Here is a 57,671-nt window from a genome sequence, read left to right as displayed (position 1 = left end):
TCGTATTCCAAATGGGTTTGCCAATTGGCGGCCCGCTATTCTCTTGATGTGCTGTGACATTTTCCATCGTAGACCAGATCGTCGTTTCTGTAGGTCCGTACAAATTGGTAATGTCGCATTGAAGAGATTGCAATGTGTGCAAAAGGGAAGCAGGGAGTGCTTCTCCTCCAACAAGAACACGCATACCTGTTATCACGTCAGGGTATTCATCTGCCAATACCTGCCACAACGTTGGTGTTGCCTGCATGATTGTGACATGATGAGAACGAATCATGTCTGAAAGCTTTGCTGGCTCTTGTATGATTTCTTTTTTTGCCAATAAAAGAGCAGCCCCATGTAAGAGTGGGAGGAACATTTCTAGCCCGGAAATATCAAAGGCAATGGTCGTTACCGCTAAAAGCTGGTCTCCTTGATCTAATAAAAATGAATCTTGCATGGACAATATAAAGTTGATCACATTTCGTTTCGTTACAACAACACCCTTTGGTTTGCCTGTCGATCCTGACGTGTAGAGGATGTAAGCCGGGTGATGTGGAGAGCCTTCGCTCCAGGTCGGATTGAGATGCGGACTGCCTACGATCTCCTGATAAACAGTTGAATCATCCAGTTGAACGATGTGTGGATGGTCCAAACGGTCTGCTGTCTCTTTGACTGTGAGCAAGCACGCTGGTTTGGCATCATTTAGCATATAGGCGACACGATCGCTAGGGTAATCAGGGTCTAATGGCAGATATGCGGCTCCTGTTTTGACGACGGCCAACAGACTTACGACCATATCGATGGATCGAGGCAGAGCAATTGCGACAAATTGTTCTGGTCCAATGCCATGCCTTTTCAAATAATGAGCTAATTGATTTACCCGTTGATTTAACTCTTCGTAGGTCAAAGTGGTTCCTTCAAACTGTATTGCTTTTGCTTGTGGTGTTTTGCTGACATGTTTTTCAAATAGTTCCCGTAAAGATTCTTTTGGTAATTCTCGTTTTGTATCATTCCAGTGCTTGAGGATGTTCTCTTTTTCTTTAGACAAAAGAAGGTTGAATTGACTGATTGTCTGATCTTGTTCTAGTCCAGTTATTTCCTCGAGCAATTGAAGAAAACGATGCTGATGAGCGTCAACTGCTTGCTCTTTGTAAACGGCAGGGTTTGCATCAAAGTCGATTTGAAATCCGTTCCCGTCCGCGCGGTCGTATATGTTGATCGATAAATCATCTACGGGTCCTGCTGAAAGATTATGTGCTTGACCAATGCTCTGATCGAACATGAGATCATAATCAAATGGCATGATATTGATCTGTGGGCCGAATAATCGTTTATTTCTTCCGATGAGTTTAAAGTCTCTCCGCATATCTTCGTGACGATATCTTTGATGAGGCCGAATGGCTTTCAGTTCATCAGATACTTGGCGAACAAGTGCTGAGAGCGTCATTTCTGGTTTGCATGTTAAACGAAGCGGTACTAGGTTCATGACCATTCCGGGTGTTTGCAAGGCGCAAGATCCAAGGCGCATCATAACAGGCAATCCTAAAACAATATCGTGTGCACCAGTCATACGATGCATATATAGAGCGGATGCGGCAAGAATCATTTCATGCCAGGTACAACCGAAAGCTTGAGCAATTTTTTTCATTTTGCTTACCTTTTCGGCATCATAGCTAGCGGTTTTTCGGATAAAATCATCTGAAGTTCTTGGGGCAAGCTCAGCAAGGCTCACAATTTCAGGTTGATCAGCAAAGCGATTTTTCCAAAACGCTCGATCATCTTCATACTGATTGGACTGTTGATAGGTGATCTCCTCTTGGACTACGTCATGTAAGGCTCCAAATGTTTGAGGAGGCACAGGTGTCCCTTTCGATAGGGCTGAATAGACCTCAGCAACACGGCGTGCAATGAGCGAAATGGCGAATCCATCAATGGCAATGTGATGAATGCGCTGATACCAGATAAATCGGTCGTCAGCAAGTTGAAAAAGTACTTCACGGAATAATACATCTTTCTCTAAAGAGACTGGTGTTGAAAGATCTGCATTCATCCATGCTTTAGCCGCATCAAGCGGCTGTTTTTCATATTGTAAATTGATATATTGAAATGGAATCTCTTTCTTAGATGTAAACCATTGCTTTGGACCGTCAGTATCCTCAACGAAGCGCATATACAAGGAATCTGCTTCTAAGACAGTCTTTCTAATGGCTGCTTCAAAGTGTATGGGGTCAATATAACCTTTAATATCTATATACTCAGCTGTATTGAAAATGGGATTAGATGGATCAAGCTGCTGCGCATACCATATGCCTGATTGGGCACCGGTTAGTGGGAATGAATCGACTGACTGGATCGACAAGAGTCTATACCTCCTTTACATGTAATCGATATTTGGGATAGATGGCTGTTTTTCTGGGAAAAGAAGAGTTCGCCAATGAGTGAGCGTTGGATTTGCTGCAAGCTCAACGAAATTGACTGTCATTCCTTGCTGTCTCCACTTTTCCGCTAGGCTCATCATTCTAATAGAATCAAGCCCAAGGTAGACGAGATTCTCGTCAAGCGGTATTTCATTCGGCTCGATTTCGAGATACTCAGCTACTTGGTGAAGGATGGCCTCAAAAGATAGGTCATCGTCTGCTTCCTGTCCTGTTAAACGACTAATGATTTGGTTTGTCGTTGTGGTGACCGCACAGCGTTCAGCTGCATAGGTCATTGCCATTTTGTGATGCTTAAGTGAAAAGTCAGCAACGGCATCGGCGACAAAAAAGGTTTCAATATCGAGCATGAAAGCTTCTGCGGCTGTCAGCATACAGCCAATATGTGCATATACGCCAGTAATGATCAGTTGATCACGCCCGCCTTCTTGAAGAATATCTAAAAAATTGGATTTTTTGAATGCGCTATAACGCCATTTTGTCAGCATTGTATCTGCTTCAGATGGAGCAAGCTGATCAATGATTTTTGTCAATGCTTCATCATCACCAAGTCCAGGTCCCCAAAAATCTGTTAATAAGGCACGATCCTTCGGGTCTTGGTCACCAGGTTGAGCTGTATAGACGACTGGAATTCCAAGTTCATTGCATGTATTACGTAATTGTTCAATATGTTGAACTAACTCTGTGATTGGTGATGTATCTTGTTGAAATGCATTTAAAAAATATTGCTGCATGTCATGTATCAGCAGAACAGCACGTTTCGGATCCGGTATCCAGTTCACTTTATTTTCGGGTAAATCTTGTGTGCTCGGCATTGGATACGCAGGAATAGTAGGGATTGCCATGGTTTTCACTCCTCTTTTGTTATACGTTGGCAGTATGGATTGCAGCTAATTCTCTTAATGCTTTTTTACTGACTTTGCCTACACCTGTTTGTGGGAACGCATCGATCCATTCAATGCGGTCGGGAATTTTATAGGCAGCGAGCCCGCGTTCTCTTAGAAATGACTTTAAGGCGTGTGGTGCAGGCTTGTTGTTTCCTTTCGCAATAACAAAGGCACATGAGCGTTCGCCAAGAAACGGATCTGGCATGGACACCATGGCGGCATCATGAATGTCAGCATGCGCAAGTAAATGGTTTTCGACTTCTTCAGCGGCAACCTTTTCGCCACCACGATTGATTTGATCCTTGTCTCTGCCTTCTACAACAACATTTCCTTCTTTGGTTAATCGCACGATGTCACCTGTTCTGTAAAAGCCATCGGGTGTAAATGCTTTTTTGTTTTGTTCATCAGCTTTATAGTAGCCGCGAATCGTATAAGGTCCTCTTGTTAAAAGATGTCCAGCCACTTCATTCGGGACGGGCTTGTCCTCATCATCTACCACTAGTACCTCATCATATTCAGACATCGGGCGTCCTTGTGTATGAATAATCACATGTTCAGGATCATTTAGTCTGGTATAGTTGACCAGACCTTCTGCCATGCCAAAAACTTGCTGTAATTTACACCCAAGGGCAGGCATCACTCGTTTTGCTGCCTCAGCACTTAATTTAGCACCACCGACTTGTAAGACCTCAAGACTCGATAAGTCATCTGATCGATGAGGAGCGGCCTCTAGCCAAATCAATGCGATAGGTGGAACCACAGCGGTAATGGTCACTCGTTCTTTTTCAATGAGTGGAAAGACTACATCAGGGCTTGATCCAGGTGCAAGAACGACTCTTCCACCTGCGTATAACGTCCCAAGGACTCCAGGCGAGCTTAATGGATAGTTGTGTGCAACTGGAAGTGTAGCTAGATACACACCATCTTGTGTAAGCTCGCACACCTCATTGCTTTTCCAAAGACTATAAATATAGTCATCATGTGTGCGAGGAATGAGCTTTGAAAGGCCTGTGCTGCCTCCAGATAACTGAAGAAACGCAATTTCGCTTGCCTCTACATGAATTTGAGGATCAAGTGATGGGTCCTTGCGCAGATCATCCAAGTCAAGGAATTCCTCAGCTTCCCCTGCAACAATGACATGAGGTAATGAGGGAAGCTTTTCTTTCACTTGACGTGCGAGTGATCGATAATCAAAGCCGCCATCGATATCTGGTATGACATATGCGTCTGCTTCGGCAAACTCAATAAAATAAGTGATTTCGCTGCTTCTATGAGATGGTAGCGAGAAGACGGGTAAAGCACCGATTCGAAATAAAGCGAAAATGACTTCAAAAAAAGCAGGAATGTTAGGAAGCTGAACGACAACTCGACTTCCCTTTTGAATTCCAAGCTGATGAAAACCGGCGGCAAGACTGCTGACGCGCTCATCAAGTTCTTGGTAGCTCATGTGCGTATCAGCGTATGTAATTGCTGTTTTATTCCCTAACGATGCGGCGCGTTCACGAAGCATGCCGCTAAAGGTTTCCCCACGCCAACAGCCGTTTTCACGGTAGCGTTTTGCAAATTCTTCTGGCCATGTAGGTGGTTGAACAAACATGTTTTGTCATCTCCTATGTATTTTTATAACTGATGGATGCCCATCGCATGAAGCATCGTGTTGAATTTTGCAGATGTTTCGGCTAGCTCTTCTTCTGCCTTTGATCCTTTGACCACTCCTGCACCAGCAAAGAGGCGAAGGGAGTGTCCCTCAGCTTCTGCACAACGAATGGTGACAATCCAATCACCATCACCATTTGCATCTGACCAACCGATCATTCCTGTGAAAAATCCTCGATCGAAGGGTTCAATCGCTTGGATTGCTTCACGAGCATCTGCTGTAGGTGTTCCGCATACTGCGGGTGTTGGATGAAGGCTAAGCGCTAAATCAATTGAGGATACACCTGCATCTGCTAATTCACCTTTAACGACAGTAGATAAATGCCACATCGTTTCTGTTTGTATGACGGATGGTGATGCAGGCACATCTAGTGTATGACAGTAAGGAGCAAGCGCTTTAGTGACAGCATCGACAACCACTGCATGCTCGTGTAAATCCTTCGCTGAAGTAAGGAGTTCATCGTGACGACGCTGGTCTTCTACTGGATCTGAACTGCGTGGCCGAGAACCAGCAAGTGGATTGGAAATAACAGTTGAACCAGTTTTTGAAAGAAGCAGCTCAGGGCTTGCCCCAAGCAGTGTGCGCTTTTGGGAAGATTCCGGGTCAGCTACATTTGCAGCAAACGTATAGCCAGTCGTATTATGACGAGCAAGTCGTTCAAGTATTGCTTTCGTATTAATTTCTCGATTTGATTTGAGATGGAGAGATCTAGAGAGTACGATTTTGCTAAGCTCTCCTTTCTCAATTTTAGCTAACCCTTCGTTCACACCATTCATGTAGACATCTGGAGAGGGGACAGGTGTCACCTCATAGGATGGAGCTGCCACTTCCGACTCCTCATCTCCTTGATGAAATTCGAGTGGATCACTAAACTGTACATGGATTGGAACACTTAAACGAACGGGTTGCGCCGGATCAAACGGAACAGCACCAGCAACAATCGGTGTTCGAATACCAGCTTGTTTGGCAGCGTCAAATACGTGAGCTACCCTTGTGGATAGTTCATTTAGCTGATTGGTTTCAATATGCTGGAAAATCCCTTCTGCCAGTATCGTACGTTTAGGGGAAGCAAGGAAAAAAGCGCCTGGCTGATAGTCTTGAATCAACTGTACTTTTTCTTCTGACGACAATAATGAATGTTTCATGAAAAGGCCTCCTTTTTGATGAAATGCTAGATTCCGAGTGTTGCGCCACCATCAATCGTGAGATTCTGCATCGTAATATGACTGGATTGCTCAGATGCAAAGAAGATTACTGCATCAGCGATGTTTTGAGGATCAGCGATTTTTTGTAAAGGAATACCGGTTTTATACGTCTCTAATGAACCTTTAATCACCTGATCTGCTCCTTGTTCATCAGACCATAAAGCCCATTGCATAGGTGTTGCGGTAGAGCCAGGAGAGACGACATTGCATCTGATTCCATAGGCTGCTAGCTCTAATCCAAGCGTTTTTGTAAAGGAAGTAGCTGCGGCTTTTGATGCGGCATAGGCAGCCATATTCATTCTAGGGATGGCACCTGCGTTAGAGCTGACGGTCACAATGACCCCTTCTGATCTTTTCATCATGTATTTGGAGACAGCTTGAGATACGTAAAAGACACCATGTGTGTTGACTGCGAAGGTTTGGTGCCAGTCATCTGCACAAAGCTGGTCAATAGAACCGACTCGAAGAATGCCTGCTACATTGACTAGTAAATAAATGGATCCGAGCTGCTTTTCAATTTGATCGACAATGTGCTGAACAGAAGCTTGATCGGTAATGTCACCTGGATAGGCAAAGGCGCGTATGCCTTCATCATTCATTTGTTGGATGGTGCTTTGCAGCTGATCTTCATTTGCGTCAACTGCTGCAATGATCGCACCTTCTTCGGATAGTCTTTTTGCGACTGCTTGCCCAATACCTTGTCCTGCGCCTGTAATAAGGGCAATCTTTTGAGATAGACCACTATGTTTCATGTGTTCACTACCTTTCTTTCATGTCTGTGGTTGTTAAAGGATCATCATGATAGAGTGCAAAACGGAAAGCGTAATTCATCAGCACCGGTAAAACGGACGTATGTCCTTCTTCAGGGAACTCATGATAGGCCGTATGTAAGCCATATGAGGATAAAGGCAACATACGATTTGCTAGTGACTTTGCATGATCATTCATTTGACATGGATGATGTTTTTCTAGCTCACCTACACCTACAAACAGCCTTACATCCATAGGCACCTGACGTATACGGTCGGTGAATTGGTATTCTTTTTCTAGAAATAATTTTTTATTCCAGTGGATAGAAGGACTGCCCGCAATATATGTCTGATAAGCATCAGGGTGCTCAAATAGTGTGTGTAATACAAAAAGACCGCCAAGAGAATGCCCAAACAGTGTTTGACGACTCAGGTTGATCGGAAAGCGTTGCTCGATATAAGGCTTTACAGTCTTTTCTAAAAAAGAAAAGAAAGCAGAGGCCCCGCCATATGTATGGATGGAGAAGTCCTTTCTTTTGCCCCCAATGGAAGCATCAGGGCTGGTAAGAGTGAGATCATAATGCCTGAGCGGATGATAGGGCGCTTCTGTCTGATAGCCAATTCCAACAATGATGGCAGGTACGACACCTGTTTTTTCAGGTCTTCTTGACTGTAAACGAATGGATTCGACCATTGTGCCAAAAAGTGAATTCCCATCAAGCACGTACATGACTGGAAAACCAGCCGCTGGAGGAGTAGTATTCGGTTTAAATATAAAAAGTCTGTATGGGTGTGCTGTGATATCCAGTTGCTCCGTCCCAGGTATAAAAAAAGGACGGCTTTCTCCGAAAAGTGAATCCTCAGTACCCATTCCTTCAGGGCGTTTGGACATATGTAAAAAATCTCCTTCCTCAAATTCGACCCTCATACGATGATAAAAGCAGGCTTGCGGATATTGGATGAGTGTAGTAATTGAAGAATGGTTCCTCCAAATGAAAATGATTCTCAACTATCACGCAAGCAAATCAAATGATAATGGTTATCAATTATGAAGTCAAATGTTCATTAAGTTGTGTATTTGATATTTTAATCTTAATATTCAGAAAATAACGGACTAACTCACTAACAAATGATTTGATATAGGGAATACCGGACCTTGTCATTTAAAAAGAGGAGAAATGTCAAAAGACCTTGACTGCCTCGGAATATTTACCATTTTCTTCTGTTTGATTCAGGAATAAATATAGGTTTTTCTTCTCGAAATAATTTTGAGGAAAAATGAGTCTATAGACCCTCTTATATTTTTAGGCAAAAAGAGGAGGGTTTTGCAAAAAGCTGGTGATCATATCTCACAACTTATTCAATATCATGCGTAGCTGTTTTAAAAGTGGCGAAGTATAGCATCAAAAATGACACAATTAAAAAAGTAAGGGAATGTACCCTTACTTTTTGATCAATTGGTGAACATGTCTGTAAACACCATTAAATTAGAATCCATCTGTGACATCATATTCGTAACGGATATCGGCTTTGACATTGCTCATAGTAGATCTCGCTGTAGCTTTTGCGTTGTACTTAAAGTTCCATTTTTGAGCGACTTTTAATTCATCTTCAAGAGAAATACGGTAAGAACCGCTTGTTGCAGAAGAAAAAAGTGATGTGTACCAAATATTACTTTCACTAGCCATCAGTTTGTGTGTGACATTCCCTTGGTTGGGTGTTTGGGTACTAGTTGTCGTAATCGATTTAACTACAGCACGTTTAGGAACTGTGGAATTATTAGTTAAATCCATTGTAATGACTGAAGAATCAACTCCTAAAAAATTTAAAGAAGAATTCCCCAAGTTGGTAGAAGTCCCCGTAAAATTGAATGTCCCATTCCCAGATTTAATACGATCTTGAATGGAAACAGTAAAGTACATATTCCCTGTATATGTACCACGGGTCACTTTCACAAAATAAGTCTCTGAAGTTGATGTAACTTCACCAGTATTAGCAAAAATAAAAGGCGTTACTGAATCAGGATTAATAACTTCGGACCCTGTCCTAGAATATTTAGAATTATACACCTCGATATTCATCCCTGTATATTGCTTATTATAAGAACTTCTGACATAAACTCTTTCACCTTTATTGATCGTAAACTGATAATACGCTTCATTTTCACCTTCAGGTAAGATTGTTGTATCTGGACGACTATTTTTCCAATATCCCATTGAACTTGCTGTGTTAGGACTGTTATTCCCTGTAATAGCTGCTTCCGCAGAATTAGGTGCAAAAAAACTAGTAACAAGCACTAATACCAATGCAGGTAATAAAAAACGTTTGAAGATAGTATTTGTCATATTTTAACCCTCCTTGTAATAATTACTATATCGGATCAAAACTAACAAATTTTAACTGAATTGCCGATATATTTAATAATCACTATTTTTTTAAAAAGGAGAATCAAAATGAATATTAATACGTCATACACGGCAGGTGCTTCAAACAATCAGAACCGAATCGACTATAAAGGTCAATCAGCTATTAAAAGTGCAAATGAGGTGATGACCGAAGCTGATAGACGGATGAAAATACTAGATGAAAAATACGAAAAAATAAATGAACAAAATAAACGATTCAAAGATCCTCAAGACCATATATATAATAAGTATAGAAACCCTTATTCTTCTTATTTCAGAAGTGATCTAACAAAACCGGAAAGAGAAGCTGCTTACATTATGGAAATGAGTTGGGCAAGGAATAATAAAGGAGGTCAATATGACTTTAATGACGCCATCTTCCGTAATGAAAAACGGTACGATCCTACCCAAGAAAGCGTAGAGAAAAAAATATTCAATCGGCAAAAGGTCAACGAACAATTGCAAGATTTATTCTCTAAAAACGGTATAACCATTCCTAAAAACACAAATTTAACTTTTACCATTGACCCAAATCATTTCAAATTATTGGTGAGTGGTTCAAAAGACGAATCGCTTTTAAAACAAATAGAAGACCTATTAAATACAACCAACAATACAAGAGAATTATTTTTCCACATCATGAAAAGCAGATCTGACGATTCTACTCAATTCACGCCTGATTCTCTTGCCAAATTCCACCTTGTTAATCAAATCAAAACGGTCACAGGCTACAATTTAAAAGATTTAAGCATTGTAAACGGTCAATTTGTAACGGATAACGGGAAGAATATTTTTGATATATACAAAGAAGAACTCCTGAAAAATCCATACACAGCAGAAAATGCACGCATTGCCGCTTCACATTACGGAGCACAGCTATTTGATCTAGCCAAAAACGGGATTGATTCAATTCCCGATTTGGTGTTATCTATTGGTTATCAAAACGGGTCTTTACAAGACATTGGGCAAAAAGAAAATTATGGAGTTAAGAAAACGATAGATTAAAAAAACGCATTCGAACATGCCATGTTGGAGCGTCGATCACATGTGTGAACTACAACAGATAAAAATCCGATACAGAAGGACTCTATAACAATTTATGTTACAGAGTCTTTTCTATTGAAATGCGTTAGTTTTGCTGTTCAGAAACACAGTGTTCAACGAAAAATCCTCATGGTAATTTTGACTATAGTCGATGTTTTTCACTTTTTTATTGATGAAAATGTTAAAATGATGAGTAGCGTATTTTTTTATGAAAGGACGGTGCTTGGCATGACGGAACTTCTCGATGACCGGCTGCCGCCGCAAAATATAGAAGCCGAGCAGGCCGTATTAGGTGCTGTTTTTTTAGAACCATCTGCGCTCACGCTCGCTTCTGAGGTATTAATTCCAGAGGATTTCTATAGAATGTCGCATCAAAAGATTTACAATGCGATGCTTGTACTTGGCGATAGAGGAGAACCGGTCGATCTTGTCACGGTGACTTCTGAACTTGCCAATACAGATTTACTAGAAGAGGTAGGCGGGATTTCGTATTTAACCGATATTGCGAATTCTGTCCCAACTGCCGCAAACATAGAATACTATGCAAAAATTGTAGAAGAGAAATCAATTTTAAGACGTCTGATCCGCACGGCGACAACCATTGCACAGGATGGATACACGCGTGAGGATGAAGTAGAGGATCTGTTGAGTGATGCTGAAAAGACCATTATGGAAGTGGCGCAGCGTAAAAACTCAGGAGCTTTCCAAAACATTAAGGACGTTCTTGTTCAGACATATGATAATATTGAACAGCTTCATAACCGAAAAGGCGATATCACAGGGATTCCAACAGGTTTCTCCGAGCTTGACCGGATGACAGCTGGATTTCAGCGAAATGACTTAATTATTGTCGCGGCTCGTCCATCAGTAGGGAAAACGGCTTTCGCATTGAACATCGCACAGAATGTTGCGACCAAAACGGACGAAAGTGTCGCCATCTTTAGTTTAGAAATGGGAGCTGAGCAGCTAGTTATGCGTATGCTTTGTGCAGAAGGGAATATCAATGCACAGAACCTAAGAACCGGTAATCTGACAGAAGAGGACTGGGGCAAGCTGACAATGGCGATGGGCTCGCTATCAAATAGTGGGATTTTCATTGATGATACACCAGGAATCAGAGTAAGTGAAATTCGCTCAAAATGCCGCCGTTTGAAGCAAGAAAACGGTCTTGGCATGATCTTGATTGACTACTTGCAGCTCATTCAAGGGAGCGGACGATCAAGCGATAACCGTCAGCAAGAGGTTTCTGAAATCTCTAGGGCATTGAAATCGCTGGCAAGGGAGCTTGAAGTTCCAGTTATTGCTTTGTCTCAGCTTTCACGTGGAGTAGAACAGCGTCAGGACAAACGTCCGATGATGTCTGATATTCGTGAATCAGGAAGTATCGAGCAGGATGCCGATATCGTGGCATTCCTTTATCGTGATGATTACTACGACAAAGAATCAGAGAATAAGAACATTATTGAAATCATCATTGCTAAACAGCGTAACGGCCCAGTTGGTACAGTATCACTGGCGTTCGTCAAAGAATATAACAAATTCGTCAACCTGGAAAGAAGATTTGACGATGCGGGTGTTCCGCCCGGTGCTTAAAGCCCAGCTCAAGAAGCTGGGCTTTTTTTGATGGATCTACATCGAAAGAATGATTGAAAAACGATCGAAATGAGGAGGAGAGAAAGACAGAGAAATCGTATACTAAAAGAAGAAAAGGAGTGATGACTGATGAAATTTCAACAGTTCGAAGCCGCTCAATTACGCATCGCACGTCCAACCGTCAACATGGAAGAGGTTGTTTCTTTTTATGAAAAAGGCTTAGGGCTCAAACGAATAGGTTCATTTGATCAGCATGAAGGATACGATGGTGTGATGCTGGGGCTTCCTCATCAGCATGTTCATTTAGAAATCACCAAACATGAAGAAGAAGAGAGCCTGCCCGTTCCGCATCCAGAACAACTTCTTGTGTTCTATATTCCAGATGCTGAGGAATTTCAGCAAATGAAAGAGAGATTGATCTCATTTGGCGGACGGCAAGTCACCTCTACAAATCCATATTGGGAACGGGGAGGAGCAACCATTGAAGATCCAGATGGGTATCGCATTGTGCTCATGAACACAGATGGAATCACCCCCGTTTAAAAGGAAGACTCCCATGCCCGGGAGTCTTTTCTGTTATGAACGCGGCGTGACACGCAGCTTCAGCTCTTTCAGCCCATACATGCCGCTGTTTGTCATCGGCATATAGGAGAGGAGCTCTAGTGACTCATATCGGTCCAATAAGGCCTTGATGGCAGTACATGCTTCCAAGCGGGCAAGTGGTGCGCCAAGACAGAAATGGATACCGTGCCCGAAACCAATATGAGGATTAGGGTGGCGGTGTATATCGAATTCATGTGCATTTGAAAATTGACGCTCATCCCGGTTGGCAGAAGCAAGAAACACAATCACATTGTCTCCCTTTTTCAGCACTTTTCCCCCAAGCTCTGTGTCTTCTGTGACATAGCGGACGATCGTAGGAGCGGGTGCACGGAAACGGACGGCCTCCTCCACAGCACGCGGGATGAGCTCAGGTGATTGAACGAGCGCTTCATACGCACCCGGCTGTTCTAACAAGCTGAAGATCATATTGGAGATCAGGTTGGTGGTTGTTTCGTTGCCAGCTAAAAGAAGAAGATTACAGAATGGAATTAATTCATCCGCTGACAGTTTGTCTCCATTCTCCTCCGCTTGAATGAGGAGGGAAATCAAATCATCACCGAGGTTGTGACGTTTCCTTTCAATGATGTCTGCAAAAAACGCCATCATATCAGCCTCTCCTTGGTCCCGAATTTTCTGCCATTCAGCGACATCCTCCTCATCTTCACTTTTAGGCATACTGACGAGAATATCAGACCATTCTTTAAAGGATTGTTTATGCTCTGACGGCACACCTAAAAGCTCTGCAATGACAATGACAGGAAGCGGATAAGAGATGGCTTGCACTAGGTCAATCTCGTTTTTTCCTTCTATTTGTGTCATGAGTTCCTCCATCAATTCTTGAATACGCGGCTCCCACAATTTCATGACTCGAGGTGTAAAGGCTTTGCTCACAATGGAGCGGATTCGAGTGTGTTTGGGAGGGTCCATCATCACCATTGTTTTCATCAGTGAATGCTTCCGCTGGTCTTTAGGAGGCTGACTAGAAAAGGTATCTTTATCGATTGTCACACGTTTTGCTTCCTCATAGGTGAATACACTCCATGTTCGGCTGGCTTCGTCAAAATGAACAGGTGATTTCTGACGCATGTTGGCATACCAATCAAATGGGTCATACGGATCTTGCTTGTTTTTTCCTCTTAATAACGCTTTTTGCACGGCAGTTGGTGTTGTTGTTTCCATGATCATCACTCCTTATAGGTTGTCAGATGCTTCCTTTTTTTCATTGTGTTAGATTAAAGTTAATTCATCAGCCTTGAGGATTCAACCAACAGAAAAGCGGAATCTGTTGAAGTTCATAGGAAGGGGAGAATGGCTTGTGGCGGACTGCTACAGAGGGGATAAGCGTGCAACGGAATCGAAGCAGCAATTAAGAAAAGCGTTATTTCAGTTATTAAGAGAAAAAGAGTGGGAGAAGATTTCTGTACAGGATTTGACGAAAGTGGCGGGCATCCACCGCACCACCTTTTATCAGCATTATGAGGATAAATTTGATCTTGCCCAGCAGGTGATGGATGAGATGTTTGATGTGATGAAATGTGCCATTTTTGCTCCTGTACAAGAAGATGATGTGAAAAAAGAGCATGCGGCATATGTGTATATTTTTCGATTTTATCAGCATTTGCAGGAACATGAAGAGGAGTATCAAATTCTTTTGAAACGAGGACGAGAGCTCAATATTCATGAAACGGTTCGTGCTTTTTTTGAAGAAAGCTTTTCTATGGGGTTAGAGGAAATCGCAGGCTCAAAGCCTCATCCACATCTCGTTCCAATCGACATGCAGCAGCAATTCGTCATTTCTGCTTATGTTGGAACAGCAGAATGGTGGTTGAGGACAGGGAGACCGTACTCACCTGATTTTATGGCAAGCTCGATGATTCATTTAATTGAAAATCAATAGAAATTAGGAACCATCAAAATAGTTGTTTTTACTCAAAATCTCCCTTTTTAAGCGCTGAAGAAGTGATTAAAGCGCTTTTTCTCATAATTAAAACGAACAAAATTTGATTTCGAGATATTAATGTTCGGATTTCACGTTGACTTTTTCGTTTTGCATTGATAAAATAAATGTGTTTGAAAGAGATAACGTTTTGAAAGGTTAACGGAGGTGCACGATATGTCTTCAGTAGTCGTAGTAGGTACGCAGTGGGGTGACGAAGGGAAAGGGAAAATTACCGATTTCCTTTCAGAAAATGCAGAGGTGATTGCCCGTTATCAAGGGGGAAACAATGCAGGTCACACGATCAAATTTGATGGAGTGACTTACAAGCTACACCTCATTCCGTCCGGTATTTTTTATCAAGAGAAAACTTGTGTCATCGGTAATGGAATGGTGGTTGATCCTAAAGCGTTGGTCACTGAGCTTGCGTATCTTCACGAACGGAATGTGAGTACAGATAACCTCAGAATCAGCAATAGAGCCCATGTGATTCTGCCTTACCATTTAAAATTGGACGAGGTGGAAGAAGAGCGGAAAGGGGCTAACAAGATCGGTACGACGAAAAAAGGAATCGGACCAGCTTATATGGACAAAGCAGCTCGTATCGGTATCCGTGTCGCAGATCTATTAGATCGTGAAGTGTTTGAAGAGAAGCTTGCACGTAATCTAGAAGAGAAAAATCGTCTTTTAGAGAAAATGTACGACACAGAAGGCTTCAAGATTGAAGATATTTTAGACGAGTATTATGAATATGGCCAGCAAGTGAAAAAATATGTCGTGGACACATCTGTTGTCTTGAATGACGCACTAGATGAAGGCCGCCGTGTGCTATTTGAAGGAGCACAAGGCGTTATGCTTGATATCGATCAAGGGACATATCCATTTGTCACGTCATCTAACCCAGTAGCTGGAGGAGTGACGATTGGTTCTGGCGTAGGACCAACAAAAATTCAACATGTGGTCGGCGTGTCAAAAGCGTACACAACACGTGTTGGAGATGGCCCATTCCCGACAGAACTCCATGATGAAATTGGCGATCAAATCCGTGAGGTTGGCCGTGAATACGGTACAACAACTGGACGTCCGCGCCGTGTTGGCTGGTTTGACAGTGTCGTTGTCCGTCATGCTCGCCGTGTGAGCGGGATTACAGATCTATCTCTTAACTCAATTGATGTACTGACAGGGATTGAAACATTGAAAATCTGTGTCGCTTATAAATTGAACGGAGAAATCACAGAGGAATTCCCAGCAAGTCTAAATGAACTAGCGAAATGTGAGCCTGTCTACGAAGAAATGCCAGGATGGACAGAGGATATTACAGGCGTGAAGAATTTAAGCGAACTGCCTGAAAATGCCCGTCATTATTTAGAGCGCATTTCACAATTAACAGGTATTCCACTTTCCATTTTTTCAGTCGGACCAGATCGTTCCCAAACGAACGTTGTCCGCAGCGTGTACCGTCCATAATAATAGACTGATCAGACACCAGTAAAATTGCACATTTTACTGGTGTCTTTTTGTTTAAATATTTCTTAATTTCAGTAGAACAGGCTTCCGATCATTACCAAAATATGATAACTGTATAGGGGGAAGGAGCGTTCTAGTGAAAGAAAGAATAAGATTATTAGATATTTTACGAGGTTTTGCCATATTAGGCACATTGGGAACGAACGTCTGGTTTTTTGCGTATGCAGGGGATACCTTTGCGACAGATCAGATTGCAGATGAATATGAACATGGCAGTTTTCTAGAAAGCCTTGTTTCCATGTTCGTCTATGGGAAAATGCTCTCACTGCTCACAATCATGTTCGGTGTAGGGCTAGAGCTGAAATATCAGCAGGCCAAAAGAAAAAACACGCCTTGGCCAGGTACATATTTATGGATTCTTTTATTTTTATTTATCGAAGGCTTTGTCCATTTTGCACTTGTGATGGAATATGATGTGCTCATGAGTTACGCTGTCACCGGTTTGCTTGTGGCATTTATTGTACGAGGAGGGAGCAAGCGCATCAAAAGAGGCATGATCTTCTCTGGAGTCATTCATCTACTTGTTCTGTCCTGTCTGATGGTGTTCTCCCTCTCTGAAATGGAGACAGAATCGTATGATCAAAGCAGTGAACCGGCGCTGGAAGAGCAGCTGCCAGAGACATGGATCTCGCAGGTTCAAGAACGATTACAACACTTTTTCATGTACCGTGAAGAAGCGATCTTTATCATTCCAATGAACACATTTCTGTTTTTATTAGGTGTGCGGATGATGAGAGCCGGTGTTTTTTATGCAAATGAACGCGGGCAATCTCTACGGAAAATATTATTCCGAGTCGGTCTGTGGGTGGGGCTGCCGCTGAATGCACTTGTCTTCGTTCCGAACGAACTAGTGGAATTCGTTGTGCGCTATGCGTTTTCGCCATTCCTCTCTCTTTTCTATATCGCTGTCATTGCGAAGCTCCTGACTCACACGGAGTCATGGTTCATGTGGAATTGGTTTGAATATGTAGGGAAAATGGCACTCAGCTGTTATATCCTGCAAAATATCATCTGCTCGATTCTATTTTATAGCTGGGGATTGGGTCTTGGCGGACAAATCAACGCCCCTCTTATCGTATTGGCATGGCTGCTCATTTCTCTTCTGCAAATCGCCGTATCAGCATTTTGTCTAAAGGTTTGGAGAATGGGTCCAATGGAATATATTCGTTCGCGGGCACTTCGCCGAGTGACGATGAAGAAAGCAGCATAAAGGGGAATAGCTACAATGTTTTTTTAAAAAATGACGAAAAGAGAACAAGCGAATTCACATAAAGCAGCTGTACCAGCGTTTGTCTTTTATCTTCTCGCATTAGGAGGACATGCGCTGTACGCGTATATCCAGGATGACAGACCACCCGTCACTTTTGTGAATCTCATGGCGGGTCTTCTTGTGGTTTTCGCCGCAGACTGGCTATTTAACAAAAGACAATCATAAAAAAAGAGCCCTCATTACGAGGGTTCTTTCTTATTTCACGCTTTTATATTGGCCTTTTAAGTTTTTGCGGATGTACTGAATGATTTTGCGCAGTTCGTTGGCATGCGGTCTGCCAAACGGACTTGTTTGTCTTTGCTGATAGAGGACTTGGCCCTTTTCGTTTAGTAAGAAATAGGCAGGTTCCCCGTGCACTCCGTGATCTTCATAAGGAGCATCTTCTCCATGATAGTGGACTTCATATGCTTTTAATGAAGTGAGGTCCTTGTCAGACATGATTGGGAAGGATAGTCCTTCTTTATCCGCAAATTCCTTCAAGTCATCAGAATTATCTGTTGAAATCGCCATTAAGTGGATATCCTTGTCTTGAAAGTATGATTGCTGCTGTTCGAGCTCTTTCAATTCTTCTACACATACTGGGCACCATGAGCCTCTAAAGAAGACGATGAGGTGCCAGCTTTGATGCTCCTCTAAATGTTTGTGAAAATCAATATGTTCGCCCTGAATGGTTGGAAGTGAAAAATTGGGCATTTTATCTCCTAATTTGAATGAACTCATACTGCTTCCTCCTTTTTCAATCACAATGTTACTTGTTTCATGTATAACCAATTTCGGGCGGTCTAAAACGTTTCTATGTGCTTGAATAGGCAGTAGTCATGAAAAGGTGAATCAGAAATGAAGGCGGTTGCAAAAAAGGGGGGCTTTGGCAGGAGATATCAAATCCGACACTTTTTTTAAAAAAATGTCGAAAAACGTATTGCCATATGTAATTACTCTATGATATTATAAATCTCGTTGTTGCAAAGGTCTCTGAAACTTGTTAGGATGCGATGTTCCAGCTTTTTTAAAGCGATTGGTTTGACGCAATACAGCTTCTTCAGATTCACTTTTCACAAACCGAGAGCCATTAGCTCAGTTGGTAGAGCATCTGACTTTTAATCAGAGGGTCGAAGGTTCGAGTCCTTCATGGCTCACCATGTATTGGCCCGTTGGTCAAGCGGTTAAGACACCGCCCTTTCACGGCGGTAACACGGGTTCGAATCCCGTACGGGTCATTGATTTACTTTAGCGTTAAGCTAATTTTTCCTCACTTGCTTGAAGGAGCACCACGATTGCTTTTTCGGGCAAGTTACTGAGGTCCGGTAGTTCAGTTGGTTAGAATGCCTGCCTGTCACGCAGGAGGTCGCGGGTTCGAGTCCCGTCCGGACCGCCATTTATACATATTCATCTTTTTGATGATGGCTCGGTAGCTCAGTTGGTAGAGCAACGGACTGAAAATCCGTGTGTCGGCGGTTCGATTCCGTCCCGAGCCACTTCCAAACGCATCTGCAATCGCAGGTGCGTTTTTCTTATGAAAAGAAGGCATAAAAAGGGAGAAGCCGGGCCTAGGTAGGGCCCGGCTCCATAAGAAGAAGACGTTACATCTATATAGACGATTGGTGACTGGAAAAGTTTCAATAAAAAAGGAAAAAAGCCATCAATTTTTTTGAGAGGTGACTTCCTATCCAACGTTTACTAGAAAAGAAAGCCGTTATTATTTTTATCTTTGCCACGTAAAACGTTATAATAGACAGTGAGCCTTTTTTGCTCAAACGAAAAGGCCTGATGAGACATGCAAAATGGAATGACATAGATGCTAAAAATGCAGGAGGAAATCACAATGGAAAAAAAGATTCTTGTCGTAGATGATGAAAAACCGATTGCTGATATATTGGAGTTTAACTTAAGAAAAGAGGGCTATGAGGTTCATTGTGCATATGACGGAAATGAAGCCCTTGAAATGGTAGAAGAAATCAAACCGGACATCATTCTGCTCGACATTATGCTGCCGAACAAAGATGGCGTTGAGGTATGCCGTGAAGTGAGAAAAAAATATGACATGCCGATTATCATGCTGACAGCAAAAGACTCTGAAATTGATAAAGTCATCGGCCTTGAGCTTGGCGCAGATGATTATGTGACGAAGCCATTTAGCACGCGCGAGCTGCTTGCCCGTGTGAAAGCGAATTTGAGAAGACAAATTGCTGCGCCGCAGACAGAGGAAGAATCTGAATCAAATGATATTGAGATTGGATCACTTGTCATTTATCCAGATGCATATGTGGTGTCTAAGCGTGAGGAAACAATTGAATTGACGCACCGTGAGTTCGAATTGCTTCATTACTTAGCGAAACATATCGGACAAGTTATGACACGTGAGCACTTGCTGCAAACCGTATGGGGCTACGATTATTTCGGGGATGTGCGTACAGTGGACGTCACAGTCCGCCGTCTTCGTGAGAAAATTGAAGACAATCCTAGCCACCCGAGCTGGATCGTGACACGACGAGGCGTTGGCTACTATTTAAGAAACCCAGAGCAGGACTAAGATTCTTATGAGTAAAGTAGGTTTTTTTCGCTCGATTCACTTCAAATTGACCTTAATTTACGTGCTGCTGATCATTGTCGCCATGCAGATCATTGGCGTGTACTTTGTGAAGCAGCTAGAGCAGTCCTTAATTAATTCCTATGATAATTCCTTGAATCAGCGAATCTACTCGTTATCGTATTACCTAGAACAAGATTCATCGAAAAGCAAGGCAGAATTAAAAGAGGATGCTCAAAAGATATTAAACGACTTTAACAACAAAGATGAGTCTAATGAAATTTCTGAAGTCAGCTATATTGACGAAAGCAGAGAGGTCATTGCCTCTGTGAATAATGGCAGTCAGGAGATTGCCGGGAAGAAAATCACTGATCAAATCATTAGCCGTATTTTTGCGGTCGGCAAAGACTATGAAAAGAAATTCTATGACCCAGAATCCAATAAACGGGTGCGTATTTCTGCGACAGCCGTGAAAAATGAAAACCAAGAAACCGTCGGTGTGATTTATGTTGTGTCTTCGATGGAGAGCGTTTTTAACCAAATGCGAACCATTAACACCATTTTGGCGACTGGCACACTGATCGCACTTGGGACGACCGCACTGCTTGGTATCTTCATCTTTAGAACAATCACTCATCCTATTTCGGATATGAGAAAGCAAGCGATCGAGCTTGCCAAAGGGAATTTTTCCAGGAAAGTCCGAAAGTATGGACATGACGAGATTGGCCAGCTTGCGACAACCTTTAACCATCTGACGAGAGAACTGGAGGAAGCGCAGCTCATGACAGAGGGTGAGCGGAAAAAGCTTTCTTCTGTTATTGCCTATATGACGGATGGCGTCATCGCCACGAATCAAAACGGTGCGATTATTCTTTTAAACAGCCCCGCATTAGAGCTGTTAAATGTTTCACGTGAAACAGCACTAGAGATGCCGATTACGTCCTTGCTGGGCCTCGAGGACACGCATACATTTGAAGATTTAGTCGAAAATCAAGATTCCATGCTGATAGAAATTGAACGCGAAGATCAGCTGTCTGTTTTGCGTGTGAATTTCTCAGTCATTCAGAAAGAGCATGGGAAGATTGATGGTTTAATTGCGGTCATTTATGACGTCACAGAGCAGGAGAAAATTGATGCAGAACGCCGTGAATTCGTCGCAAACGTATCACATGAGCTGCGCACACCGCTGACGACGATGCGAAGCTATCTTGAGGCACTGGCTGAAGGGGCAATTGGTGATAAAGAGCTTGCGCCAAGGTTCCTCAGTGTCACGCAAAATGAAACAGAGCGCATGATCCGGCTTGTTAATGACCTGCTGCAGCTGTCTAAGTTCGACAGCAAGGATTATCAATTCAACCGTGAGTGGACGAATTTTATCAGGTTTATCTCATTGGTCATTGATCGTTTTGAAATGACGAAAGAGCAGCATGTCGAGTTTATCCGCAATCTGCCGCAGCGTGAAATATACGTGGAAATTGATCAAGATAAAATCACACAGGTGCTCGATAATATCATTTCAAATGCCATGAAATACTCCCCAGAGGGTGGACATATCACGTTTACCGTTGATCTGGATGAGGAGAATGGCCTTGTGTTATTCAGCGTCAAAGATGAAGGGATCGGTATTCCGAAGAAGGATATGGATAAAATCTTTGAACGTTTTTATCGAGTGGATAAGGCGAGAACAAGAAAGCTTGGCGGAACCGGCCTAGGACTTGCGATTGCAAAAGAAATGGTTCAGGCTCATGGCGGAGATATTTGGGCTGACAGCATTGAAGGAAAAGGAACAACGGTGACCTTTACCCTTCCGTACAATGAAGAACAAGAGGATGATTGGGATGAAGCGTGAGACCTTTAAAACCATAATATTGACAATCCTAATTGCGATCAGTCTTGTGTTTACGTGGAATATTTGGATGTTCCAGCCCGTCATGCAGGACCAGGCAGATGCCGGCACAAAGGTCGTGGAAACGAAGAAGATTTCAAGCGACGAGCCTAGAAGTCTCATTGATGTCGTGAAGCCGCGCGAGATGTTCATCCATTCAAATGGGGAGCATTTTAAAGTCGATCAAAAGGAACTCTTTCAAAACTTCTGGAATGATGTGAGCCTTTGGGATGTCAAAGAGATTTCGGATGTGTCGGATCAATATTCTGAGCAGAGATTTAAGAATTTCTTCTATGGAAGCGGAGGACAGGGGAAGACATTGGATCTTGTGTTCAATGACTCGATTCCGATTGATATTTTCCAAGCGCTGTTTAAATGGCCGAATAAGTCCATTGAATACAACTCGTTTGATCGGATGATTGTGCCGTTCTCCCAGCAGGACAAGGCCAATAAGAAAGTCTATTTGGTTTCATACAGCAAGGAAACGGTGCTTGAGCTGACAATAGAATCCGCTAACTATCGGAATCTAATGGACAGTATCTCAGCCGCTCAAAACGAGATGCCGCGCTACGATCTCTATACATTCTCAGCGAATTCTAAACGAGATTTCCTCCTTCCGAGAAAGCAAAAGCAGCTTGAAGCGAAAATGTTCTTTATCGAAACGATTAAGACAAGCAAATTCAAGGACGCTCTGTTTACGGACCCGAGTCTTGTGGGCGAGGAGTCTAATTTAAATCGGACAGTGTACACAGATGGCACAAGCCGTCTTGAAGCCAATCAAAAAGACCACCGCATCCAATATCAGCACCGCAATATCAATTCCAGCACCGTTTTCCAAACGGGGGATTTGATCAAGCGAAGTGTGAAGTATTTCAATGATACGGGGAGCTTTACCGATGACTATCAATACTTTGGCATCAACAGCAACCAGCAGCTTTCCTTTAATATGTTTATGGATGGTCTGCCGATCGTCAACAGTACAGAGCATCCATTTGGGATGACCTCTCTTGAAGTACAGTGGGCGAATGATGACATCTTGAATTACAAGCGTCCAAACTATATTCTAGGCAACAAAGCGAGTCAGAGTGAACAGGTCAAGCTGATGAACGGGACAGAGCTGAAGGACTTAATCGTCAAGCAGACGAAATATGATGACCTGGAGAAAATTGAACAAATTTTCCCGGCCTATCAAGCTGCTTCAACCGCATCAGACCAAGATCAAGCGATGTTTGTCTGGCTGGAGCCAGTATGGTGCATGAAATATAACGGCAAAACCGTGATACTATCGCATGATTTGTTGACAGAGGGGAGCGAGAATAATGGAGTGGAATAAGACCAAAACGATCTTTATCCTAGCCTTTCTCGTTCTCGATATCTTTCTAGGTTTTCAATACTTTGAAAAACGATCAACCGATCATTTTGCGATTATCGAAAAAACGGATACGCTGGAAGAAATGAAGGCAGATGGGATCAAATATGGCAATCTATCAGATGAAGCGAAGATTGGATACCGCATTACAGCTGAAAAGAAGCAATATACGAAAAAGGATGTCGACGGATTAGCTGATCAAAAGACGAAAAGCACATTCCCGAAAACGGACAAAGATGATCCTGTCACACTGCTTGAGATGACCTTCAATAAACCCGTTGCATTGCCAAAAAAGGATATAAAAACAGCGGCGACAAACCTCGTAAACCAGCGTTTGCTGGATGGGAAGAATTATAAGCTGTGGAGTATTGATGAAGAGACAGGGAAGATCGTCTTTTTCCAAACGTATAAAGGGAAATACATCTTCCAAGAAGGCCTTGATGACACCGAAACCATCGGGAAAATCACCTTAGATGTAAACGATCAAAACGAGGTCGTGTCGTATCAGCAGTCGATGGTGACGTCGATTAATGAAGTGAGAAAAGAAACCCTTGTCCCAGCGCTTGAAACCGTGAAGGACTTATATACACAAAACATGCTGAGCCAAAACACGACCGTGAAAAAGGTAGAGCTTGGCTACTATACGCAATACCCGGGTGCAAGCACGCAGGTCATGGTGCCTGTATGGCGAGTCGAGCTTGAAGGCGTATCAGTTAGTTCAAAGAAAAAGACAGAAGAAGAATATTTGATCAATGCCATTGATGGCTCAACACTTGATCATATAGAGAAAGATGACAAATCTTCAATGGAGTGAGAGAACATGAGCTTGCAGTTCAGTGTACTAGCGAGCGGAAGTACGGGGAACGCTTTTTATTTAGAAACAGACGAGCATGCCTTTTTAGTGGATGCTGGGTTAAGCGGCAAACAAATGGTCGAGCTGCTTGGTCAAATCGACCGCAAGCCTGAAGATTTGGATGGCATTTTTGTGACACACGAGCACTCAGATCATATTAAAGGGCTCGGTGTCATGGCGAGAAAGTACAAGCTCCCTGTCTATGCAAATGCGAAAACATGGAAGGCGATGGAGTCTCATATCGGGAAGATTGATACAGAGCAGAAATTCCATTTTGATATGGAGACCGTTCAATCATTTGGCGGCCTTGATGTCGAGTCATTTGGCGTCTCACATGATGCGGCTGAGCCCATGTTTTACGTATTCCATTATGGAGGGCGCAAACTTGCCCTAATGACGGATACAGGCTATGTGAGTGACCGTATGAAAGGCATCATTCAGTCAGCCAATACATTTGTATTTGAGAGCAATCATGATGTCGGTATGCTGCAAATGGGCCGATACCCGTGGAGCATTAAGCGCAGAATTCTGAGCGATGTCGGACATGTATCAAATGAAGATGCCGCTCTTGCGATGACAGATGTGATTGGAGATGCCACCTCACGCATTTATTTGGCTCACTTGAGTCAAGACAACAATATGAAGGATTTAGCCCGTATGGCGGTCCAGCAGACGCTTGAGATGAAGGGCTTTGTTGTCGGGGATGGCTTTGATTTATATGATACGGACCCGAAAAAAGCAACCCCGCTTTGCGCCGTATGATTTTTACAATCGTATGATTAAGATAAGAGCTTCTTACCAACACTATATACATCATCTATTCACTGAAAGGAAGGAAACATAGTGGATTATCGCGATGTAGAGTGGAAGCCGAGACGAAGCAGAAAAGGATATTTCCTATCTGGTCTGATCGGTGTATTGGTAGGAGCTTTTTTAATGGGATTCTTTTTCCCCTATGTGTCAGGACAGAGCGGCAGTCCCTTTGGGTGGCAGCAGAACGGAGATGAGCAAGCAGCACAGGGCCCTTTAAAGACCGTCAATGTGAACGTCAATGATGCGGTCACGAAAGTCGTATCTAATATGTCGGATACGGTTGTCGGCGTCATTAATATCCAAAAGTCGAGCTTTTGGGAAGAAGGCGGGGAGGCAGGCAGCGGGTCAGGTGTGATTTATAAGAAAAAGGGTGATACCTTTTATATCGTGACCAACCACCATGTCATCAAAGGCGCCAACCAGCTTGAAGTGAGCCTTCAGGATGGGACAAGAATTGGTGCCAATCTTGTTGGAAGCGATCAGCTGATGGATTTAGCGGTTCTCACCGTCAAAAGTGATAAGATCAAGAAGACCGCCGCCTTTGGCAATTCAGATCATGTGAAGCCAGGTGAGCCAGTCATCGCCATTGGAAATCCGTTAGGGCTTGAATTCGCGGGCTCTGTCACACAAGGTGTCATTTCGGGAACGGAACGTGCGATTCCTGTAGACTCGAATGGGGACGGACAGGCGGATTGGAATGCGGAGGTACTGCAAACAGATGCCGCCATCAATCCAGGCAACAGCGGTGGTGCCTTGATCAATATGGACGGAAAAGTGATCGGCATCAACTCAATGAAGATTGCTGAATCAGAGGTAGAAGGCATCGGGCTGTCTATCCCGGCGAATCTAGTCATCCCTGTCATAGAAGATTTAGAGCACTACGGAGAGGTGAAGCGTCCGTATCTAGGCGTTGGCATGAAATCATTAGCAGATATTGCGAGCTATCACTGGCAGGAAACGTTGAAGCTGCCATCTAAAGTCACATCAGGGGTTGTCGTGATGAGTGTCGAGTCTTTGTCTCCAGCGGGAAAAGCGGGACTAAAAGAGCTGGATGTCGTCACCTCCTTTGATGGCAAGAGTGTACAGAATATCGTAGATCTTCGTAAGTATTTATATCAAAAGAAAGTCGGCGACAAGGTAAAGATGGAGTTTTACCGAAGCGGAAAGAAAAAATCAGTAGAGATCAAACTTTCTCAAACCGACCGATTCGGCGGATGACCAGTTCCTTGATGGGACTGGTTTTTTTTGCATGCTCATCATATGATGGAGGAAAGGGGGCGATGCGATTGGTTACACTACAACCAATGTCACAAACGGATTACGATGTATTGATGGAGAAGGCCATTCAGCGGTACGCAGAAGAAAAGGTACTCGCAGGGACATGGGAAAAGGAAGAATCACTTGCGAACGCAGAAGAACAATTTGATCGTCTGCTTCCAGAAGGTCTGCAGACAGAGCATCATGAACTATGGAATTTCTTAAATGGGGAAGAAGCGATTGGCTGGGTTTGGCTTTGTTATGACCCGAATCACCCTCAGCAGGAAGGATTCATTTATAACTTTATTTTATTTGAAGCTTATCGAGGAAAAGGCTTTGCAAAGCAGGCCATTGCTGCATTAGAGGAGCAGGCAAAGTCATTAGGAGTGCAGAAACTCTCGCTCCATGTCTTTGCTCACAATCTGATCGCCCGTTCACTGTACGAGAAGACGGGATTTGCAGAAACCGGAATCTATATGAGTAAACCTTTATAAAAAAGAAGAAGCACCGTGCGGATCGCGTACGGTACTTTTTTATGAGGTGCTCATGGCATCCTGAGCCGTGACTCTATATAAATCAACTTTGCATTTCACGAAAGCGCGGATGATCGATGGGACTTGGGCTTCTGAACGAATCAACAATGAGGTCTCGTCATCACTGATCACAAGATCTGTTCCAACAGTTTGTAAGTACTGCGTGAGAACAGGTTTCACCTCATCATCAATCCACGCATGCTTGAAGGTTGCACGTATGTTTGAGGATGTGATGGTTTTTTCTTGAGGATGAGTATGGGGGGACACTAATTTTCCTTCAGAAATGAATGCCGTTTTGGTACAAATACTATTTGTGAACCTTGGGCGGTCAGCCGTTAAAAAGACGGTTTTCCCTTCATGTTTTAACGTTTCAATGACCTGCTGGATGTGTAAGATCGAATCAGCATCAATATCGGCAAAAGGCTCGTCTAGTAAAATAAATTCGGGCCGATGGGCGATGGCCTGCGCCATTCCGAGCCGCTTCTTCATACCAGGTGTGAAGGTACCGACTTTTTCCTGATGATAGTGATCTAAACCGACAAATTCGAGCAGTTCTTCATAATCACTCGTTTTCTGGCGTGTCCCGGTGATTTTGGATAAGTAGGCAATATGTTCAAGTGCCGTGAGCCCTTCATATAAATCCGTATATTCAGGCAGAACACCGATATGCTGCCTCACCTTTTTTAATGAAGGCATATCCATCATCGTAAACGTACCAGAGGTTGGCCGGGAAATTCCCGTAATGATATTGAAAAACGTCGTCTTACCAGAACCCTTAGGTCCAATGAGTCCGAAGATATCGCCTTGATTGACATCAATGGTAATGTGATCTACCGCGACTTTTGTCCGATATTTTTTTGTGAGCTCTTTTGTATGCAGCATTTAGACATCCCTCCTTTGAAATAGGAGTGCTGTTCCAATGAGTAATACAACGGTTAATGCTGTATTCATGAGTACATAGGTCAGCGGTTCACTCAAGCGCGCATAATAATAAGGCGTCATATATTGGAACCAATGAATCAATCGTTCTGAAGAAAGAACAGATATCATACTGACGATCGGGAAAAGAAAGGAAAACAACATCCCAACAAACATTGATTTCTGCGGTGTTGGAAAGAGCATGGACAAAAATAAAGTACATGAGATACCGACACTGATAAAGGTTAAGATTTTAAACGCATCAGAGAACAGAAAACGATGTGAAATCACCATATTCAGTACGTATGTCGTCATAATGCAGCTAAGCCAAAACAGCATCAGCCCAAGATATTTTCCGATAATAATGTTCAAACGGGTTGTTTTACTGACGAGAAAACGAATGGTTTTTAAATGAATTTCGCGGCTCAAAATATCATGAGACAATAAAAAAATAAGGAAGAAACCAAATAACGACATCACCAGTTCATTCCCAATAGAATAAGGATCCTTTGCCTGCTCCCATTTGTCCTGATGAGCAGCAATAAACGGAAGAGTTGAAACAAAAGTAGATAAAATGAAAATAATAACAATTGTTAAAATGGATTTTGTGCTTTTGAAGAGCTGCTTAAACTCATTCATACAGATGGTCCACACACGCTGTACCTCCCTTCATCTTTATTATACAGCTAGAAAGGAAAGACACCATATCTCGCTCTTTAACATTTGTTTAAATTTTATAAAAAGAAGACTCTTCCAGCATCAGTTGACTCACTTTTGAAAATGTTCAGAAAAATATCTTGATTTATCAAAAAACATCATGTATGATAGCTTTAATTCAAGATAGTTAAACAGGCAATGACGAGAGAAAGTACAATCATCAATTTTTCCACAGAGAGCTTCGGCAGCTGAAAAGAAGCAAAAATAATGATTCGAAAAATGGTCTCTGAGCCTCGTGCTGAACATATCTATGATATTAGTAGGACACGACGAGAGTTGGTACTCGTTATCAAAACCACAGTATATGAGCCAGATTGGAGCTTTGTACTTGTAGAGGCTGTTTAGCGCGAGCAAACAGTAAATAAAGGTGGTACCACGAGACAAATACCTCGTCCTTATGATTCAAAGATAAGGATGGGGTATTTTTTATTGTCCACTTTTTTCATACAAATGTTCAAATGTTCCACGTGAAACACCACATCCATTTTTTTAAATGAAAGGGAGATTGACATGAGTGAACATGCATTGGTTTTACAATCAGATTTCGGCATTGATGATGGAGCAGTCAGCGCAATGTACGGAGTGGCAAATACGGTGAGCAGCAGGATCCGCCTTTTTGATTTAACACACAATATACCGCAGTATGACATTTGGGAGGCATCTTACCGCCTGCTCCAAACCGTCACATACTGGCCGGAAGAGACGGTATTCGTTTCCGTTGTTGACCCAGGCGTTGGGTCAGAGAGAAAGAGTCTTGTCGTCAAAACCACAAGCTCGCACTATATCATTACCCCAGATAACGGGACACTCACGCACGTCGCGCAGGATATTGGCATTGTGGAAGCCCGTTATTTAGATGAAACCATTAACCGGCTGCCGAAGTCGGGAAAATCACATACATTCCATGGGAGAGACATTTACGCATATACAGGGGCGAGAATCGCTTCAGGTGTGATTTCTTTTGAAGAGGTGGGGCCAAAGGCGAATATTGATGATATTATTCACCTTCCAGTCGTACAGGCGTATGCGAAAGAAGAAGTCATCACAGGGACGATTGATATTTTAGACGTGAGGTTCGGAAACCTATGGACAAACATTCATCACACGTTATTTGAACAGCTTTCAATTAATTACGGCGATGCAATAGAAGTTACCATTGCCAACGGGCCGAAAAATGTGTATAAAAATATCATGACCTATGGACGATCTTTTGCCGATTTAAAGGTAGGCGAACCACTCGTATATGTCAATTCACTCGACCATTTAGGCGTGGCGATCAATCAAGGGTCATTTGCAAAGGCTTATAACATCGGTACAGGCACAGGCTGGCGCCTTTCGATTCGCAAAGCTCCGCGCATTATATACGAATAAGAGGAGGAAACATCATGGCAGGTAAACAACTTTCAACGAAAACTGTCGTTGCCATCGGAATTGGCGCAGCCGTCTTTGTCATTTTAGGACGCTTCGTCTCCATTCCAACTGGGATTCCGAATACACAAATTGAGACATCATACGCATTCCTTGCATTAATGGCTGTGCTTTTTGGTCCTGTTGCAGGCGCACTGATTGGGTTTATTGGTCATCTCATTAAAGATGCCACCACATTCGGCCCTTGGTGGAGCTGGATTATCGTTTCAGGTGTTGTTGGGTTATTGATTGGCTTCATTTCTAACCGTTTAAAAGTAGAAGAGGGCGACTTTGGCTGGAAGAAGATCACGCTTTTCAACGCCGTACAAGCAGGTGCGCAGGCATTAGGCTGGTTTGTCATTGCTCCTGTACTCGACATTGTGATCTATGCAGAACCTGCGAACAAAGTATTTGTTCAAGGCATCGTGGCAGGGATCTCGAACATCATCACAGTCGGTGTACTAGGAACCATCATCATTGCGGCTTATGCGAAAACGAGAAGCAAAAGCGGCAGTCTATCGAAAGAAACATCATGAAGCAAGGTGGAACACATAAATGAAGAAACCGATGATTCAATTCGAACATTTCGGATTCAAGTATCGCAGTCAGGCAGAACCGACATTGAAAGATATCAACCTGACCATCTATGAAGGGGAAAAAGTCCTCATCGCAGGCCCGTCTGGATCGGGAAAAAGCACGCTAGCCCATTGTATCAATGGGCTAGTTCCTGCGTCTTATAAAGGTTCTATGGAAGGAAGTCTTCACATCGGCGGGAAGAATGCAGAGAAAGAGAACATTTTCTCCCTTTCACAGCTTGTCGGAACGGTGCTGCAGGACCCTGATGGACAATTTATCGGGCTGACCGTTGGAGAAGACATTGCGTTTGCTCTTGAAAATGAACAAGTCACACGCGAAGAAATGAAAACACGTGTTGAAGAAGCGGCAAGATTAACAGAGGTAGACGGCAAGCTGGCATCGTCCGTGCATGAGCTGTCAGGCGGTCAAAAACAACGTGTCGCTATTGCGGGCGTACTTGTCAACGATGTCGACATTTTGCTGTTTGATGAACCACTTGCAAGCCTTGATCCGTCTACAGGCAAAGAAGTGATCGATCTTATTGATCGACTGCAAAAAGAAACGAAAAAAACGGTCGTGATGGTCGAGCACCGGTTAGAGGACGTCCTCTTCCGTCATGTGGACCGCATCATCGTCGTCAATGACGGAACGATTGCGGCGGATATGACACCAGATGAATTGCTCGCCTCAAATGTATTAGAAGCGGCATATTTGCGCGAGCCTTTATATGTAAAGGCCATGAAATATGCAGGCATTCCAGTTACACCGGGAGATCAGATAGCTAATTTACAGCATCTCACCTTAAATGACGAGGAAAAAGAGAAAATCGAGCAGTGGATGGAAGCGTCTGAGCCGTCAGTAGAGCAGATTGCATCGCAGGATTTACTAGAGGTGCGTGAGCTGAGCTTTGACTATCCGACAAGACCAAACACGCTGAGCAACATCTCCTTTACCGTCAAAAAAGGAGAAATGATCAGCATCGCAGGAGCCAATGGCGCAGGCAAGACGACACTATCCAAGGTGCTCTGCGCGTTTGAAAAGCCAACAAAAGGTACAATTCATCTAAATGGCGATGACATCACAGAAGACACAATCAAACAGCGTTCTGAACGAATCGGCGTTGTCATGCAAAACCCAAATCAAATGATTTCAAAACAAATGATCTTTGACGAAGTCGCACTTGGCCTCGTTTTAAGAGGGGTAAATGAAGACGACATCAAGGAACGGGTGGAGCGGGTTTTAAAAGTGTGCGGCTTATATCCATTTCGGAACTGGCCGATTTCAGCCCTCAGCTTTGGTCAGAAAAAGCGCGTCACCATCGCATCAATTCTTGTATTAGAGCCAGAAATCATCATTTTAGATGAACCAACCGCCGGACAGGATTTTAGACATTACACAGAGATGATGACGTTTTTAGAGCAATTAAATCAGCAGGGTGTCACGATTTTCATGATCACCCATGATATGCATTTGATGCTTGAATATACAACAAGAACCATTGTCATTTCAGATGGAGAAAAAATCGCAGATGATACCCCGGCCAAAGTGCTGACAGATCAGCTGCTTGTCCAAAAGGCGAGCTTAAAGGAAACGTCGCTGTATGAACTGGCGCTGAAAGCAGACTGGCCGAATCCAAATGAACTCGTGGATCGCTTCATTGAGGTTGACAGAAAGGAACGAATGACATGGCTGTAGACATGCTGTCCTATATCGATCGCCCGTCGCCGATTCATCGGCTGACAGGTGCAACCAAACTCATTTGCTTTATCCTCTGGTCATCCGCAGCGATGCTCACGTATGATACAGGCGTATTAGTTTTTATGCTAGCCGCCAGTATCGTATTCTTTCAGCTATCGAACGTGCGATTTCGTGATATTTCCTTCGTGGTGATTGTCCTGGCGATTTTCCTAGTCATCAACAACATCGCCATTTACATCTTTGCGCCCCAGCAAGGAGTCGCCATCTACGGAGCAAAGCATGAGCTGTTTCATATTGCAGGCTGGTACAACGTCACACTGGAACAGCTTTTCTATCAATTGAATATTACGCTGAAATATGTGACCGTCATGCCAGCAGCGCTTTTGTTTATCGTAACAACGAATCCAAGTGAATTTGCCTCATCGCTCAGCCGAATCGGGGTCAGTTACCGGATTTCCTATGCTGTCGCGATTGCCTTACGCTATATTCCAGATATTCAGCGGGATTTTCGAACGATAGCGATTTCTCAGCAAGCAAGAGGAATTGATTTATCGAAGAATGAAAAACTGGGGAAACGGATTAAAAATGCGCTGTCGATTGTGATGCCGCTGATTTTCTCCAGCTTGGAGCGGATTGAAACGATCAGCAATGCGATGGAGCTGCGCGGATTTGGAAAGCATAAAAAGCGCACATGGTTTACGGCGAAAGACTTTCAAAAAGCAGATTATGCTGCGTTATTGTTTGTTGGTGTGGTACTCATCGTGTCGCTAGTGATTACATTTGTTAGAGGAACAAGATTTTATAATCCATTTTTATAGAAAGAAGCCTTCACAGAAGTGAAGGCTTTTTTGTTTGGTTTGTGGATAAAAGGTGTGGGAAATGGTAAAAGACTATTAACATGTGAATAAATCGGTTATATTGGACAATGAGCGAAACACTTGTGAATAACCAGAGAACCTATTGGAGGAATAAGAAACTTATGAACAAAACATTTTATGCTTGTGCAGAACATATAGAAACCGTACTAGACATGTACATAGATGATCATGAAACGCCGCCGGAATTCAGAAAAATCGAACATACACACAGTTTATCCACAACCTGTGAATTGTGCGATGAACCTGCAATATATATAGTGGGGAACGAATGATCGGACACAAAATACACAAATTTTATCCACAATTGTTGATAACTTATATGAATAACTTGTTCTTAAGGTGGGGATGACCTGTGAATATATCAATTATCACAGTAGGAAAATTAAAAGAGAAATATTTAAAGCAAGGCATAGCCGAATACACAAAACGATTACAAGCCTATGCGAAAATCGAGATCATTGAGCTCGCGGATGAAAAAGCACCCGAGAATCTCAGCGATCAAGACATGAAAATCATCAAAGACAAAGAAGGCGAACGCATCCTAAGCAAAATCAACCCAGACGCCCACGTCATCGCCCTCGCCATCGAAGGAAAAATGAAAAGTTCCGAAGAATTAGCCGATACAATAGATAAGCTGGCAACATACGGAAAAAGCAAGGTATGTTTCGTCATAGGCGGATCCCTTGGCTTAAGCGACGCTGTCATGCAGCGTGCGAATGAGAAGCTTTCATTTTCGAAAATGACGTTCCCGCATCAGTTGATGAGGTTGGTGCTGGTGGAGCAGATTTATCGGGCGTTTCGGATTGTGCGGGGGGAGCCTTATCATAAGTGAATGGGGCCTCTAGTGATTGCAACTTCCCTGAAGTTTCCTTTGGAAGCTGATTATTCCAAAAATCATTGATGTTTGAATCTGGATTAATCATTAATTCCCTACCGTAATCTGTTAATAGAAGTAAATCTCCGTTTAACTAACCCCTTTAATATATTAAGCTGAAAAAGTAATTAAGTTAATAATTACGTTCATTAAATAACTAATTATGGATAAAAATATTGAATTTGCCATTATGATAAGTTATCATATATTTGAAGTTAAGTGATTCTTAAGTCATGAATAGGAGGTTTTATATATAAGAATAAAAATTTACACGTTTATAATTAGTATAATAGTGTTAGTTTTCTTAATTGTTTTTTTTGTATTTAATAACTTAAACAATACGAATAAAGAGAGTGAGAAAGCTAACTTCAGTGAAGACATAAAAGTCCAATGGAATATTAAGTTGCTTGATCCATATATGAACAGTGGAAGAAGCGAAGGAAGAACTAAAGTTAAAATAGCTATCTTAGACAGTGGTATTAATCAACAACATCAGGATTTAAAAGGTATTGTTAAAAAGGAATATAATGCTGTTACTCCAAAAAGACCTGTCACCGATGATTTTGGTCATGGCACTGCCGTGGCAGGAATCATTGGAGCAAGACAATCTAATAAAGGTATAACAAGTTACAATCATTCAGGTGTGGAGCTTTATGATGTTAAGGTTTTAAATCAACAAGGTAAAGGAGATGTTGATTCTTTAATAAAGGGTATTGAATGGAGCATAAAAGAAGGTGTACATATAATCAATATCAGTTCAGGTGTAGTTACTAATAAAGCTAAATTAAAGTCATCCATTGATAAAGCAGTGTCACATGGAATAATTATAGTAGCTGCAGCAGGAAATACATATGGAACTGGTGTAGAGTATCCAGCGAAATACACAAATGTGATATCAGTTAATTCTATTAAAAAAAATCTTAAAAGGCCAAGCTCAGCGGCAAGAGGAAAGATAGATTATATTGCATCAGGAGTTGATATACTCTCTACTAATCATAGGGGGGAATATAGTTTGTTTACTGGAACCTCCTTTGCAGCCGCACATGTTACTGGTGTAACTTCACTGTATGTTCAGGATTACTTGAGTAAATCTAAGAAGTTAAATGTTGATGAACTTATGAAAAAGTTGAAACAAGAATCCCGAAAAGTTCAATCTTTAAATGATGATGAGCAAGGGAACGGATTAATAATCTATAATCATAAAGGAGCCTAAAATGAATTATAAAAAAATAATAACTATATTAATAGTGACTGCGATGGTAATTGTAAATTTACCAATAAATCAAGCCGAAGCAATTAGTGAAAGTAATGAAGTAAATAATCAATTGTTAGAAAATCAGTTTGATGAGATTAAGCAGGAAGTCTATGATGAATTAAATATTGATTATACTGATGAATTGGATATTAATTTAATTGACTTAGAAGAAGAATCACTTCATATTGAAACTACCTTTAACTCAGAAGATCTTGAAGTTAAGGGTGACCTTGAAATGAGCTTAGAAACGGAAGAAATGAACTTTACGTCATCTATTATTGATGAAAATGGTAAACTTATTAACAAAGAATATGACATTGCCGTTGAAGAGGCGGATAATGAAACGTTTAAAGCTACCTTAACAGATAAAGACTCTGGTGAAAAATACACTGTTAATTCTGAAGAAATTGAGGCTTCTATTTTACCAGCTATTATTTTAGGTGTGATTATCAGAACTTCTGCTAAGATTGCTTTTAAGATGTATACAAGAAGTCAAATTTTAAGAGCTGTTACTGCAGTTACGTTTAAATCTGTGCAGCTACAAAAGAAATTTAAACATGCTGTTGATTTTGGTGTAAAAGGATCTTATAGCAAGGCAAATGCAAAAAAATTTGAAACAGCTCTAAGAAACCACGTAAGTCGTTCAAGTCATGTATATAGAACAAAGCATAGTGGACAATCAGGTTACGTTATGATGCATTTAAAGGGGAATAAAGCTGCATTTTTCAAGCAGAACGGTGAATTTATTACTGGTTATAAGCTCTCAACGAAACAAAAAAATAACTATGTTAGAATCGGTGAGTTAATAGTTAAGAGGTGATTAATAATGGGTATAGGTGGATCTGTAAATGTTGGTGTTGTTTTTCGTGAAAATGATCATATTCAAATGTTTCAGTCTTTCGTAAATTCCTTAAAAAAAAGGGACGTGTCCTTTAAAAAAGTAAAGTATAGTATAGATACAGATGGAGAAAATTGGATTGAACAAAGTATAAGTAAAAATATCATCGAAGATTCATATTTGTCTGGTCACTATACAGAATTTGAAGTATTAAATCTATTAAATAGCTCTAAACCAGTAAGATTAACAATTCATATAGAAGATGGATACTTTGGTTTCTTACTAGATTTTAACTGGGAAGAAGTAGCCTCTCAAGAAGTATTTATTCTTCAAAATCAAATGCTACAGTTTTTAATCGAACTTTATCAGGATCTCTCTTATCATCATGCGTTCATTGGCCATGAAATTGAAGTTGATGTCCATCCAGATGACTTTGAAGGTTTCATTGGAGAAGCTGATTATCCAGTTGGGATTATTGGTAAAGGATATAGATTAGCTATTTATTATGGTTCTGTTGGAATGGATGGTTTATCTGCTCAAAAAAAGAGAACAGAATTAGTTAATTTATAGATCAAGCAAGCGTCATTCAATTCTATTGAATGGCGCTTTATTTATTTAATGGCGTAATAAAACCATCTAAGAAAGGTTATTATAAAAAAATTTTGAAATATGTTTAGTTGATATTTTGCTACTTCATATTAACTACAATATGGAATTGAGTGACACTGGAAAAGTATGTTATTATTTAATATTAAAGACTCAAAGACTATTCAAAAGTATAATTGTCGATATTTAAATATGCTCGATAACAGGAGATATAGCATGAATAAAAAGGAAGATATTCTAAATGCATGGATTACAATAGAGCAGTTAGCAGAAGGTTCAATTAATAAAAGTGGCAAATTATTAAAGACATTTCATTGTATTGAAAAAGATTGGCAACAATTCTTTATGAATTTTTTATCTTATCAAAAACAACAAAATAATATGTCAGATAAAGCCTTTAAAAAGTCTGGAATCGTATTTTACTTTGGTATTTTCAATTTCCAAGAAGTTGTTGATATTTTGAAAGAAAAATACAATATTAAGAAAACTTATGAGGAAGTCAGTCATTAGGAAAAATTTACTTTAGCTTTATATTTTGATCATCAACTTAACTTGGTAGCTGATAAACTGTTTTTAACTATGAGCGGCTATATCCGTGAACATGGCCATTTACCTGATGATTTCTTAAAAGTTGAAACTTTATTTAGAGAAGAATTAGATCGAAAATTTGAAGAGGGTTTTCATAATGTGTTTTCTGAACTTATACAAAAGTATCATGTGTCAATAGATAATTTCCGTTATAAATTCATACGACATCTGGATAATGAGGATATAAATCTACATTCCTTCTTTATTGAAGATTTAAAAATGGCAAAGTTAATTGATACTGAAAATATAAACAGATATTTTAACGGGTTTACTGGAAATAGAAGAAATCTAGACAGTCATAAAGAGTCTGAACATTTTAACGCTTATATTTTTGAGGAAATTGCTTTAAGACCAAAATATTATCCGTTAGGACGTTTTCCATCAAACCCTGATTATGCACTCTATTTTATGCAACAAGCAGCTGTCAATTTAGCTTTAAACGACAAAAACGATATCCGAAGTATTAACGGCCCGCCAGGAACAGGCAAGACAACATTGTTGAAGGATATTTTTGCTGATTTAGTCGTACAACAGGCTCTAGCTATTTCAAATCTTTCTAATAAAGTGATTCAAGGCAGTCTGGCCTATTGGCAAAATGCTAAACTTGGCGTGTTACCACGAACTATTTCTGATAAGAATATTATTGTGGCAAGTTCAAATAATGGAGCAGTCCAAAATATCGTTAATGAATTACCGGTGAAAGAAGAGATTCCAAAATGTTTTCAAGATCAATTAGAAAAAGCAAATTATTTCAAAGATATTTCTAATTCTCAACTAACAGGAGAAGGATTTGGGAAAGATCGATACATTATAAGTGAACTGCTCAATGATAAAAATTGGGGTGTTTTTTCATTAGAAGGTGGAAATTCAATCAACATGAATAAATTGCTTCTCAATATAGAGGCAATTGAAAAAGATTTAGAGGAAGATGATCAATCGAATACTGGAGTATATCAGGAATTCAAACGGCTTTATAATAAATTAAAAGTTGAAAGAGACAAAGTAGAAAAATATAGCCAAAAATTATATAAAATACGAAAACTAAAGATCAATTATATAAATCAAGTTAAAGAATTTGAAAATGAGAAAAAAGAAAAACATAAAGTTTTGACTAGTAATGAAAAAGAAGCAAAAGCTGAATTAGAGAGACTTAGAAAAGAGGAATTAAAATTTCAAAAAGTTTTATCTAATGTTTCTATTGAACTTGAAAATTTATCAAGGGCAGAAGTACTAGCTGAACGAAATTATCATGTTCTTACTTCACAAAAGCCTAGTTTTTTATGGTTTCAGAAAATATTTAATAAATCTAAAGTCGAACATTATTTCAAAAAGCTAAGCAGCGTGAATGAACACTTAAATGATCTAACTCAACAAAAAACAACACTTACAAATGATTATAGACAGCTTGAAAAGCATCTAGCGAAAAATGCTGTTAAAAAAGAGCATACTCAAAAACAAATGATGGAAAGAAAATCTACCTATGAACGATGGGTGAATGCTAAGAATAATGATTTGGGAAAAATGAAAAAAGAAATTGATGCATTTGAAAAGAACAAGTCACAAAATGAAATTAAGGAAATAGACTTTTCTTTATCATACGAAGAACTCCAAAAGTCTAATCCTTGGTTTACAAAGGAGTTTCGTATTTTACAATCAGAATTATTTATTTCGGCTTTAAAAGTTAGAAAGCAATTCCTCAATGAGAACGTAAGAAATTTAAAAGCAGCAAGGATTATCTGGAATAAACAACCAAATTACATTGCGAAAGAGAATGGCCATGAGATAATTTCGGAAGCATGGCAATGGATCAATTTCGCTGTGCCAGTTATCAGTACTACTTTTGCAAGTTTTGGTCGAATGTTTAAAAACCTCAAGGAAAATTCAATAGGCAACTTATTCATTGACGAGGCTGGTCAAGCATTACCGCAGGCTAGTGTAGGAGCCATTTTTAGAAGTAAAAAAGTAATGGTTGTTGGAGACCCCTCACAAATAAGGCCAGTATTAAATTTAGATCCAAATGTTTTAACTTTGATTGGAAGACACTATAACGTAGACGAAAAATTTGTATCTGCTAATGCATCCACTCAAACAATAGTAGATGATACTAGTCAGTATGGATTCCAAAAAAACGAAGACGAATGGATTGGAATTCCCTTGTGGGTACATAGACGTTCAAACTATCCAATGTTCACGATTTCTAATGAAATTTCTTATGATGGTTTAATGGTACAAGGAAAAAATGAAGATGAGGTGCAAGGGAGATCAGAGTGGCTTCATTGTGTGGGAAAGGCGAATGACAAATATGTTAAAGAACAAGCTGAGTTACTAAAAAATCAAATTACTAAGCAGTTACAAGCAAATACAGATTTAGCTGATGATATCTATGTAATATCTCCCTTTAGAAATGTTGCTTATCAAATTACAAGAGTTTTAGATGAAATTTGCTTTACTAAACGAAAAGACGGTAAACCAACAAATGTAGGTACTGTTCATACTTTTCAAGGAAAAGAAGCGAAAATTGTCTACTTTGTCCTAGGAACAGATTCAAATAGCAGTGGAGCAGCAAAATGGGCTGTTTCAGAGCCCAATATAATGAATGTGGCGGCTACTCGAGCTAAAGAAGAATTTTATATTATTGGTGATAAGAAATTGTATGCATCTCTTGGAAGTGACGTTGCAAACAAGACTATTTCAATTATTAATGACTATAATAATAAGTGAATTTCAAACTTATAACATATACGTACAACTGGCTTGTAACCGGCTGCGTAAGTAGTACTTCAATATACAATCTAAGAAAGCAGGCACACCATGCACACAATCAAAAAAATAGGCCAAACCTTCACCTACATCACATCAGTATCACTCACCGACCGCCCCATCCTAGGCATGGTCGAAGGCAATAACAAAACCTTAATGATCGATGCTGGTAACTTAGAAGATCATGCCAAATACTTTATCAAAGAAACCTTAAAACACGAGAACGCTTTGCCCGATCTCGTTGTCCTCACGCATTGGCATTGGGATCATATTTTTGGTCTGCCGGCGCTGCCTGATTCGGTTTCAATTGCTTCTGCAAAAACAAGAAAAGAAATGGAGAAGCTTGTTCCGTTTACTTGGTCAGATGAGGCGATTGATGACCGGGTGAGGGAAGGAACGGAGATTGAGTTTTGCGCGAAGGCGGTAAAAGAAGAGTATAAGAATCATCGAGATATTCAGGTGGTTTTACAGTCGGATAGAGATTGATCTTGGCGGGGTTACTTGTGTCGTGCAACATGTTGGAGGCGATCATGCTGCTGATTCCGTGATCGTGTATTTGAAAGAAGAGAAACTCCTTTTTCTTGGTGATTGCATTTATCCGAAAATGTATGCCGAAAAAGTACATTATACGGTGAAGGAAACGTTGCGTCTTTTAGATGAGTTAGATGCTTTTGATGCCGATACGTATATTCCTTCACACCAAAGACCGTGGACAAAAGAGGAGTTTCGTCAGGAAACAGATAAGCTTCGGATGATGGCGAAATTCACTGATCGATGTGGTGGAGATAAGCAGAAAATCACGAAAGAATATCAAAATTACGTGAACATAGAACTGAAAGAAGATGAATTAGAAACCATTGTTTACTTTGTAAATGGTTATTAAATAATTATGGTAAGGTAACTAAACTAAAAAAGTCTCATTTGAGCTATTTCACTCAAATGAGACTTATTAATTTCTACGGCAAACCTACAACATCCTCTGCATCACGAACTGTGACAGACATGTTTTTGGCATTGATAATAATGACACAATCCCAAGTCGGCTTAATTTGCAGTTCATCATTCTCATCAATACGGATAATTCCTTTAAATTCAACAGTCTGTTCTAGAAAGACCATTTTCTTTTCTGTATCGTCTTTGACGGGCTGTTAAATGTTCAGGATAGTGAGCTGTCCAATCATAAAAAGTGATTTTCTTCATAGTTCCTCCTTTTATTCACTGGTAACATTGTTATTACCAAATTACCATTTTTGAACGTACCGCTTGTTTTTTGGGCTGGCGTTTTTCCATGTTTGTCTTTAAACTTTTTTAAATCAACTTTACCCTCTGATTTTTTTAAACTCTTTGGGATTTTTTTAGCTGCAGCATCAGCATTTTTCTTACTGAAATAATAACTAATCTTATTATAGAGCTAAGAACCAGCTGCAACGGTAACTCCACCAATTACCGTTAAAGCAACTGGTCCTATCCCTGGAATGAGGTAAACACTACAGCAGCTGCAATTGCTGAAGTACGAATTTCACCTTTCTTAGAGTTATTTCCTATAAAAATAGTATCAATAGTGTCAGTATCGATTGAAGCACACTTCTGCGAATTTCACGAAATACTCAGCAACTTTTCGGCTGCGGAACCCGCCATACTCACTTACCAAATGAAGCGGCATCTCAAAGTGAGACAGCGTAATCACAGGCTCAATGCATGTAAAGGCATCACGGTGAACCGTACCAGAGGAAGAAGGAAAATAGAAAGTTTTAAGGGATCTCAAACAATACGTGTTGACATATCGTTATTTATCGATATAATGGGGTGTATGGAGCCAATAGAAGTTTTTAAAGCCTTATCCAATGAATCAAGACTGCAAATTTTACAATGGCTAAAGGAACCTGATCGTCATTTTACACCCCATGAAGGGATTGATATGAATGCTACAGGGGTATGTGTTAGTCAAATAACAGATAAATTGAAAATGACGCAATCAACAGCATCTCAATACCTTTCAATTTTACTTCGAGCTGGATTAATTACGACAGAGCGTATAGGTAAATACACGTATTATAAAAGAGATGAAAATGCCATAAAAAAAATTGCTGAGATTCTAGAAAAAAATATTTAATAAATGAACTGAATTCATACATCAGGATTCAGTTTCATTTATTAAATACAAATCGACTTATCGGAATATGTTTTTTTGTCCATACATATAAACAATTCTAGATATGTGAATGCATTATATATAAGGAGTGATCTACATTGTCAAACACTGTAAAGATTTACATTTTAGCTATTGTAAGTTTTTTAGTTGGTACATCAGAGTATATCATCTCTGGTATTTTGGATAATATTTCTGAATCATTAGGGATTACGATAGCTGCAGCTGGCCAGTTAATTACGATTTTTTCTCTTGTGTATGCCATCTTCACCCCAGTATTAATGGCTTTAACATCGGGAATGAATAAACGCAAGTTAATGTTATTTTCACTTAGCGTTTTTATTCTAGGTAATATTCTTGCATTCGTCCTTCCTGGGTATAAATTATTTATTGTTTCAAGAATTATTATGGCTCTTGGGGCGGGGATGGTCGTCGTTACTGCATTAACAATTGCTGAAAAAATCGCACCAAAAGGTAAGCAAGGTAACGCTATTGCTACAGTAGTAATGGGATTTACAGCATCATTGATAATTGGAGTCCCACTGGGCAGAATGACTAGTGATTTCTTCGGTTGGAAAGCTGTATTTGGAGGAATAGCCTTACTCGGATTATTAGCAATGGTGATAATTTCTCTTACGATTCCAAAAATCCAAGGGGATAAACCTGTACCTTTAATTCAACAACTCGCTCTTTTTAAAAAACCAAAAGTAGTGTTGGGATTAGCCATCACCTTTTTCTGGCTTGGTGGTTATTCAATTGCCTATACCTACCTATCCCCTTACCTTTTAAATATATCAGGTGTAAGCAACAAATTGCTGAGTGGAGTTCTCCTCGTATTCGGGATTGCTAGTCTAGTTGGGTCAAAGTTTGGTGGATTTAGTACCGATCGATGGGGTGTGAATTTTACTCTGATTAGCGGAATGACATTACATGTCATCATGCTAATATTGCTCTCACTAGTTACGCATTCTTATATTGGAGTATTGCTCATTTTAATATTATGGTCATTTGCTGCATGGTCTTCTGGCCCGACTCAACAATATCACCTAGCTACAATGGAGCCAGAGTCATCAGGTATACTATTAGGTCTCAATCAGTCAATGATGCAATTGGCGATGGCTGCAGGTGCAGCTATTGGAGGTATCTTTGTAGAGAGAGTTTCTCTATCTTCCATTACTTGGGCAGGGGCTTTGGGTGTTGCAATCGCGATCATTGTAACAATATTGGCTTCACGTGCTACTTCGAGTAATGAAATTCGATATACTTAAACAGTAGAACGATGGGAAAAAATGTGATTCAATTTAAAAAATAATGACAGAAAGTAGGAAGCACCTTTGCACTCAATTAAAAAAATAGGTCAGAGTTTTTGGTACATCACACCAGTATCACTCACCGACCGCCCCATCCTAGGCATGGTCGAAGGCAATAACAAAACCTTAATGATCGATGCCGGTAACTCAGAAGATCATGCCAAATACTTTATCAAAGAAACTTTAAAAAATGAGAACGCCACGCCGGATATGGTTGTCCTCACGCATTGGCATTGGGATCATATTTTTGGTCTGCCGGCGCTGCCTGATTCGGTTTCGATTGCTTCTGCAAAAACCAGAAAGGAAATGGAGAACCTTCTTCCGTTTTCGTGGTCAGATGATGCGATTGATGAGCGGGTGAGGGAAGGAACGGAGATTGAGTTCTGCGCGAAGGCCATCAAGGAGGAATATCAGGATCACCGAGATATTCAGGTGGTTTTACTGGATGTGACATTTGACCGTCGGATGGAGATCGATCTTGGCGGGGTCACTTGTGTCGTGCAGCATGTTGGGGGCGATCATGCGGCAGATTCAGTGATCGTGTATGTGAAAGAAGAGAAAATTCTTTTCCTAGGTGATTGTATTTACCCGAAAATGTATGCCGAAAAAGTCCATTATTCAATGAAGGAAACATTGCGTCTTTTAGATGAGTTAGATGCTTTTGATGCCGATACGTATATTCCTTCACACCAAAGACCGTGGACAAAAGAGGAGTTTCGTCAGGAAACAGATAAGCTTAGGATGATTGCGAAATACACTGATCTTTGTGGTGGAGATCAGCAGAAAATCACGATAGAATATCAAAATTACGTGAACAGAGAACTGAAAGAAGATGAATTAGAAACCATTGCTTACTTTGTAAATGGTTATTAAATAATTGCTGAAACTAAACAAAAAAGTCTCATTTGAGTGATTTCTCTCAAACGAGACTTTTTTATTTTCTATGGTAAACCTACAACATATTCTGCATCACAAACTGTGACAGACATTTTTCATAGTTCCTCCTTTTATTCACTGATAACATTACTATACTTATCTAGTGATGCTTTGCGTGAGGGAATACCTATTTTCCAAGCCATTCTTACTTCCCTTATTAGCTTTAGCAAAAGGTGTTGTAGCAGAAGAAAAAATTAGTATATGTGATTAAACATATGAATCTCAGTTCCTTTATTCGATTACACACCAAAAAAGTCCCCTCACTTAATTTCGAGGTGGCTTTTTTGGGTTAAACTTAGGCATTTAACCAAATGTAAATTGAAGATAACTTCTGATGTCATGTTCAGTTGGTAGATGATCGGAATAAGTCTTATATAATGATATTGAAGGGTGTGAAAAACATGATCAATATGAATTTGAAAAAAATGCGAAAAATACACAGGTTTACACAAGAAGAAGTGGCTGAGAAAATTGGTGTTTCAAGGCAAGCTGTTGCGAAATGGGAATCGGGAGAAACTGTGCCGGATATCAACAATTGTAAGGCTTTGGCTGAAATATATGGCGTTGCTTTGGATGATCTCGTGAATAATGTGGATGGTACAGAAGAGGTAGGGGTGAAACCAAAAGGAAAACACATATTTGGACTTGTAAAGGTTGGTGAACGCGGGCAAATTGTCATTCCTAAAAAAGCGAGGGAGATATTCAGCATCAGTCCTGGAGACAGCCTGTTGATGTTGGGCGATGAAGCTCAAGGAATCGCCATTGTAAAAAATGAGGCCTTCCTGCAGTTTGCTGACGATATATATAAGGCACAGGAAGATCAGGAGGATGAGGAATGATTGCTATTCAAACAAAAAATCTAACTAAGAAATTCGAAGAAAAGATTGCAGTCGATTCTCTTAATCTTTCAATTGAACAAGGCGAGCTTTTTACTTTACTTGGAGTGAATGGTGCAGGTAAAACGACAACGATCAAGATGTTGACCTGTCTTAGCATCCCTACTACCGGCGATGCAACGATCCTTGGTAACAGTATTGTTTCTAATCCCTACGCAGTAAAAGAACAGATTAATGTTTCACCACAGGAAACGGCAGTAGCTCCTAATTTATCCGTAAAAGAGAATCTTGAATTAATCGCTCAAATATACGGGTTCCACAAGAAAACGGTGGATATAAAAGTGGAGGAAATGCTTCATACGTTTAGTTTGACTGAGGTATCTAAAATGAAGGCTAAAACCTTATCTGGAGGAATGCAAAGAAGACTTAGTATTGCAATGGCACTCATTACAGACCCCAAAATCCTTTTTCTTGATGAACCTACTCTCGGTCTCGATGTCATCGCAAGGCGTGAGCTATGGAGTGCTATTGAGAAATTAAAGGGGAGCATGACCATCATTCTCACGACACATTATATGGAGGAAGCAGAAGCCCTTTCGGATCGAATAGGGACGATGGCGAAAGGAAAATTAAAGGCAGTTGGAACAGCAGCTGAATTGATGGAAATTACCAACACCAAATCACTTGAGGATGCCTTTATTTCGTTAGCTACCAATGAGGAGGTCACCAGATGAAGTCACTAGCCTTTGCTGCACGTAATCGTAAAGAGATTTTGAGAGATCCTTTAAACTTAGCATTTGGTATAGGCTTCCCGTTAGTTATCTTATTTTTGCTTCATGCTATTCAAGCGAATGTTCCAACTGATTTATTTGTCATTGATAAACTAATTCCTGGCATAGCCGTCTTCGGGCTTTCTTTTATCTCACTATTCTCTGGAATGTTAATAGCTAAAGATCGAAGTACATCATTTTTGATGCGATTGTTTACTACACCTCTTTCTGCCTCAGACTACATTGTAGGGTATATTGTCCCACTCATACCGATAGCAATTGTTCAAGTTATCATTAGCTTTATCGCAGCACTTTTCTTAGGATTACCTTTTAATTCCAATGTTTTGTTATCCATTCTTGTCCTTTTGCCAACATCTTTACTATTTATCGGCATAGGGCTCTTAGTGGGGAGTATATTTAACGACAAGCAGGTTGGTGGTATTTGTGGAGCGCTACTAACGAATATGAGCGCATGGTTAAGTGGTACATGGTTTGATTTGAATTTAGTTGGAGGCTGGTTCAAAGATATTGCGTACGCACTTCCATTTTCTCACGCAGTAGACGCTAGCAGAGCCGCACTTTCTGGAGACTATGCATCAATTTTACTGCATCTTTGGTGGGTGATTGGATATACAGGTGTTATTGTAGCTATCGCCATTTTTGCTTTTAAAAAGAAAATGAATGGGGAAAACGCTTAGTTTGATACAGTTTTTGGTGAAGAAATTTACAGTTGGGTTATCTGGGCCTTTTTCTGTATGATAAACTTTAATGAAGTTGTCATTTAGTAGAGGGAGGTACATATGAAACAGCTTTACATGAAGCAGAAAGTATTTAGTCTGAGCGGCAGGTTTACGGTAAAGGATCAGCAGGAGAACGATGTGTATGTGGTCGAGGGAAGCTTTATGAAGATGCCGAAGACGTTCACCATTCTGAATACAGAACGAGAAGAAATCGCCGTGATTACGAAGAAAATGTTTAGCTTTTTACCAAAGTTTTTAGTAGAAGTTGGTGGGCAAGAGGTATTGACGATCAAAAAAGAGTTTACGTTCTTTAAAGCAAAATACTCAATTGATGCTGCTGGTGTAGAAGTACAAGGCAACTGGTGGGATATGAATTTCCAAGTGCTGCAGAATGGCGAAGTGATCGGTCAGGTGAAGAAGGAATGGTTTACTTGGGGTGACAGCTATAAGGTTGATATTTTGAAAGAAGAGATGGAGCCTGTGATGATTGCACTGGTTGTTGCGATTGATTGTGTGAAGGCTGATGAGGCAGCGTCTAGGTCTTCGTCTTCGGCAACGACGAATTAAGATCATCATTTTTTAGAAATAGATGAATAACAATGGAGGGTTTAAAAAGTTGGACAACCTAACCCGCATATTAAGATTAAGAGACGCAGAAATATGGGAGTATGAATTTCTCGATAAAAAAGAAATCACCATTTATTTCTCCATTACAGATTTAAATAGAAAAGCAACGACTCACGATAATCCCCTAGCTACCCAAGAAGAACTGGATGAAAGAGATAATTACATTTCAATTGATGTCCATAGTAATCTCGATCTCAAAAAAACGTTTGAAGAAGAAACATTCGATGATTTTATCACCACGATCTCTTCTTTAGTAGAGCATATGCTCTATTTTCACAATGCTCATGTTTTTATTAAAACTCATGTTCATGACAAAATGGACTTAACTGATTTTCAGTTAGAGGAAGATGAAGATGTGCATGGTGATGAAAAAGAACAACTAGACACGCATAAACGGTCATTGATTCAGGAAAAATGTTTTCAGTTGGTAGAAAGCCATTTAAATCGAAAGATAAAAGATACATCGAGCAGTAGATTTTGCCAAGATTTAATGTGAGATTAACATATGAGATAAGCACACTGATCACATTCCAATACAAAATATTTCCAACAGTCGTCGAATCCGGCAGTTTTACAAAAGCCGAGGAGAAACTTGGGCTGACACAGTCTGGCGTAAGTCATAACATTGAGAAGCTCGTATCCGAATTAGGGATTGTATTGCTGCGGCGGAATCAAAACGCCTTCATTAACTGATGAGGTGAGCGGGTGATGCCTCATATTCGGCAAAACATTCATCATGCGACATTTCTTCATACGACAAAAAAGCCTCCTGATTGTCTCAGGAGGCTTTTTCCATCCATCACCCATAATAATTATTCGCCTGAATAAAAAATTGGGACTGCATGTAGTTATAAGTGATTTTCGAGAAGTCGAAGGGCTGTCCGTTTGTAAGGTGAAAGACCGTCTCGACGCGGAGAGCGGGATCGTTTTGTTTGAGGCCGAGGTGTTTTGCTTCGGTTTCGTTTAGTTTGCCTACTTGTAAGTACATATCGGAGAAGCCTACTTTGAGTCCAAGACCTTCACTGATGAATTTAAAAACAGAATCGGCGGCAATTTCTGTGTTGAGATAGGGAATGATAGTTTTTCGATAATAGGATTCTTCTAAACATAAGGTTTCTCCATTGATGTAACGAATACGTTTGAGGTAAAAAACATCCTCTTCTTGTTCAATGTTCAAATTAAGCGAAGCTTCCTCGGGCGGTTTGATGGTGTCTAGCATTAAAACTTCTGATGTCAGTTGAAATTCCTCTAAATCTTTTTTAAACCCTTGGTTGGATAAAAGGCTGATGTAGCCCTTGCGCCGGTGTCTTCTAACAAAGATGCCGCTGCCCCTCACTTGATAGATAATGCCTTTTCTTTCGAGTAAGTCTAATGATTTGATAATGGTACTTTTGCTCACAGCAAATTGGCTCATGAGTGTTTCCAGTACAGGGAGTTTGTCCCCTTGCTGCAGCTCATGGGTGACAATATATTTTTCAATATCGCTCGCAATTTGTTGATACTTTAACATAGCCATTCCTCTTTGTTTTCACGATTTATTGTCTTTGATTATAGCACATACCGATTTTTCTTTGATATGCTAATCAAAATTATATATGTATTGATATATTGTACCGGTATAATTATAATATACATATACTAGTAGTGATAATGGGGGGTTTTATATGTCAAAAGTGAGGGATTATCAAAAGCTTGCAGAAGACATCTTAGCGGCAGTTGGCGGAGAAGAAAATGTGGTGAGTGCCGCAAGATGTGCCACGCGGCTGCGATTGGTACTAAAACGTTCAAATCCAAAGGCCAAGGAAGCAGTAAATGCGATGCATGGCGTCATTACCGTGGTGGAAAACGGCGGTCAATTTCAGGTCGTCATCGGCCAGCATGTTGGGGAGGTATACGAGCATTTTTCAAGCCTTGTTCAACTCCAATCGTCGGATGATGACCAGTCTAATGAAAACAAGGGAACGGTACTGAACCGTGTCATTGCGACCATGTCCGCTGTGTTTGCGCCTTTTGTGTATATTTTGGCTGCAGCTGGTATTTTACAAGGTGCACTTATCCTCATTAATTTGTTATTTCCAAGCTTTTCGAAAACGGGAACATATGAAGTCTTTAGTTTCATTTCATGGGCACCGTTTACATTTTTGCCAATCTTTATTGCCATCACAGCAGCTAAGCATTTTAAAACGAATATGTATATCGCAGTAGCGTGTACAGCAGCGCTTGTCAGTCCAGCTTGGACAGAAATTGCTGGGCGTGTGGCTTCAGGTGAAGGCGTTACCTTTTTAGGCATTGCGTTATCTGAAACTGTTTATACGTCATCTGTTTTGCCTCCGCTGTTCTTGGTATGGATTCTTTCATATGTAGAGAGATTTTTAAATAAACGGATTCACGAGGTAGTAAAACCGTTATTTGTACCATTTATCTGTATGGTCGTTATGGTTCCGTTAACCATTCTATTAATTGGTCCTCTTTCAACAGCAGGTGCAAATGGGATTGCAAACGGATACAATATCTTAGCAGAAAATGTACCGGCTTTAGCAGGCGCCATTATCGGTGGATTCTGGCAAGTACTTGTCATATTCGGCGTTCACTGGGGCATTACGCCAATGGTGCTCGCCAACTTTGAACAATATGGACGTGACTCCTTCCAGGCATATCAAACCATCGCTGTTATCGCTCAGGTCGGCGCAGTGTTAGGAGTTATTTTAAAAGCAAGAAACCGCGAAACTCGGAAAGTCGGAGTCTCAGCCGGAATCACGGGACTCTTCGGAATTACGGAGCCTGCGATTTACGGTGTTACCTTACGTTTTAAAAAGCCGTTTATTTTCGGATGTATTTCTGGAGCAGCCGGTGCTATCGTTGCCAGCTTCTTCACACCTTATTACTTTGCGTATGCAGGTTTGCCTGGTCCGCTGACAATTGTGAACGGAATTAGTGCAGATTACCCAACATCGATCATCGGTATCTTAATTGGTGTCGCAATTGCGCTGATCTTACCAGTTGTGCTCATTCAAATGTTTGGTTATGGGGAAGATACAGTGGAGCAGACAGCCGGAACAACAACTGTCAAAGATCAAGATAAAGAAAAAAAGAATGCTTCGATGAACAATGAAGAAACAATCACTGCACCACTTGCAGGAAAAGTGCTCACATTATCTGAAGTACCGGATGCCGTATTTAGCTCCGGGGCGATGGGCAAAGGCTTTGCCATTGAACCGACAGACAATAAGCTGTATGCACCGTTTGACGGCAGTGTCGTCATGCTTGCACCAACAAAGCATGCCGTTGGACTTCGTTCAGAATTTGGTGTGGAGTTACTTGTTCACGTTGGAATTGATACGGTTTCTCTAGATGGCTCAGCATTTACACTCAAGATCAAAGAAGGTGACAAGGTGAAGAAGGGTGACTTGTTGATGACATTTGATCAAGAAGCCATCGAAAGCAAAGGATTAAAAACAGTCACACCGGTTATCATCACCAATACACAAGCGTACGAAGATGTGATCGTAGAAGAACTATCGACATGTCAGCCAACGGACGTCATGATAACAATTGTTAAATAGGAGGAATATATAATGACATTACCAAAAGATTTTCTATGGGGCGGAGCATTAGCTGCACATCAATTCGAAGGTGGATGGAATGAAGGAGGAAAAGGCCCAAGTGTTGTGGATGTAATGACAGCTGGTGCTCACGGAGTACCGAGACAAATTACTGAGACGATAGAAGACAACAAATTTTATCCGAACCATGAAGCGATCGATTTCTACCATCGTTACAAGGAAGATATCGCGATGTTTGCCGAAATGGGTTTGAAATGCCTGCGTACATCCATCGGCTGGAGCCGAATTTTCCCAAAGGGAGATGAAGCTGAACCGAATGAAGCTGGTTTACAATTCTATGATGATGTATTTGATGAACTGCTCAAGCATGGCATCGAGCCTGTGATTACACTGTCTCACTTTGAGATGCCGCTTCATTTGGCAAGAGAATACGGCGGGTTCCGAAGCCGAAAAGTCGCTGAGTATTTCGCGAAATTCGCAGAAGTGTGCTTCAATCGATACAAGGACAAAGTCACATACTGGATGACATTTAATGAAATCAATAACAAAATGGATGTCAACAACCCACTGTTCCTTTGGACAAATTCAGGGGTATCAGTCAAAGAAGGCGAAAATGCCAAAGAAATCATGTATCAAGCAGGACATCATGAATTACTTGCAAGTGCGTGGGCAGTAGCAAAAGGAAAAGAAATCAATCCTGCTTTTCAAATTGGAGCAATGGTTTCTCACGTACCAATCTATCCATATTCCTCAAATCCAGAGGATGTCATGCTTGCTGAAGAATATATGAGACAACGCTATTTCTTCCCAGATGTACAAGTTCGGGGCTACTATCCGAGCTATGCACTTAAAGAATTCGAACGCGAAGGCTACCATATTCCGTTTGAAGAAGGCGATGAAGAAAGCTTAAGAAAAGGGAAAGTAGATTATCTTGGCTTTAGCTACTACATGTCGACAACGGTTAAAAGTGATGCAGTGTCTGATAACAACGGAGATATTGTCAACGGAGCCCTGCCGCATGGTGTAGACAATCCTTATATCAAATCAAGCGACTGGGGCTGGTCCATTGACCCGACAGGCCTAAGATATACATTGAATCGTTTTTACGATCGCTATCAAATCCCGCTATTCATTGTAGAAAATGGATTTGGTGCCATAGATCAAGTGGAAGAAGACGGTTCTATTCACGATCCAGAACGTATTCAATATCTCGCTTCTCATATCGAAGCACTGAAAAAAGCCATTGAATACGACGGTGTTGACCTTATTGGCTACACACCTTGGGGCATCATTGATATCGTGTCATTCACAACAGGTGAAATGAAAAAACGCTACGGCATGATCTACGTTGACCGCGACAACGAAGGCAACGGCTCGATGAAGAGACTCAAAAAAGATTCTTTTACTTGGTACCAAAACGTCATTGCCACGAACGGTGAAGAAGTGTAACAAAGGAAAAGAGAAGCCCGGATGAGCGAAGTATGTGCTTGTTCGGGTTTTTCATCGTTTATGTTTTAATAGAGCCTGAATACAAAGAAAAAAGAGAGTAATGGCGACAAAATAGTTCATTGGATTGTGAAAGATCTTGATGTTCAAGGATATTTGAAGAAGAATCCAAAGGCCGAATATCACCATAACTGCAGGAATGATTCTTTTATACACATTGATTTTCCTTTCGGGAGTGGTTTGTTTTTAGTTAGCATTGTCTCATATCATTGCAGAGGTTGAAAAGAGATAAAGATATTAATAGGTTCTATTACACGATTTGGTATAATTGATCTATAAAAACGATAAATGGTAGATAAAGTATAGGAGTTGTTGAAATGAATCAAACACTGCAAATGGGAGCCAATACCGTACTAAGTTCTCCAAAGGGGCATGTATCCATCAGCTATGAAGTGTCATCTGCAATTGATATTTCTTTAACGGCGTTTCTTTTAACAGATTCAGATCAGGTTGAAGGAGATCATGGCATTATTTTTTACAATCAACCAGAGATTGCTTCGGGTGCAGCGTCACTTTTACCAGCAGAGGTATCAGGTCAGTTGAAAAGGCATCAATTGAATTTTGATATGAGCAAAGTGCCTGCTGGAATCACAAAGATGGCTATTACATTAACAGAAGATCAAGGAACGGGCTTTTCTCAAGTGAAGAATTGGAAGCAGAAATTCGAACAGGTGACGAGGTGTTTTATCTAACACCAGTAAACTTTACAAATGAAAAGGGCATTGTCGTAGTAGAGCTATATATAAGAAATGGTGACACGAAAGCACGCTCAATTTGGCGTGGTTTCGATTCTGGACTGGAAGGTCTATGCAAGCTTTATGGTGTGGAGGTTGAACCTGATGAACAGGATATTTCTACACATCAAATGGCTCCTGAAAAACAACCAATTAAAGACCCTGCTCAAACGAAGACAACTGCTAAAGAGAAAGTCGCTGCACCTATCAGTTTAGAGAAAGTTCAGGGTAAAATTAGTCTAGACAAAGGTCATAAACCGATCATAATCGAGAAAACGCCTGAGATCACAGCTACAGTATCCTGGGAGTCCGGCACCGATTATGATATTTATGCATTGGTCTACACAAATTCAGGAAAGCAAATAGATGTGGCTATGTTTGGTGCGAAAGGAATTCCTGCTCTCAAAAGTTACGGCAACGGAGCTGTTGAGCATATGGGAGATGTCGGTAGAGACCATGAATCAATGAAAACAGAAGTTATTAAACTACGGTTAAATGACGATATCCTTGCTGTCGTTCCGGTTGTTTATTCTGCCCAATCAAACGGAACAGGTTCCTTTTATAGATATAGAGTATCTATGAGTATAGATAATCACCAAGGAACGTCTGTGACGATTCATGCCAAACATGCCAATGACAATGATCGTATTTATTCTTGTGTGCCAGGTATACTTCAAAATACAAATGATGGTGTGATCATCCGCCCACTTGAGCTTTACAGCAAACCAAACTCTGAGCGCAGACCTAAATTAAAAATGAAGTCTTCTAATGAAATTGAGGTTTTGATGGATAAAGGACCTGTCAATGATTATAAATAATACGAATGTAAGGCTAGACAGAGCAAAGCGCATTGTCTAGCTTATTTTTTAGCCCGTTAAATAGTGAGTCTATTCCATTTTTTATGTCAATTAGCCTATTTTTCCGTTTTGGTGGACACGGTAAAATAGACTTTATGATCAATAATGGAGGGAGTGACTTCTTCTGGGCAAGATACTTGATACAAAAGCACTAACAAGTGCCACGGACACAAGGGCAAAACACTATCAGGAACTCCGTGAACAAATGGTAGATTTAAAAAAGTCACTTCAAGGCGTGGCGAATCTCGGTGATGATTTCACAGGAAAAGGTGCCGATAACATTAAAAGCTTCTACAAAGAGCTGGCTGGAAATGTGGACATGTTTATCAGCTTCATTGATAAGCAAAAAGCGTTCCATGAAGGTGTTTCTGGGACACTCGATGATACAAGCTTTGGCGGCGATACCTTTGTAGAAGAACACTTTTTAGACAACGCTGTACATATGGGCATCAAAAATGCCAAAAGCATTGTGAAGGATCAAAAAAAGGCGCTTAAAACGATTTTTCAAGACATCGACGACCTCATCTCTCTAGAAGTATTTGATAGTCAAAGCTTTGATGAAAAGATTGCAGATGCGGAAGACGAGCGAAAAAAGACAGTAAAAGACCTAAGAGAGCTTGATCAAAATTTAAAAGATGAATATGCTTTATCAGAAACGGAGCAGCAAGCTACAATGGCATTGTACGCAGAAATGATGAATGCGACAAATGACGGAAAAGCGATTTCACCTATGAATTTTGACAAGAAAGCGTATCAAAATAGCGAAATCTACAAGGCAAAAAGCGATATTGAGAAGCAAACTGCTGAATATCTCAAAATTAAAAAAGAACAAGAAGAAGCTAGAGAAATCGCAAAGGAACAAGAAGCACTCGCCAACCGCCCTTGGTATGAAAAAGCACTTGATTATGGTGGAAATATCGTGAATGAACTGACTGGTGTAAACGATGCAAAACGCGCCGCAACGGGCGTTGACCCGGTCACAGGAGAAGAACTTACCGCAGGACAGCGCGTCGCCGCAGGCGGCATGGCAGCAGCAGGTTATATCCCAATAGTCGGCTGGGCAGGCCGCATTTTCAAAGGCGGAAAGGCTGTCTATAAAACGACTCAAGCCACATCAGCCGCAGTCAAGGCAGTCGACGTCTACAAGACGTCACAAAAGTCCTTTGACGCCTTAAAAACATCACAAAAAGGTTTATATGGCATCACCGCCACTAACGGTTTCAGCGAAGCGATTACGGGGCGAGATATGTTTGGGAATAAGATCTCGAAAGAACAGCAGGAAGCGAGTATGAATGCGGCACTTGGAATGCTTTTGCCGTTTGGTAAAAAGAGTATCAATGGTAGTGTGGGGATTGGTGAACAAAAAGTTGCTGAGAAAGTAATAGCAGAAAGAACCAAGGGATTAGATTTAAGGAAGCACCCTATACAAAGAAAGCAGTTAAGCGCTAAGAAGATGAAAGAGCTGAAAGAAAAATTTGAGAATAGGACGATTACGAAATTAGAATATGAAAATTATAAATGGAATAAAAAGTTTGCTAAACATAGAAACACGGGTGTGAATGAGTTTTGGTATCAGGAACGTCAAAGGATATTGAATAAAGAGGATCCAACCAGGAACTGGGATAAGCAGCAATTAAATGATATTCTAAATGGTAAGAAGCCTAAAGTAGATGGAAAAACTGTGCAAGGGCACCATTCTTACAGTGCATCACAATATCCACATTTAGCGAACAAAGGTGAAATTATATATCCAGCTACACCAAATGAACATTTTAATGGTTGGCATGGAGGTAATTGGAAGAACAGTCTGCCTGGAGAAAGAATTAAATCTATTGACGATTTCTAATCTATGGAGGAGAAACTAAATGCCTAAAATGAAAATGCGAATAGAAAAAGATGATGAACAAATCAAATATATCACGATTCTAAGAAAACATACGGATAAAAGTATTTCTGAAATAAAAGAAGTAATGGATAAAAATGATTTTATTTTATCTTATAATCTATTAGATATTGATGAATTGAAAGAGATGAAAAACATTATAAGTTTACTAGAAAAAGCTGGAGCTAAAATGCATATTTATGAAGATAATCGAGAGGTTAGTGTCGAATTTTTAGATAATCTGATTGAATCTTATTTAGATACAGAAAGATATCTAGAAGAGGTTGATGAGCAAATAAATGAAGATTAAATTTTGAGGCTTTTGAAACAGATGACGAGCTGGACCGAAGTATAAATGATGCAATGCGTAAAATAGGAGGTGTTTGGTGTTAAAAGATCATCAGCCAGTTGTTCAAGATTTTTTCTCTTTTTTGAAGAATGATTTACTTGAGGTATTAGAGTGTTTATCTAATAGAGAACCATGGCAAGATCATGTAATAGGGTATGAACTTCCAGAGCATTCAGAGGATATTGAATTTAATACTGGGGTAATGATATTTATGAACATCTTATCATGAAATCATAATGGACACTCCAGATTTCTATAGTGCTTGGAAGAGATTTGTATGGAGTATGTTGCTGAAATTCCAGAACAGAAGACTCAAGTTTATTTACTTATGGAAAAGGTAAAGACTATTCTAAATTTGTAAAAAACTTTTACTAACTGAGTAAACCTGCTATGAGATTAAAGTTAATTTATCTAATTAGCTCCGAAAAGCACTTAGTTGTTTTATTAAGCAACAAGTGCTTTTTTGTTATAAACAAGAAATTGGAAGATGTACAGTATACCAACTATATAAAAAATAAGAAAACCAAGAAGGTGATCCCGTATGAGTGATAACCAAAAACCAAAAATCGAAACCTTAAAAAGAAAAAGCAGAAGAAAACACTTAATGAACGAATTAAGCTATATGACACTGCCAGAAAATCCATTTTTAGATATAGAAGAAAATCAATTATATTGTCAGAAGGTATTTACTTTCCTTCAATCGAGAGAAGATAAAATTCAAATACACGGAAACCACTATCGAGAGCATATTGAGAAGTCTACACACATGTTAAAGGAAATGGTCAGCCAGGTGAAAGTAACTCCTACACAAGGTAGATTAATATTTTTTCGAGAGCATGAAATTGAAGCGGTTTTATTGAACTTGAATGAAGTTTTTAGCCATTTAAACCAGCTTCTTGAGCAAACGAAATTTTTAAGTGGATACGGAGATTTTATTTTAGTCGCAGAGGATTTTTGTTTTGGTTTATGCATAGAGAGAACGGAATATTTTTATGAGCTAAGTATTTGGGGGCTAGAATAATTAACGATGAATAGAGTTGACACATCTTTTAGGGAGTGGAATTAGCCACTCTTTTTTTCTATCGATGGAGTCATACGCTTGATCGATGATTTTCTCTCAAATTTAAGCAATTCACTATCATTACCTTTCACATTCATATAAAATAAGAGAGTGAAAAATTGAAGAAATGCTTGATACATGAAGGGCATGTAAGCTGTGAGCTGCATGACATGATGAGATGTATGAACGTGAAGGCTGCAAAGCTGTTCTTCCTCACATATGAGATCTTGTAAGCGTTACCATTATTTGTCACTTCATTGCGATGGTGTTGAGGGGTGTGTCAGGATGAGAAATCCGTATGTGAGAACGGCTTCTAGTCTTTATATCAATTATTTTTTATTAGGTATGGTCAATATTATTTTGGCTTCAAATATGCCATTTTTAATCAAACAGTTAGATACCAATAGTGCGGGAATTAGTTATATGATTTCGGCGCTCGGCATTGGCAGGGTGCTCACGTATGGTCTATCGGGCGTGCTGTCAGATCGTTTTGGGCGAAAGCCGGTCATTTTGGTTTCGGGTGTGCTGATGGCGGCGTTTCTCATCGGAATCCCATTGTCTCCGAATTATCAAATTGCGTTTGCGTTTGCGATTTTGGCAGGGGTGGCGAATTCGGCGATGGATGCAGGAACGTATCCAGCGTTAATGGAGGCTTTTCCTCAAGACTCGGGATCTGCGAATGTGATGGTGAAGGCCTTTATGTCGATTGG

General features: G+C 40.5%; 55 protein-coding genes, 4 tRNA genes, 3 pseudogenes and 1 other annotated feature (2 of these 63 only partly in view). Of the genes and pseudogenes, 47 read left to right on the top strand and 15 right to left on the bottom strand.

Features of this window, described 5'->3' with window-relative positions:
- The 7 genes from MKZ03_RS18710 to MKZ03_RS18680 form a co-directional block, all read right to left on the bottom strand.
- Positions 1 to 2,338 carry the 5' portion of an amino acid adenylation domain-containing protein gene (locus MKZ03_RS18710; protein WP_340974204.1) on the bottom strand. The gene continues 4,811 nt to the left of window position 1, outside the view, so only the first 2,338 of its 7,149 coding nucleotides appear in the window; the start codon lies at positions 2,336 to 2,338; the stop codon falls past the left edge of the window.
- A 15-nt stretch (positions 2,339 to 2,353) separates the two neighbouring features.
- Positions 2,354 to 3,259, bottom strand: a complete 906-nt coding sequence (locus MKZ03_RS18705) for an isochorismatase family protein (protein WP_307500617.1) — start codon at positions 3,257 to 3,259, stop codon at positions 2,354 to 2,356.
- A gap of 19 nt (positions 3,260 to 3,278) precedes the next feature.
- Entirely contained in the window at positions 3,279 to 4,898 is a 1,620-nt protein-coding gene (locus MKZ03_RS18700; RefSeq protein ID WP_307500616.1) for a (2,3-dihydroxybenzoyl)adenylate synthase, read from the bottom strand.
- A gap of 23 nt (positions 4,899 to 4,921) precedes the next feature.
- Complete coding sequence (gene dhbC / locus MKZ03_RS18695) at positions 4,922 to 6,103, bottom strand: isochorismate synthase DhbC (protein ID WP_334750658.1); 1,182 nt, start codon at positions 6,101 to 6,103, stop codon at positions 4,922 to 4,924.
- Between the two features lie 26 nt (positions 6,104 to 6,129).
- The gene (locus tag MKZ03_RS18690) at positions 6,130 to 6,915 is read right to left on the bottom strand and encodes a 2,3-dihydro-2,3-dihydroxybenzoate dehydrogenase (RefSeq protein WP_340974198.1); all 786 of its coding nucleotides are present in this window, start codon (positions 6,913 to 6,915) and stop codon (positions 6,130 to 6,132) included.
- A 7-nt stretch (positions 6,916 to 6,922) separates the two neighbouring features.
- The gene (locus MKZ03_RS18685; protein WP_341032596.1) at positions 6,923 to 7,804 is read right to left on the bottom strand and encodes an alpha/beta hydrolase; all 882 of its coding nucleotides are present in this window, start codon (positions 7,802 to 7,804) and stop codon (positions 6,923 to 6,925) included.
- A gap of 595 nt (positions 7,805 to 8,399) precedes the next feature.
- Positions 8,400 to 9,257: a hypothetical protein gene (locus MKZ03_RS18680; RefSeq protein WP_106031728.1), complete on the bottom strand. Its 858-nt coding sequence runs from the start codon at positions 9,255 to 9,257 to the stop codon at positions 8,400 to 8,402.
- Between the two features lie 108 nt (positions 9,258 to 9,365).
- Between MKZ03_RS18680 and MKZ03_RS18675 the strand changes: the two genes are divergently transcribed.
- The 3 genes from MKZ03_RS18675 (at position 9,366) to MKZ03_RS18665 (ending at position 12,497) form a co-directional block, all read left to right on the top strand.
- Complete coding sequence (locus MKZ03_RS18675; protein WP_341032595.1) at positions 9,366 to 10,322, top strand: DUF4885 family protein; 957 nt, start codon at positions 9,366 to 9,368, stop codon at positions 10,320 to 10,322.
- A gap of 267 nt (positions 10,323 to 10,589) precedes the next feature.
- Positions 10,590 to 11,954 carry a replicative DNA helicase gene (gene dnaB, locus MKZ03_RS18670; RefSeq protein WP_003214779.1) on the top strand — a complete coding sequence of 455 codons (1,365 nt, stop codon included), beginning with the start codon at positions 10,590 to 10,592 and terminating at the stop codon, positions 11,952 to 11,954.
- Between the two features lie 129 nt (positions 11,955 to 12,083).
- Complete coding sequence (locus tag MKZ03_RS18665; RefSeq protein ID WP_034660623.1) at positions 12,084 to 12,497, top strand: VOC family protein; 414 nt, start codon at positions 12,084 to 12,086, stop codon at positions 12,495 to 12,497.
- Positions 12,498 to 12,530: 33 nt separating this feature from the next.
- Here the strand turns inward: MKZ03_RS18665 and MKZ03_RS18660 are convergent, their stop codons facing one another.
- The gene (locus tag MKZ03_RS18660) at positions 12,531 to 13,736 is read right to left on the bottom strand and encodes a cytochrome P450 (protein WP_341032594.1); all 1,206 of its coding nucleotides are present in this window, start codon (positions 13,734 to 13,736) and stop codon (positions 12,531 to 12,533) included.
- 106 nt (positions 13,737 to 13,842) lie between these two features.
- Here MKZ03_RS18660 and MKZ03_RS18655 point away from each other — a divergent pair, with 106 nt between their 5' ends.
- The 4 genes from MKZ03_RS18655 (at position 13,843) to MKZ03_RS18640 (ending at position 17,455) form a co-directional block, all read left to right on the top strand.
- Positions 13,843 to 14,454, top strand: coding sequence for a TetR/AcrR family transcriptional regulator (locus MKZ03_RS18655; protein WP_223253271.1), 612 nt, complete (start codon positions 13,843 to 13,845; stop codon positions 14,452 to 14,454).
- A 216-nt stretch (positions 14,455 to 14,670) separates the two neighbouring features.
- A complete protein-coding gene (locus MKZ03_RS18650) occupies positions 14,671 to 15,960 on the top strand; it encodes an adenylosuccinate synthase (RefSeq protein WP_034660617.1) in 1,290 nt (429 codons plus the stop codon).
- A gap of 136 nt (positions 15,961 to 16,096) precedes the next feature.
- Positions 16,097 to 17,230, top strand: coding sequence for a DUF418 domain-containing protein (locus MKZ03_RS18645; RefSeq protein WP_334750653.1), 1,134 nt, complete (start codon positions 16,097 to 16,099; stop codon positions 17,228 to 17,230).
- A 30-nt stretch (positions 17,231 to 17,260) separates the two neighbouring features.
- On the top strand, positions 17,261 to 17,455 hold the full coding sequence (locus MKZ03_RS18640) for a hypothetical protein (protein WP_341032593.1): 195 nt from the start codon (positions 17,261 to 17,263) through the stop codon (positions 17,453 to 17,455).
- A gap of 30 nt (positions 17,456 to 17,485) precedes the next feature.
- On the opposite strand, the gene MKZ03_RS18635 is transcribed toward MKZ03_RS18640, so the two are convergent.
- Positions 17,486 to 18,010 (bottom strand): peroxiredoxin family protein, encoded by a 525-nt coding sequence (locus tag MKZ03_RS18635; protein ID WP_148960891.1) that lies wholly within the window; start codon positions 18,008 to 18,010, stop codon positions 17,486 to 17,488.
- Between the two features lie 343 nt (positions 18,011 to 18,353).
- On the opposite strand from MKZ03_RS18635, the gene MKZ03_RS18630 reads away from it, so the two are divergent.
- The 11 genes from MKZ03_RS18630 (at position 18,354) to MKZ03_RS18580 (ending at position 26,488) form a co-directional block, all read left to right on the top strand.
- Positions 18,354 to 18,429: transfer RNA gene (locus tag MKZ03_RS18630), tRNA-Lys, on the top strand.
- A 6-nt stretch (positions 18,430 to 18,435) separates the two neighbouring features.
- A tRNA-Glu gene (locus tag MKZ03_RS18625) sits at positions 18,436 to 18,507 on the top strand.
- A gap of 81 nt (positions 18,508 to 18,588) precedes the next feature.
- A tRNA-Asp gene (locus MKZ03_RS18620) sits at positions 18,589 to 18,665 on the top strand.
- Positions 18,666 to 18,692: 27 nt separating this feature from the next.
- Positions 18,693 to 18,765 (top strand) — tRNA-Phe (locus tag MKZ03_RS18615).
- A gap of 347 nt (positions 18,766 to 19,112) precedes the next feature.
- Entirely contained in the window at positions 19,113 to 19,820 is a 708-nt protein-coding gene (gene yycF, locus MKZ03_RS18610; RefSeq protein ID WP_034660610.1) for a response regulator YycF, read from the top strand.
- A 7-nt stretch (positions 19,821 to 19,827) separates the two neighbouring features.
- Positions 19,828 to 21,666, top strand: coding sequence for a cell wall metabolism sensor histidine kinase WalK (gene walK, locus MKZ03_RS18605; RefSeq protein ID WP_034660608.1), 1,839 nt, complete (start codon positions 19,828 to 19,830; stop codon positions 21,664 to 21,666).
- Complete coding sequence (gene yycH, locus MKZ03_RS18600) at positions 21,656 to 23,035, top strand: two-component system activity regulator YycH (protein ID WP_341032591.1); 1,380 nt, start codon at positions 21,656 to 21,658, stop codon at positions 23,033 to 23,035. Before walK ends, yycH begins: the two co-directional genes overlap by 11 nt.
- The gene (locus tag MKZ03_RS18595; RefSeq protein WP_307500603.1) at positions 23,022 to 23,885 is read left to right on the top strand and encodes a two-component system regulatory protein YycI; all 864 of its coding nucleotides are present in this window, start codon (positions 23,022 to 23,024) and stop codon (positions 23,883 to 23,885) included. The genes yycH and MKZ03_RS18595 overlap by 14 nt, the downstream gene beginning before the upstream one ends.
- Positions 23,886 to 23,891: 6 nt before the next feature.
- Positions 23,892 to 24,686 carry an MBL fold metallo-hydrolase gene (locus MKZ03_RS18590; RefSeq protein ID WP_034660602.1) on the top strand — a complete coding sequence of 265 codons (795 nt, stop codon included), beginning with the start codon at positions 23,892 to 23,894 and terminating at the stop codon, positions 24,684 to 24,686.
- A gap of 81 nt (positions 24,687 to 24,767) precedes the next feature.
- Positions 24,768 to 25,955, top strand: coding sequence for a S1C family serine protease (locus tag MKZ03_RS18585; protein WP_341032589.1), 1,188 nt, complete (start codon positions 24,768 to 24,770; stop codon positions 25,953 to 25,955).
- A 68-nt stretch (positions 25,956 to 26,023) separates the two neighbouring features.
- Positions 26,024 to 26,488: a GNAT family N-acetyltransferase gene (locus tag MKZ03_RS18580; RefSeq protein WP_341032588.1), complete on the top strand. Its 465-nt coding sequence runs from the start codon at positions 26,024 to 26,026 to the stop codon at positions 26,486 to 26,488.
- Positions 26,489 to 26,527: 39 nt separating this feature from the next.
- On the opposite strand, the gene MKZ03_RS18575 is transcribed toward MKZ03_RS18580, so the two are convergent.
- Both MKZ03_RS18575 and MKZ03_RS18570 read right to left on the bottom strand, forming a co-directional pair.
- On the bottom strand, positions 26,528 to 27,409 hold the full coding sequence (locus MKZ03_RS18575) for an ABC transporter ATP-binding protein (protein ID WP_340974180.1): 882 nt from the start codon (positions 27,407 to 27,409) through the stop codon (positions 26,528 to 26,530).
- On the bottom strand, positions 27,410 to 28,099 hold the full coding sequence (locus MKZ03_RS18570; RefSeq protein WP_034660593.1) for an ABC transporter permease subunit: 690 nt from the start codon (positions 28,097 to 28,099) through the stop codon (positions 27,410 to 27,412).
- 192 nt (positions 28,100 to 28,291) lie between these two features.
- Positions 28,292 to 28,562: a binding site (T-box leader), on the top strand.
- Between the two features lie 110 nt (positions 28,563 to 28,672).
- Between MKZ03_RS18570 and MKZ03_RS18565 the strand changes: the two genes are divergently transcribed.
- From MKZ03_RS18565 to MKZ03_RS18510, 12 genes and pseudogenes are all read left to right on the top strand, one after another.
- Complete coding sequence (locus MKZ03_RS18565) at positions 28,673 to 29,533, top strand: SAM hydrolase/SAM-dependent halogenase family protein (RefSeq protein WP_034660590.1); 861 nt, start codon at positions 28,673 to 28,675, stop codon at positions 29,531 to 29,533.
- 14 nt (positions 29,534 to 29,547) lie between these two features.
- The gene (locus tag MKZ03_RS18560; RefSeq protein WP_012011871.1) at positions 29,548 to 30,105 is read left to right on the top strand and encodes an ECF-type riboflavin transporter substrate-binding protein; all 558 of its coding nucleotides are present in this window, start codon (positions 29,548 to 29,550) and stop codon (positions 30,103 to 30,105) included.
- A gap of 19 nt (positions 30,106 to 30,124) precedes the next feature.
- Entirely contained in the window at positions 30,125 to 31,840 is a 1,716-nt protein-coding gene (locus tag MKZ03_RS18555; protein ID WP_341032587.1) for an ABC transporter ATP-binding protein, read from the top strand.
- On the top strand, positions 31,831 to 32,661 hold the full coding sequence (locus tag MKZ03_RS18550) for an energy-coupling factor transporter transmembrane component T family protein (protein WP_120208944.1): 831 nt from the start codon (positions 31,831 to 31,833) through the stop codon (positions 32,659 to 32,661). The genes MKZ03_RS18555 and MKZ03_RS18550 overlap by 10 nt, the downstream gene beginning before the upstream one ends.
- A 161-nt stretch (positions 32,662 to 32,822) precedes the next feature.
- Positions 32,823 to 32,993: a CxxH/CxxC protein gene (locus MKZ03_RS18545; RefSeq protein WP_065215011.1), complete on the top strand. Its 171-nt coding sequence runs from the start codon at positions 32,823 to 32,825 to the stop codon at positions 32,991 to 32,993.
- A gap of 80 nt (positions 32,994 to 33,073) precedes the next feature.
- Positions 33,074 to 33,553 (top strand): 23S rRNA (pseudouridine(1915)-N(3))-methyltransferase RlmH, encoded by a 480-nt coding sequence (gene rlmH, locus MKZ03_RS18540; protein WP_046312614.1) that lies wholly within the window; start codon positions 33,074 to 33,076, stop codon positions 33,551 to 33,553.
- A 334-nt stretch (positions 33,554 to 33,887) separates the two neighbouring features.
- Positions 33,888 to 34,808, top strand: coding sequence for a S8 family peptidase (locus MKZ03_RS18535; protein ID WP_341032586.1), 921 nt, complete (start codon positions 33,888 to 33,890; stop codon positions 34,806 to 34,808).
- Between the two features lies 1 nt (position 34,809).
- Complete coding sequence (locus tag MKZ03_RS18530; protein WP_024424012.1) at positions 34,810 to 35,670, top strand: SAR2788 family putative toxin; 861 nt, start codon at positions 34,810 to 34,812, stop codon at positions 35,668 to 35,670.
- A gap of 6 nt (positions 35,671 to 35,676) precedes the next feature.
- Positions 35,677 to 36,258: an Imm64 family immunity protein gene (locus tag MKZ03_RS18525; RefSeq protein WP_307500590.1), complete on the top strand. Its 582-nt coding sequence runs from the start codon at positions 35,677 to 35,679 to the stop codon at positions 36,256 to 36,258.
- A 252-nt stretch (positions 36,259 to 36,510) separates the two neighbouring features.
- Positions 36,511 to 36,804 (top strand): hypothetical protein, encoded by a 294-nt coding sequence (locus MKZ03_RS18520; RefSeq protein ID WP_341032585.1) that lies wholly within the window; start codon positions 36,511 to 36,513, stop codon positions 36,802 to 36,804.
- Between the two features lie 42 nt (positions 36,805 to 36,846).
- Positions 36,847 to 39,603: a DEAD/DEAH box helicase gene (locus MKZ03_RS18515; protein ID WP_341032584.1), complete on the top strand. Its 2,757-nt coding sequence runs from the start codon at positions 36,847 to 36,849 to the stop codon at positions 39,601 to 39,603.
- A gap of 90 nt (positions 39,604 to 39,693) precedes the next feature.
- A pseudogene (locus MKZ03_RS18510) lies at positions 39,694 to 40,525 on the top strand (MBL fold metallo-hydrolase).
- 73 nt (positions 40,526 to 40,598) lie between these two features.
- On the opposite strand, the gene MKZ03_RS18505 reads toward MKZ03_RS18510, so the two are convergent.
- Both MKZ03_RS18505 and MKZ03_RS18500 read right to left on the bottom strand, forming a co-directional pair.
- Complete coding sequence (locus MKZ03_RS18505) at positions 40,599 to 40,760, bottom strand: hypothetical protein (protein ID WP_307500588.1); 162 nt, start codon at positions 40,758 to 40,760, stop codon at positions 40,599 to 40,601.
- A gap of 449 nt (positions 40,761 to 41,209) precedes the next feature.
- A pseudogene (locus MKZ03_RS18500) lies at positions 41,210 to 41,338 on the bottom strand (family 1 glycosylhydrolase); the annotation flags it as partial.
- A gap of 114 nt (positions 41,339 to 41,452) precedes the next feature.
- Here MKZ03_RS18500 and MKZ03_RS18495 point away from each other — a divergent pair.
- The 9 genes from MKZ03_RS18495 (at position 41,453) to MKZ03_RS18455 (ending at position 47,703) form a co-directional block, all read left to right on the top strand.
- Positions 41,453 to 41,755: an ArsR/SmtB family transcription factor gene (locus MKZ03_RS18495; protein WP_341032582.1), complete on the top strand. Its 303-nt coding sequence runs from the start codon at positions 41,453 to 41,455 to the stop codon at positions 41,753 to 41,755.
- Positions 41,756 to 41,892: 137 nt separating this feature from the next.
- Positions 41,893 to 43,059, top strand: coding sequence for an MFS transporter (locus MKZ03_RS18490; RefSeq protein ID WP_341032581.1), 1,167 nt, complete (start codon positions 41,893 to 41,895; stop codon positions 43,057 to 43,059).
- Positions 43,060 to 43,125: 66 nt separating this feature from the next.
- Entirely contained in the window at positions 43,126 to 43,974 is an 849-nt protein-coding gene (locus MKZ03_RS18485; RefSeq protein ID WP_341032580.1) for an MBL fold metallo-hydrolase, read from the top strand.
- A gap of 464 nt (positions 43,975 to 44,438) precedes the next feature.
- Positions 44,439 to 44,876, top strand: a complete 438-nt coding sequence (locus tag MKZ03_RS18480) for a helix-turn-helix transcriptional regulator (RefSeq protein ID WP_334750638.1) — start codon at positions 44,439 to 44,441, stop codon at positions 44,874 to 44,876.
- Positions 44,873 to 45,607 (top strand): ABC transporter ATP-binding protein, encoded by a 735-nt coding sequence (locus MKZ03_RS18475; protein WP_341032578.1) that lies wholly within the window; start codon positions 44,873 to 44,875, stop codon positions 45,605 to 45,607. The genes MKZ03_RS18480 and MKZ03_RS18475 overlap by 4 nt, the downstream gene beginning before the upstream one ends.
- Entirely contained in the window at positions 45,604 to 46,341 is a 738-nt protein-coding gene (locus MKZ03_RS18470) for an ABC transporter permease (protein ID WP_334750636.1), read from the top strand. The genes MKZ03_RS18475 and MKZ03_RS18470 overlap by 4 nt, the downstream gene beginning before the upstream one ends.
- Positions 46,342 to 46,443: 102 nt before the next feature.
- Positions 46,444 to 46,950 carry an LURP-one-related/scramblase family protein gene (locus MKZ03_RS18465; RefSeq protein ID WP_034660571.1) on the top strand — a complete coding sequence of 169 codons (507 nt, stop codon included), beginning with the start codon at positions 46,444 to 46,446 and terminating at the stop codon, positions 46,948 to 46,950.
- Positions 46,951 to 46,999: 49 nt separating this feature from the next.
- Complete coding sequence (locus MKZ03_RS18460; protein ID WP_341032577.1) at positions 47,000 to 47,506, top strand: hypothetical protein; 507 nt, start codon at positions 47,000 to 47,002, stop codon at positions 47,504 to 47,506.
- Positions 47,503 to 47,703: a helix-turn-helix domain-containing protein gene (locus MKZ03_RS18455; RefSeq protein ID WP_341032638.1), complete on the top strand. Its 201-nt coding sequence runs from the start codon at positions 47,503 to 47,505 to the stop codon at positions 47,701 to 47,703. The genes MKZ03_RS18460 and MKZ03_RS18455 overlap by 4 nt, the downstream gene beginning before the upstream one ends.
- A 106-nt stretch (positions 47,704 to 47,809) precedes the next feature.
- Here the strand turns inward: MKZ03_RS18455 and MKZ03_RS18450 are convergent, their stop codons facing one another.
- Positions 47,810 to 48,520 (bottom strand): GntR family transcriptional regulator, encoded by a 711-nt coding sequence (locus MKZ03_RS18450; protein WP_341032576.1) that lies wholly within the window; start codon positions 48,518 to 48,520, stop codon positions 47,810 to 47,812.
- Positions 48,521 to 48,674: 154 nt separating this feature from the next.
- Here MKZ03_RS18450 and MKZ03_RS18445 point away from each other — a divergent pair, with 154 nt between their 5' ends.
- Both MKZ03_RS18445 and bglA read left to right on the top strand, forming a co-directional pair.
- A complete protein-coding gene (locus MKZ03_RS18445; RefSeq protein ID WP_341032575.1) occupies positions 48,675 to 50,573 on the top strand; it encodes a beta-glucoside-specific PTS transporter subunit IIABC in 1,899 nt (632 codons plus the stop codon).
- 9 nt (positions 50,574 to 50,582) lie between these two features.
- Complete coding sequence (gene bglA / locus MKZ03_RS18440) at positions 50,583 to 52,022, top strand: 6-phospho-beta-glucosidase BglA (RefSeq protein WP_106038878.1); 1,440 nt, start codon at positions 50,583 to 50,585, stop codon at positions 52,020 to 52,022.
- A gap of 51 nt (positions 52,023 to 52,073) precedes the next feature.
- Here the strand turns inward: bglA and MKZ03_RS18435 are convergent, their stop codons facing one another.
- On the bottom strand, positions 52,074 to 52,235 hold the full coding sequence (locus tag MKZ03_RS18435) for a hypothetical protein (RefSeq protein ID WP_223256601.1): 162 nt from the start codon (positions 52,233 to 52,235) through the stop codon (positions 52,074 to 52,076).
- A gap of 161 nt (positions 52,236 to 52,396) precedes the next feature.
- On the opposite strand from MKZ03_RS18435, the pseudogene MKZ03_RS18430 reads away from it, so the two are divergent.
- The 6 genes and pseudogenes from MKZ03_RS18430 to MKZ03_RS18405 all read left to right on the top strand — a co-directional run.
- Positions 52,397 to 53,631 (top strand): annotated as a pseudogene (locus tag MKZ03_RS18430) (TerD family protein).
- A 163-nt stretch (positions 53,632 to 53,794) separates the two neighbouring features.
- Positions 53,795 to 55,516: a T7SS effector LXG polymorphic toxin gene (locus MKZ03_RS18425; RefSeq protein WP_341032637.1), complete on the top strand. Its 1,722-nt coding sequence runs from the start codon at positions 53,795 to 53,797 to the stop codon at positions 55,514 to 55,516.
- A gap of 19 nt (positions 55,517 to 55,535) precedes the next feature.
- On the top strand, positions 55,536 to 55,862 hold the full coding sequence (locus tag MKZ03_RS18420; protein ID WP_106030721.1) for a hypothetical protein: 327 nt from the start codon (positions 55,536 to 55,538) through the stop codon (positions 55,860 to 55,862).
- A 76-nt stretch (positions 55,863 to 55,938) separates the two neighbouring features.
- Entirely contained in the window at positions 55,939 to 56,130 is a 192-nt protein-coding gene (locus MKZ03_RS18415) for a hypothetical protein (RefSeq protein WP_288160923.1), read from the top strand.
- A 312-nt stretch (positions 56,131 to 56,442) separates the two neighbouring features.
- Positions 56,443 to 56,922 carry a YxiF family protein gene (locus MKZ03_RS18410; protein ID WP_341032573.1) on the top strand — a complete coding sequence of 160 codons (480 nt, stop codon included), beginning with the start codon at positions 56,443 to 56,445 and terminating at the stop codon, positions 56,920 to 56,922.
- Positions 56,923 to 57,246: 324 nt separating this feature from the next.
- A protein-coding gene (locus MKZ03_RS18405) for an MFS transporter (RefSeq protein ID WP_341032572.1) crosses the window boundary here: on the top strand, positions 57,247 to 57,671 show its 5' end (the start). The gene runs 769 nt beyond the window's last position; only the first 425 of its 1,194 coding nucleotides appear in the window; its start codon is at positions 57,247 to 57,249; its stop codon lies beyond the right edge, outside the window.

Origin of the sequence: Bacillus sp. FSL R5-0431 (assembly GCF_038002985.1) — a bacterium.
In the GTDB taxonomy this organism is placed as follows: Bacteria; Bacillota; Bacilli; order Bacillales; family Bacillaceae; genus Bacillus.
Note: the sequence above shows the minus strand (reverse complement) of the source record. Positions and strands in the feature narration are given on the sequence as shown.

What these genes read in the sequence shown, in the direction of transcription:
- MKZ03_RS18705 (WP_307500617.1), bottom strand. Translation starts at nt 3,259, where the DNA reads ATGGCAATCCCTACTATTCCTGCGTATCCAATGCCGAGCACACAAGAT.
- MKZ03_RS18700 (WP_307500616.1), bottom strand. Translation starts at nt 4,898, where the DNA reads ATGTTTGTTCAACCACCTACATGGCCAGAAGAATTTGCAAAACGCTAC.
- dhbC (WP_334750658.1), bottom strand. Translation starts at nt 6,103, where the DNA reads ATGAAACATTCATTATTGTCGTCAGAAGAAAAAGTACAGTTGATTCAA.
- MKZ03_RS18690 (WP_340974198.1), bottom strand. Translation starts at nt 6,915, where the DNA reads ATGAAACATAGTGGTCTATCTCAAAAGATTGCCCTTATTACAGGCGCA.
- MKZ03_RS18685 (WP_341032596.1), bottom strand. Translation starts at nt 7,804, where the DNA reads ATGTCCAAACGCCCTGAAGGAATGGGTACTGAGGATTCACTTTTCGGA.
- MKZ03_RS18680 (WP_106031728.1), bottom strand. Translation starts at nt 9,257, where the DNA reads ATGACAAATACTATCTTCAAACGTTTTTTATTACCTGCATTGGTATTA.
- MKZ03_RS18675 (WP_341032595.1), top strand. Translation starts at nt 9,366, where the DNA reads ATGAATATTAATACGTCATACACGGCAGGTGCTTCAAACAATCAGAAC.
- dnaB (WP_003214779.1), top strand. Translation starts at nt 10,590, where the DNA reads ATGACGGAACTTCTCGATGACCGGCTGCCGCCGCAAAATATAGAAGCC.
- MKZ03_RS18665 (WP_034660623.1), top strand. Translation starts at nt 12,084, where the DNA reads ATGAAATTTCAACAGTTCGAAGCCGCTCAATTACGCATCGCACGTCCA.
- MKZ03_RS18660 (WP_341032594.1), bottom strand. Translation starts at nt 13,736, where the DNA reads ATGGAAACAACAACACCAACTGCCGTGCAAAAAGCGTTATTAAGAGGA.
- MKZ03_RS18650 (WP_034660617.1), top strand. Translation starts at nt 14,671, where the DNA reads ATGTCTTCAGTAGTCGTAGTAGGTACGCAGTGGGGTGACGAAGGGAAA.
- MKZ03_RS18640 (WP_341032593.1), top strand. Translation starts at nt 17,261, where the DNA reads ATGACGAAAAGAGAACAAGCGAATTCACATAAAGCAGCTGTACCAGCG.
- MKZ03_RS18635 (WP_148960891.1), bottom strand. Translation starts at nt 18,010, where the DNA reads ATGAGTTCATTCAAATTAGGAGATAAAATGCCCAATTTTTCACTTCCA.
- yycF (WP_034660610.1), top strand. Translation starts at nt 19,113, where the DNA reads ATGGAAAAAAAGATTCTTGTCGTAGATGATGAAAAACCGATTGCTGAT.
- walK (WP_034660608.1), top strand. Translation starts at nt 19,828, where the DNA reads ATGAGTAAAGTAGGTTTTTTTCGCTCGATTCACTTCAAATTGACCTTA.
- yycH (WP_341032591.1), top strand. Translation starts at nt 21,656, where the DNA reads ATGAAGCGTGAGACCTTTAAAACCATAATATTGACAATCCTAATTGCG.
- MKZ03_RS18595 (WP_307500603.1), top strand. Translation starts at nt 23,022, where the DNA reads ATGGAGTGGAATAAGACCAAAACGATCTTTATCCTAGCCTTTCTCGTT.
- MKZ03_RS18590 (WP_034660602.1), top strand. Translation starts at nt 23,892, where the DNA reads ATGAGCTTGCAGTTCAGTGTACTAGCGAGCGGAAGTACGGGGAACGCT.
- MKZ03_RS18575 (WP_340974180.1), bottom strand. Translation starts at nt 27,409, where the DNA reads ATGCTGCATACAAAAGAGCTCACAAAAAAATATCGGACAAAAGTCGCG.
- MKZ03_RS18565 (WP_034660590.1), top strand. Translation starts at nt 28,673, where the DNA reads ATGAGTGAACATGCATTGGTTTTACAATCAGATTTCGGCATTGATGAT.
- MKZ03_RS18560 (WP_012011871.1), top strand. Translation starts at nt 29,548, where the DNA reads ATGGCAGGTAAACAACTTTCAACGAAAACTGTCGTTGCCATCGGAATT.
- MKZ03_RS18555 (WP_341032587.1), top strand. Translation starts at nt 30,125, where the DNA reads ATGAAGAAACCGATGATTCAATTCGAACATTTCGGATTCAAGTATCGC.
- MKZ03_RS18550 (WP_120208944.1), top strand. Translation starts at nt 31,831, where the DNA reads ATGGCTGTAGACATGCTGTCCTATATCGATCGCCCGTCGCCGATTCAT.
- MKZ03_RS18545 (WP_065215011.1), top strand. Translation starts at nt 32,823, where the DNA reads ATGAACAAAACATTTTATGCTTGTGCAGAACATATAGAAACCGTACTA.
- MKZ03_RS18530 (WP_024424012.1), top strand. Translation starts at nt 34,810, where the DNA reads ATGAATTATAAAAAAATAATAACTATATTAATAGTGACTGCGATGGTA.
- MKZ03_RS18525 (WP_307500590.1), top strand. Translation starts at nt 35,677, where the DNA reads ATGGGTATAGGTGGATCTGTAAATGTTGGTGTTGTTTTTCGTGAAAAT.
- MKZ03_RS18520 (WP_341032585.1), top strand. Translation starts at nt 36,511, where the DNA reads ATGAATAAAAAGGAAGATATTCTAAATGCATGGATTACAATAGAGCAG.
- MKZ03_RS18505 (WP_307500588.1), bottom strand. Translation starts at nt 40,760, where the DNA reads ATGGTCTTTCTAGAACAGACTGTTGAATTTAAAGGAATTATCCGTATT.
- MKZ03_RS18495 (WP_341032582.1), top strand. Translation starts at nt 41,453, where the DNA reads ATGGAGCCAATAGAAGTTTTTAAAGCCTTATCCAATGAATCAAGACTG.
- MKZ03_RS18480 (WP_334750638.1), top strand. Translation starts at nt 44,439, where the DNA reads ATGATCAATATGAATTTGAAAAAAATGCGAAAAATACACAGGTTTACA.
- MKZ03_RS18475 (WP_341032578.1), top strand. Translation starts at nt 44,873, where the DNA reads ATGATTGCTATTCAAACAAAAAATCTAACTAAGAAATTCGAAGAAAAG.
- MKZ03_RS18470 (WP_334750636.1), top strand. Translation starts at nt 45,604, where the DNA reads ATGAAGTCACTAGCCTTTGCTGCACGTAATCGTAAAGAGATTTTGAGA.
- MKZ03_RS18465 (WP_034660571.1), top strand. Translation starts at nt 46,444, where the DNA reads ATGAAACAGCTTTACATGAAGCAGAAAGTATTTAGTCTGAGCGGCAGG.
- MKZ03_RS18450 (WP_341032576.1), bottom strand. Translation starts at nt 48,520, where the DNA reads ATGTTAAAGTATCAACAAATTGCGAGCGATATTGAAAAATATATTGTC.
- MKZ03_RS18445 (WP_341032575.1), top strand. Translation starts at nt 48,675, where the DNA reads ATGTCAAAAGTGAGGGATTATCAAAAGCTTGCAGAAGACATCTTAGCG.
- MKZ03_RS18420 (WP_106030721.1), top strand. Translation starts at nt 55,536, where the DNA reads ATGCCTAAAATGAAAATGCGAATAGAAAAAGATGATGAACAAATCAAA.
- MKZ03_RS18410 (WP_341032573.1), top strand. Translation starts at nt 56,443, where the DNA reads ATGAGTGATAACCAAAAACCAAAAATCGAAACCTTAAAAAGAAAAAGC.